Source organism: Paenibacillus senegalensis JC66, assembly GCF_000285515.1.
GTDB classification, from domain to species: domain Bacteria; phylum Bacillota; class Bacilli; order Paenibacillales; family NBRC-103111; genus Paenibacillus_L; species Paenibacillus_L senegalensis.
The window spans coordinates 173,312-230,982 of sequence record NZ_HE610959.1; the positions used below are offsets into that span (position 1 = coordinate 173,312).

Sequence of the window (57,671 nt, forward strand, 5' to 3'; positions counted from 1 at the left end):
CTGGGCACGCCGCATAATAAAAAACAGAGCGAAAAAACACAGCTATTGTGTGTTTTCCCGCTCTGTCCTTTTACCTGAGAGTTACCTCTAAACGATGTTTAAAGTTTCCCCGTGGGTGTTCCGTAAGCCATACAGCCCGGAAGCTCTCCAGAGTTGCGTCCGGTAAAGGTCCTTTTGCCTGAGAGATTCACCTTACGGCTTACTCCTTCGGCGCTACGCTCAACCCGCCGCTTCCCCTCCTACGAGTTGAAGAATGCTCAGGTTCTATCGTAATCTCTCCCTATTACCATCATTCGCCAGTATGTCATAATATCAGGCAAGTCATATATTCATCGGGCGGACTTTCTTTAAAATCCGCCGCAGATTTGCCAAACTTGATTGCCGCTAATCCACAATGCGAGTTGTCAATCTCGATTGCCACTTATCCACAAGAATGTGGTAACTTCTGTCTTAGTTATTATTATTCCAGACGATGACGGTTTGTCAACCCAATGTCACCAGTTCTATGAAAATTTTAAAAAAACTAACCTGGGGACACCTTGACTTTTTTTCTCAGGGTATAATAAGCTTATAGCGAATTATTGAAGGCTGTCGATATTAATTGCAAAAGACGGTCGAGCGGTGGGCAGGGGACTGGCAGAGACCGTTTTCGCTCCTGACTCACGGCGCTCGCAGTGGTCCTTATCAGGGGGTTAAAAATTTTAACGCTTGCCATCGTCCTTATTTTGCTTCAGATCCCTGTTTTCGGGGTCATTTGTCACAAATAAGAGCGAGGATGAGCGTTAGAAAGAAAACCCCTGCTTTTTCGGCCAAATAAGAGCGAGGGCGAGCGTTAGCGTAAGACAGCCATTGGTCCACACGCGATGAACCCGCACGCACGACAGATCGATGGACAGCATTGGTACAGAGCGAAGAAGCACCAGTGGATCGATGATTGTATGCATAATGAATCGATAGACTCTACTTGGAACGTCAGCAAATCTTCCGAAAAGAGGGATTATACCTATGAGTGAAGTTAAACAAGGATTGTATTACAGTAAGGAGCATGAATGGGTAGAAAAGGTTGATTCGAATAAAGTTCGTATTGGCATCACCGATTTTGCACAGCATCAGTTAGGGGACATCGTATTTGTAGAATTCCCGGCAGTAGGCGATGAGGTGACAAGCGGAACGAGTGTTGGGAGCGTGGAATCGGTCAAGACGGTTTCCGATATCTACTCTCCGGTATCGGGAAAAGTAACTGCAGTGAACGAGCAGCTTGAAGATTCTCCAGAGCTCGTGAACAGTTCTCCATATGGAGATGGATGGATGATTGAAGTCGAAGTCGCTGATTTGGAGGAAGCCGTTAAAGAACTGTTAACTGAGGAAGACTACAAAACGTTCATTGCCGAGGATGAATAGGTTAGATGATTCCATAGTAGCAGGTTCTCATTGTGCTGTTTCCATGGCACATAGATCTAGCGGCAGACTTCCTTAGTACTAATTCCATGATCAAAGCTATAGGCTATCCTTGTACGATTCCATGGGCTATAGGGGCAGGCTCCCTTTAGTACTGATTCCATGACCCTTAAAATGGCAGTTCCTATAATGCAGGTCCCATGGTTCATTTAAGCAGGCTTCATAATTATTCACAGCTGCTCGCTTACATACACGCCCTATAGCTCATACAGCAAACCCAAAAAACAGGACTCCCGCCGGCGAAGTCCTGTTTGATGTGTCCGGCCGCGCGCGGCGAATGCTGGCGCGCGACAATGCTCCGTGCGGCGAATTCTGGCGCGCGATGCAATCCCTCGTAATCGCCTATCGATTTCGCCGGAACGAATTCGTTAAGGTGCCTATGCCTGCGATTTCTGCTTCCGTGACATCCCCGTCCTGCAGCCATACCGGGGGTTGAAAGCCCATTCCTACTCCTGGAGGGGTACCCGTGCTGATTACATCCCCAGGCTTTAATGTCATCGTTCTGGACAAAAAGACTATCAAATAAGGAACCGAAAAAATCAGCTGCCTTGTGTTGGAGCTTTGCATCGTCTTTCCGTTAAGCCTTAGTGCAATTTCTAGTTGTCCCGGATCGCTAATCGCATCAGCCGTAACGATCCATGGCCCCATCGGTGCGAAGTCGTCAATCGCCTTGCCTCTCATCCACTGCCCCTCGGACAGCTGGATATCTCTCGCACTGACATCATTGACTATCGTATAGCCAAAAATAGCGTCCATTGCCTGTTCCTCTGTCACATCGCGGATGGTCTTTCCTATCACAACTGCCAGCTCAACTTCATAGTCGCATTGGCTGACTTCTTCTGGTATATCTACAATCGCTTCATGACCTGTCAATGCATTCGCAAACTTTCCGAACAATACAGGCTTTTCCGGCACAGCCATCCCCGATTCCTGAGCATGATCAGCGTAATTCAGTCCGATGAACAGAAGCTTTTCGGGATCGGTTAAAGGTGATGCCAGCTCGACGGTATCAAGCGGCAGGCACTCTCCCATCTGCAGCGCTTGCTGATACAAATGCCCGATCCGGTTAGGCATATGCTCTGCTTCTGCCAGCAAGTCCCTCATCGTTCCTCCGAATGGGAGCGGAATGACGTTATTCTCCCCATTGACTATGCCTACTTTCAGCCGCTGCTTCATACTTCCCCGTTCCCGAACGTTCAGCGGCAAATATTGAACCAGCCTCATTGCCTTCCCTCCCTGCTCTTTGTAGTCTAAGTTACAGCAAAATCTCCGCTTGACTGCGTGCTGAATGGACAATCGCATCCGCAATCTCGATCCCATGAATAGCATCATCAAAGGATACATAATCCATAGGCTGGTTCAATGCTATGGATTGACAGATGTAGTTCATCTGCTCCCGCAAGGCTCCAAAACGGATTCCCTGGATCTCCCGATGTACGGCAAGATCCGGTGTCTGTCTGCCATCCGTATTCCAGATCTGCACTCCAGCTTCTCTCGTATCCATGTGTGCAACTCCATGCTCGCCGATGACCTCTGCGCTGTCCGCTATTGCGATACCTGCGGCATCCGGGGTCCGCCAATGACTCTCCAGCACCGCCAAAGCTCCGTTGGCGAACTCCAGCTGGACCCATAAGATTTCCGGACAACCCGGGTCGCTCATATGAATTCCATGCGCCCTTACCTTGCGCACTCGCGAATTCGCATACCAGAGAGCCAGATCAATATCATGAATCATTAGCTCGTAAACGGTATGTGTCCGCTTATAGGTAGCAAATAAAGATTGGGCACGTGCTCTGCGCAAGAAAATACTTTTGATCGGACCAATCGTCCCATTCTGTATGCCTTCATAAATTTCCGCGTATTTCGGATCAAAGCGCAGCAGATGACCAGGCACGAGATGCCGCTTAGCGCTGTGCGCAGCTGCAGCCAGCTGTTTGGCTTCGCTCGCGAGCGTGGTAACCGGCTTTTCGACCAGCACATGCTTTCCGTTATTAAGCGCAAGGAGCGCCGGCTGCAGATGCTCTTTCTCAAAGGTCGCAATACTGACCAGATCGACCGTATCCAATCCGCACACCTCAGCATAATCCTCATAACGACCGGCAATTTGATAGCGGTCAGCCAGCTGCTGAACCCGTTCCGGACGGAGGTCACACAATGCAGTCACCTCGACATAAGGCAGCGCTTGAAAGGCTTGAAGATGGCACTCTCCCCAGCTCCCCAGTCCTATAATCGCCACTCTGACTTTATTCATTTGGCTTCTCCTTCCATACGCGCGTTTCTCCTTCTGCACGTGCATCCAATATTATTTTTCCATGATGCACTCTGCCTGCAACCAGATCTTCAAACGCGCGGCCGCCTTCGGACAGCGGCCTGATATCCGTCCATCCGTCTTCGGTTATCGCACCGCCTGCCAACAAGTTAACGGCTGCCGCAAAATCCGCCCGGTCGTAACAAAACGAGCCCAGCATGCGAATTTCACTGCGGATGAAATGGTTAACCGGAAGAATCGTATCATCAATGCCAAGACCGATATTCATTAGCGTTCCTCCCGGATTGAGAAGCATTGCGGCAGCGGAGCGGGTCGGTTGAAAACCGGCGGCATCAACAACGACATCAACACCTCTATCCGCGTATTGCTTGCGAATGACCTCTTCCACCGTCCTCTCCGCAGGATTGATCGTTTGGTCCGCCGCATGTTCCCTGGCTATTTCCAGCCTTTGCGGATTAGTATCCACGACAATAACGGATTCCGCTCCGAGCCGCTTGGCCGCTTTGGCGCACAAGAGGCCTATCCCTCCGGCCCCGAATATTACCACGTTCGGGAAGACGTAGCCGTCCATAGCCCTTCTTACCGCTCGCAGTGAGCAGGCCAGCGGCTCCGCCAGTGCTGCCCGAAAGGGAGACATTCCATTCGGAACGGCGATTACCGCAGAAGAGGGAACGGTGACCCATTGTCCGAATGCACCGGAACGGTGAATGCCAATAATTTGCCGGTTAGCGCATAATTGAGGGTTTCCCCGGTCACACGAGCGGCATTTGCCGCAATGGAGAAGCGGATTGACGACCACACGCTGCCCAATTTCAAGCGGCTCTTCAACTGCTGTTCCGAGGCTTTCCACCAGGCCGCTGAACTCATGGCCCATGATAAGCGGTGGAACCCGCAAACTGTTGTGACCCAGGTAGCCTTCGATTTCGGAGCCGCAAATCCCTACAGCCTCTACCTTAATCCGTACTTCATTGGCCGCCGGCTGAGGCTTTTCGGCTTCCATCCATACCATTTGCTCGGGGGCTGTCCAGACTAAAGCTTTCATTTGTGCATGTCCTCCTGTTCTGTCGCTATTATAATGTCGAAGGCAAGAGCTTGAGCAGCCGCTCAACGTCTTCAAGATCGTTGAACAAGTGCAGCGAAATCCGGAAGCGTCCATCCCCGCCCCAAATATATACCTGCTCTTTTAGCAGTTTTTCTGCGATGACCTCTCCCTGTTCATGTCTGACAGAAATATTGCCAGCGCGTTTTTGCGGTTCGGCAGGTGTCATCACATTAAAGCCCAGCTTGGTAAGCTCCCCGATTAAATAAGTACCTAAGCCAAGCACATGCTCTTCGATGCGGGGAATCCCCACCTGGCGCAGCAGCTGCACGGTAAAGTTCATCGAATATAGGGTAGGATAGCTTGGATACCCTAACTCGAATCGTCTGGCATCCTGCTGCAGTTCGAACGATTGAAAGCGCTCGGAGCCGAACATATCCTGCACGCTCCGCCAGCCAACATATGCGGGGCGAAGATCAATTCTTTGACGGTTGACAGCAAGTACCGCGGCACCGTGAGTCGATAGCAGCCATTTATAAGAACTGCAGACAACAAAATCCGCTTCGTACATATCAACAGGGATTACACCTAGTGATTGAGTCACATCAAGCAGCAGCAGAATATTGGTTTTCTTAAGCTCCTGGTAAAGAGCGCGGTAGTTCAAGCGGGCGCCAGTCAAGTAGCTGACATGGCTCGTCATGACCAGCCGCGTCCTTTCATCCGCTGCCTGCAGAATACTTTCGACGCTGACCTCGCCATCGTGATCCTCGATAAGCCGGATATCGACTCCCTTCTCCCTTAGCTTTAGCCAGGGAAGGACGCCAGACGGAAACTCGAGTGTATTAATAATGACATTGTCACCAGACTTCCAGTCCAGGGAGGCGGCAATCATCGATATCCCTTCTGAGGAATTGGACAGGAAAGCGATATCCTCCGCTTTCCCGTTCATCAATAAAGCCAGCTGCTCTTTACAGTTCTTTTCTACAGACATATTCCGGTCTCTGCCTATAGGACCTAAGCTTCTGGAGCGCAAATAGTCCTGTACAGCTGCCACACTGCCCTTGTGAGAGGGCGTCTCTGCCCCGCTATATAACCAGGTTGTATTGTCCAGCCCGATAAATTCCGATTTTTTAATAAGTGCATTCATCACATATCCCTGTACCTTTCCTGTTCCGTGGTTGCGAGCTTTGTGCATTCGTTCTCCTGCCTGATTACAAATTAGGCGGAAGCTCCAGCCTTGCAAACTTGCTATGAGCCATCGCTATATGCCTGGCGGCATTAGCAGTAATGAACGGCCCGTGGCCGGGAAATAAAGCATCAATATTAAGCTCATGCAAACGCTCTATTGATTTGGCATAATCCTGAATGACACAATCCCAGGTTTGCTGCAAAACTATTTTACCACCAGCAAAAATAACATCTCCCGAAAATATGAGCCGCTGCCCTTGCCGTTCCCATACATAGCTGACATGTCCTCGGGAATGTCCGGGCGTTTCTATGACCTGCAGCCGGACATTCCCGATTTCGAGACGGTCCCCGTCTTCAACAGAACGACTGACCGGGCACGGCTCATACTTGAAATTTTCCGGGTAAACCCCTGCTGCAATAGCTGCGTTTAAACTCGTTTTATCATGGTCTGCAGCTTCGAGCCATGGCGCCGCCTCTTTGGAGACGATCACCTTCCAGCCATAGCGCTGTTGAAAATAGCTGGCGCCAGCCGCATGATCACCATGAATATGAGTAAGTAACAGGCGGGTAATTTTATCCGTGGAAATCCCGCTTTGTTCTATTTGCTTTACAATAAGCTCGGGCTGGACTCCTCCTCCGGCATCTATGAGGAATGCCTCGCTTCCCGCATCAATCAAGTAGACATTGCAATCCATCAGGTCCGTTATTTGGAAGCCGAATTGACCGCTGCCTACCAAATGAATCTCTGGAGCAATGAGCATCTTATTACCCCCTTTCTCTAGTCGCTGCTTGGCAATAGTACGGGATTAGGGAATGTAAGCAATGCATTCAATTTCCACACGCATTCCCGGAGGGAACTTCACAATTTCCACCGTGCTTCTCGCCGGCGGTTCCTCGCCAAAGAACATGCTGTAAGCTTCGTTATACTCAGCGAAATCTTTCAGATCGTCTATAAAAGCGAGCACTTTAACCACATGCTGCAAGGAAGTGCCAGAGGCTTGCAAAATATGCTCAATATATTTCAAAACTGCTTCCGTTTGGCGTTTCATCTCGCCGGGATAAAGCACCTCACCGCTGTCCAAATCGAATGGGCATGTACCGGATACGTATACCATTTCCCCTATGCGAACAGCTTGGGAGTATCTTCCTGAAGGCATTGGCGCCAAATCCGTATGGATGATCTGTTTACGCATGAAATTCCTCCTTATCAGCACTGCTGAATTTTTGGACGAGCTCTATATAAAACCGGGCAGCATGCCTTACTTCTTCCATCGATACCCACTCTTCATCGCTATGCGCCTGCTGGATAGAGCCCGGTCCGAACACAATAGTTGGAATCCCCTGTCTCTGCTGCAGCTTGCTGGCATCACTGCCATAAGCGGCGCCGCATAATTTCGTACTGATTTGCAGCTGACTGGCGGCTTTTTGCGCGCTTCTTACGATGGTCGAGGCGGGAGAAGTATCCAGCGCTTCATCCAGCAAAAGCTCTCTGACTGCGTATTCGATTCCCAATCCACCCAAATATTCCTGCAGGTTATTCTGCAGCTCCTGCATGATCTCTGCAGGCTGTTCACCGGGGATCAGCCTGCGGTCAACTTTAATCGTGCAGCTATCGGGAACAATATTAATCTCTTGTCCCCCGCGAATAGTTCCTACGGTTAACGAGGGAGCGCCACAAAGCGGATGTATCTTATTTTCTAAACACGACTTGGATTGCTCCAGATAGTGAAGCACCTTGACCATATCCATAATGGCGCTGCGTCCCTCATGTGGCACTGAGCTATGCGCTGCCTTGCCAATAGTCTCGATTTCAAATCGTACACACCCTTTATGAGCAATAACAATGCCCAAATTGGTCGGCTCCCCTACAACAGCGCCATGAATGGGCAACCCCAATTCCATAAATTGAAGCAGGCCGCGGTAAGCATGTTCCTCATCCACTGAAGCACATAGGATGAGATCCGCGTTTAGTCCTTCAGCGTTTCTGGCATAGTGTTCCATCATTTGAAGCATCGCGGCAAGAGAGCCTTTCGTATCACATGCTCCCCTGCCGTACAATCGTCCGTTGATCCGGCGGGGAAGCAGGGGCTCACTCATCCCGCCGAAGGAAACGGTATCCATATGAGCTTCAAACAGCAGTGTCCGCTCCGGATGGCCAGAGTTCAAACGGATAATGAGATTGTCTCTTCCAGGAAGCACCGGCTGTCTTTCTACCGACAATCCCCGCGCCTTGCACCGCTGTTCGATATATTCGGATAACAGCTGTTCCCCTCCCGAACCCGGGTCATAGGCCGGATTGACGCTAGGAATTGCAATCATCGATTCCAAAAGCTCTATAACATCCTCTTTTATAAGCGGATTCATCGTATTATCCCTCTCGATCAGGAAGCAGCTGCCCAAGTGCTGCCAACGGCTTTGCTGCGGCAATTTTCGGACCCCACTCAAGCAGCCATTCCCACGGAAGACTTTCACCGCCAACGATATAGGCAGGCTCTTTCCGGGGAGCATATTCCTCCCCGAGATCGGAGGCAAACCGTTTGCGATACTCATTAATGACCATTGGAATGTAATATTCTCCGATGGCAACACCTGTCCACTGATGCTCTTTGGAATCAAAATAATTGATTTTAATTATCCGGTAGTCTTCTTCCGCTGCAGCCAGGGCTAGATCAGCAAAATGCGCTGCTGTCGCCCTGTCCTGCGGATTCGTTTCCCGCACCTCCAGGTATTGGTTGTAGGCAATACCGGCCTGGCTGACCGCTTGCATACGCGAAGCCATTAAGAACGTGGCCTGGGCGCATTCACGTTGAAATTTGGTTAAATCTCTGGACAGCATATATTCAAGCAAAGCTGCCGCTTCCTCCGCATAATATAGACACCGTTCCAGATAGAGGCGGCCTTCCTGCCCGATATATTTATTAGGCATAAAAGGAAAAGAAGGCAGCTCCGCACAAATTTGCGTTTCATGAATGCAGGGTAGCGTGCGGATAATGCGTTCATACACAGATCCCAGCTCTTTACCAAACATATGACGGGATGCAGCAGTCAAAAACTCTTCCTGATCCAAGGCGTGGCTGTTCCAGCCATATTGCGCCGTTGCTGCAAAATAAAGCTCATGCCCATACCACTCAAAGCCATAGCCATTAATCCCCTTGCATCCTGCATTGGCCGCCCCCTGGAATTGGGCAATGTCGTTGCGCAGGTGCTGAAAGGCATAATTGCGCAATTCCTCAGGAAAAGTATCGGGCAGCAAATACGGAATTCGCCCGAGGCTTGCCGCAAATCCGCTGCCCTCACAGTTGCGGGAATAGATGCGTTCGCGGCCGAAAATGTTCACCCACTTAATGAACTCCCGATCATCATCCTCCAGCCCCGGTGTCCAAAACAATTGAACCCGTTCGGGCAGCTGCTCCGCCCAATAAGTCAGCCGCGATACTTCCTTAACGATAGGAGGTTCACGCAGCCAACGCACTCCGATCAATGTATCGGGATTCAGCACCTTGATATATTCCTTCAATAAATCGACAGATACTTGGTGCTTGGCTTCATTCGGAGGCAGGTGACCATAAGCTCTCTGGCAGTCCTCGCATTGGCAGAACCACTGCACTTCTTCACTTTCCTCAAACACTAGACCATTAAAGCCAAGCTCTTCTATTCTTTTCACGCTGGCAATCAGATAGTTTCTGACTTCTGGCTTGGAGGTGCATAGTGAGTCGTAGTTGTTGACATGGCCCGCCTGCTTCAGCTCTTCGGAAAGCACGGCCCGCATCTCAGGATGACGAACCGCATAGCCACCGCTGTAGGAATTAAGCCCGATATAGGCATATATATCTATGCCCCGTTCGTTAGCATAACGGATAAGGTCAGACAGAAAGGGCTCCAGCAGGTTAGGATGGGTGAATGAAACTTCCATCCACTGCCCGGTTTCCTCGTTCCAGGTTTGCACCGGCAGTTGTTTGAGCACGGTTTCCGGATATTCGGGAAACTCAAACGGCCAGAAGCCGTACATAACCACATTCAAGGCGTTAACCTTATGGCGCAGGCACCAGTCGATGAACTCCTTCCAGCGTTCCCCGTTCCACAACTGCATGCCGAATCCTGCTCTTGCATAGCCGGCATACCATGTCAGTGTAGGGGAAATAACCCTTTTCTCAACGTCAGGCCCATCCACGATCACTTGACCAGCCACCAGCCCGTTTGCTGCTTTGGCCGCCAGCTGAAGAAAAGTAACTACTCCGTACAGTGCGCCAATTTCTGTGAGCGCCGCTATCCGCGCCCCTTCTTCCCTCACCGTCAGCACATAGCTTTGACCAGGCACTGCAAGTCTGCTGAGCTTTTCATTCTCCTCCAGCGACAAGCCCTCGGCAGTTACAATGCGCAAGTCGGCCGCATTTTCATTGTCGTAATCAGTCCAGGCTGCATTCCAGCCGTGGGCTTTAAATTCCTGCGTGATCACCTGCTGCATGGAAAGATTAGCTGTGGCTGTGGAAAGCATCAGCTTCCACTCTGATGAGGGGAGACGGAAGCTGCCCTCATCAGGAGACGAATATTTGAGTGCAGGAAATACTGGAGTTTGATCAGTTAAGGGGAACATCTTCCTCAACCTCCTTCTGGAGTGATGTAGTTATGGCATTATTCATGAAGAAAATCGCTTACATTATCTATTGTGATCGGCACGTAATCAACCAGCTCTTCATTTTCAAATGTTTCGCCCTCGATGAGGCCTACAGCAACCTCAACCGCACGCTTGCCTTCCTCTGTAACGTTATCCAGCACCGTAGCGTAAAGCCGTCCGTCCCTGACAGCCCTTAGCGCATCCGGTATTCCATCAATACCCACAATAATAATGTCTTTGCCAACCGCTTCTACCGCTTGCAGGGCACCCATGGCCATCTCATCATTTTGTGCAGCTATAGCGTCGATATCAGGAAAACGCTGCAGCCAGTCTTCAGTAATGCGCATAGCTTCATCCCGGTTCCAGTTCGCGGTTTGCTGGGTCAAAAGCTTAATGTCCGGATACTTGTCGAACAAAGCCTCCTGCAAGCCTTCCCCCCTGGTAATCTCTGCAGAATGCCCGATTTGTCCCTGCAGAAGGGCAACGTTTCCTTTTCCGCCCAAAGCCTCGGCCAGAATTTCGCCCATAAATATTCCGGACTGCTTCGGATCGGTGCCAACAAACACATCATAGTTGTCGTTCTGTGTAAACGTTATCACTTCTACCAGCGGGATCCCTGCCGCTTTCACGCTGTCCACTGCAGGACCGGAGCCAACGAAATCAACCGAGTTCAAAATGACGGCATCTACATTTTGCGAAACCAAATTATCTACTTGACTGAGCTGAGTTTCAATTTGGTCCTGGCTATCCATAATAATCAAATCGACATTCACCGTTTCTGCCTGTTCCTGCATAGCTTCCACTAAGGCCTTAATAAATTCATGAGACAGCCCTTGCGTGGCAACTCCGATGCGGTACTTCCCATCCTCATCCCCTCCGCTTCCTCCTTGCTGGCCTTCGCTAGTACAGGCTGTCAACGCTATGGTTAATGACATGACCAGGCTGATAAACCAGCTGCGAGAACTAAAACGCTGTTTGCTTATCATTCTTCTTGCCTCCCTTTTTAGTGATCTTGCTATTTTTTTGCTCTCTGATCCAGAATGACCGCTCCTGCTATAATCACCCCTTTAATGATTTGCTGGTAATAAGATGACACATCTAATAGGTTAAGCCCGTTATTGATGATGCCGATAATCAGAACCCCGACAATGGTTCCGGTTAATGTACCTACACCACCGAACAGGCTGGTACCTCCGATGACGACAGCGGCTATGGCGTCGAGCTCATACCCCATACCGCTGTTGGGCTGTCCCGAGCTGATCCGTGAGGCCAGCAAAATTCCAGCAAGACCGGCCAATAAGCCATTCAAAATGTAAACCGTTATTTTAGCCCGCGGCACATTTACCCCGGAAATCTTGGCTGCGTTTTCGTTGCCGCCAATCGCATACACATAACGGCCGAATTTGGTCTTCGTTAAAATGATTCCAAATATTATGCATACGCTTACAAAAATCACAACCGGGGTAGGTACAGGCCCGATATATCCCTGGCCCAAAAAGAGGAACGGCTTCGAGTCTATGCCGATCGGGCGGCCGTTTGTATAAATCAATGCCAGCCCGCGGGCGATCGTCATCATGGCCAGCGTCGCCACGAACGGCGCTACGTTCAGCTTGGCGGTCAATGTCCCGCTCACTCCAGATAATGCTCCTGAGGCCAGCATGCCAAGGACAATAGCGAGCAGTACCATATCCGGATTATTCTGCAATACGCTGGCGGCTATAACGGCGGACACCGCCATTAACGAGCCGATGGACAGATCAATACCGCCCGTCAGAATAATGAAGGTCATCCCGACTGCCAATATCCCGATGATCGAGACTTGTCGCAGCACGTTCATGATATTGTTCCAGGTCAAGAATGCATCAGATATTGAGCTTAAAATTAAAACCATAAGGAGCAAGATAATAATAATTCCATATCTTCGCATCAAGTCGGATGAGTGTTTTTTGCGCCACGCGTGAAATGAGCCTTTTGCACCCACTTCTGAACTAACTTTTGACAATGATTTCCCCTCCTAGCGCACATTCCAGTATTTCTTCTTGAGTGACCTGGTCCCTATGAAATTCACCTCTGATTTCCCCTTCGCCCATAACCAAAATCCGGTCACTCATGCCCATAATTTCCGGCAGCTCCGAGGAAACCATAACAATACACATTCCTTCCTTAGCAAATTCGGAGATTAAACGATAGATCTCTGCTTTCGCCTTTACGTCAATTCCTCTTGTCGGTTCATCCAGAATAAGCACCTTCGGCCGGCTAACCAGCCATTTTGCCAACACCACCTTCTGTTGGTTTCCTCCGCTCAGATAGGAAACCTCCTGCCCCAGCCCGCTGGCTTTTATTGAGATATCCTTCATCATTTTTTCGCATAACCTTTTCTCCTCCTCTGACCGGATAAACCCGGCTCTTGAAATGAAAGAAAGGTTCGACAGGGAAATATTTTCTTTGATCGAACGGTTAAGCATAAGTCCCTGTTCCTTGCGGTCCTCGGTTACCATGGCCAATCCATATCGGATCGCATCCATCGGATGACGAATCCGGGCTTTAACTCCATCGATCCAAATTTCTCCTTCATCCGGCCGATCCAAACCAAAAATCGCTCTCATTACTTCACTTCGTCCGGCACCCATTAGTCCTGCGATCCCAACAATTTCTCCTTGCTTGACATGAAAATGAATGTTGCGGAAGTATCCTTTGCGGCCGAGTCCTTTTACTTCCAGAACAGGTTCACCGATCACGGCTTCAGCCTTGGGAAAAATACTGGTAAGCGGTCTGCCGACCATCATCGTGATCAAACTGTCTTTGTCTAAATCTTCAATTGCTTTTGTTCCGATATACTCCCCATCTCTGAGCACCGTTACGCGATCGCACAAAGCAAAAATTTCTTCCATCCGGTGCGAAATATAGATGACCGGTACACCTTCTGCTTTAATTCTCTTAATAACTTGAAATAAGGTTTGCACCTCCTCATCCGACAGCGCGGAAGTAGGTTCATCCATAATGATCAGCCTCGCATTGTAAGAAAGCGCTTTAACAATTTCCAGCATTTGCTTTTGCGCAACATTTAACTGCTTGACCTTGTCATCTGGTTTTAAACCCAAGTTATACTCTTCAAGTAGGCGTTCCGTTTCCTTGTATAGTTTTTTGCGTTGGATGAATGGCAGATACGCGTAGCGGCTTTCTCTGCCCAAAAACAAATTTTCCGCCACGGTCATCTCCGGGAGGGGATTGAGCTCTTGGTGAATCATCGCAATCCCCATGTCCAAGGCTTCTTTCGGGCTGTTAATGGCCACCTGCTTGCCTTCAAAATAAATTTCTCCATGATCGGGTTTGACCAGCCCATTCAAAATTTTCATCAAGGTGGATTTGCCTGCGCCATTCTCACCCATTAGCGCATGTACTTCGCCGCGGTTTATCGACAGTCGAACTGAAGAAAGCGCTTTAACTCCAAAGTAAGCTTTACTGATCTCCTTCATCTCTAGTAAAGACCCGCTCATGTCTACCCCTCCTTATTACCATCCGGGAACGGAATGTCAGCGAGGACAATCCACCCGGCTGGCAGTGCTGATCTTACTGAATAGTGTGACTAAACAAGACGACCATTACAGCTGATTGGCTAAGCAAACGGCAAACTCAAAACCATGCCTGCTCATCATGCTCGATGACCCCCTCCTGAATTTGCACATATTCACTATAGGAACGATAGATATGCTTTCTCATTGTTTTCTCGGCAAATTCAGGATCGCGTGAAGCCAAAGCGTCTATTAATTCCTGATGCTGCTCCACCTCTTTGCGCTTGGTGGATTCTTTGCCAAGAATTCGGTTGACCATAGAAATTTGAAAGGAGATAGAATCATAAGTCTCGTTAAGACGGGAATGGTTAGACAATTTCATAATTGTTTGATGAATATGAAGCGATTCTTTCAATAGCGAGCCAACGGAATCGTCCTTTTCCTTCTGCTTCATGTCTTCATAAAACTGCTTTAAGCTTTCAATATCCTGCTCGGATGCATTAAAGGTGGCCAAGCGAATAGCCATGCCCTCAGTTACCGCCCGCAGAGAATAAATCTCGTACACATCCTTTAAATCAAAAGTCCTTACCATCGGACCCTTGTTAGGCACAACAATAAGAATGCCTTCACCGCACAGCTGGCGAATAGCTTCCCGAACCGGCGTCTGACTGATTCCGAGCTCCTTGGCCACCCGGGTCTCCACAATACGGTCCCCCATATTCAGCTCTCCATCCAGAATCAACTGCTTTATATGCTCCACCAAATCCTGGCTAATACTTTGCTTATCCATAAAAAATTGCTTGTTTTTCATAATGCTCATCGTTCTGCTCACCTGTCCTTTCTCCAAAATCAGTAAAGACTGACCGGTTATATCTCACCTTTCATTATGTATAATATTTAATATATTATGGATTATATATAATCTATAATATATAATCAACAAGTTTTTTATATTTTTCATCATCCCTATCTTTCAAAGCGCCTTGACAAGCAAAAAAGCCGCCAGGACAAGAGAAGTCACCTTCTCATGTCCTGACAGCTTGCTATCCATCAGGTTATCATTAAGTTCTTAACGTACGGCCAAATTAAAATGTATGGTTGGAGAATTTCGGATTCTGCTTGAAGCTTTCCTCCATGACAGCAACTTGGGTGCGCACTTCTTCCGGGGTAATCTCCAATGGTGCTCCTTCTGCAATGGCAGCATAGAGCATTTTATAATATTTTTCTCCCATCTGATCAAAGAAGCTTCCCTTATCCTGATCCAGCTCCCAGCTATCCTCATACCACTTGAGCTCTTCACTGCAATAGGTCGGTGTGCCATCTTCCTTGCTCAGAGGAGCGTCACTGACTTCATGCTGAGGAGCTTCCTCCGGCTTGAAATACTTCCACTCGAGTTGGGTCAGTGTTCCTTTAATGCCCCCATTGGTTCCTTGGATATTGTAATAGCCCTCAGGGTACACACAACAGGAGGAAATTTCCACATCTACGGTAGGTCTGCCATTTCCATGAAGAATCAGCTTTACATAATCTTCCGCATCCCCAAACGAATTGGCGTTGTCCATAATACAGGTTACATTCGGCATAATTCCGCTTCCGTAAAATTGCAGCGCCTGGTCTACAGGATGGGGTCCCGTATTCAACAAGTTGCCTCCGTTCTTGGATTGCAGGGTTTGCCAATCCCAGCGGCGGGCAAAGTTATTGTATGAAATGTTCGCCTGCACTACCCGGCCGATGATCCCGGAATCGATAATCTCGCGGATTTTTTCAAACACGGGAGAATAGCGGGATTGCTGGTAAACCGCTAACAATTTGCCTGATTTCTTGGAGGCCTCGATCAAATTGTCGACATCGCTCACTCTTCTCGCCAATGGCTTTTCGCACAGAACATGAAAGCCATTCTCCAGAATTTCCAGCGAAACTGGAACGTGCATATGGCTTGGCGTCGCGTTTACGATTAAATCCAAATCCTTTCTAGCAAACATTTCCCGGTAATCTGCGAAAGCCTCGCAGCCGAAATCAGCGATTGCTTTAGCTCTCCTTTCTTCCATTGGATCACTAACAGCGGCGATTTCATACAATTCAGGAAGTTTAGACACAAAATGAGCATGGATATTGCGACCACTTCGACCTTGACCGATAATTCCAACCTTCAGACGTTTCATGATAAACCTTCCTTCGCGTTAGAGTTAGTTTATATAAATCTCTAATGTTTACCTTATCAACCTCAAAGCTAAATGACAAGACTGATTTCGCCATCTTCATTAATAGACGATTAAAAGACTACCATCCGCCTGCATCAAACTGGCAATCATATGCCGGATCAGCTGTTAATTCCCTGTATTGGGTAGGCGAGCTGCCATACCACTTGCGAAATTGCTTGGAAAAATACAGCGCATCGGAAAAGCCTACAGATGAGGCTACCTGTTCGATGGTTAATGGCTCTTTCAGCAAAATACGGGCTCTTTCCATCCGGATTTTCAGCAAATAATGAGAAGGTGATTTGCCTGTGTATTGTTTGAATATTTTGGATAAATAGGATCGATGGTAGCCTAGCGCTTTAGCCATCATATCAATCGTGATCGGCTGGGAATACTGCAGGCTTAGCCAACGGATCGCCTGGTCGACTTGAATCTCCAGCGGATCTTTACGGCTCTGGCCAACCGGAAATACTCGGTGGTTACGGGCATACTCTGCCAGAATGAGCTTGAAAAATGCCTCCGCCTGCCAGCTGCAGCCGCTTTCTCCTTCGCGCAAGGCCTTCTCCGCCCTGCGAAACCACACTGGCATGCTAGACTGATGTCCTGCTCCTATCGGACGTACAGGTGAGAGCTGAATCTGGCTTAGCATTTGATCGACCTTGCTCCCTTTAAAGCCTATCCAGCGATAAGCCCAGGGCTCCTGTTCATCGGATACGTAACTGACTAATTCTCCGGGAAAAATGACAAATGAGCTTCCAGGAGTCAATACATATTCGGTCCCCCTGCAGCGAAAAACTCCCTTGCCTGACTGAATGTAATGAATCAAATAGTAGTCCAGCACCTGCGGCCCTACCTTGTGAAGCGGCGGGGTCTGCGCATTTCCGGCAAAAAGCACAGTCACCTCTCCTGCTTCTGGATATGGATTAACAGCGACTTCGTGAGTAGACGGTTGCATGCTGCAATTCTCTCCATTCTTTATGTGGCTGATGCTTGATACAAAAGGATATACATGTTTACCTTACCACATCGAGGCAACATTTCTCCATATAAAAGTCATATGACTCCATATGCTTTCTTTTGCCAATTCAGTATAGTAAAACTACAGGTTAGCTTAATCTATCAATGCCGGCATTTGCATAAATCCTTTGAGATGTTTATCCAACGAGAGATAGCTCAAGCTTTTTTATGTCTAGATCTTGTTGCTGCCTGTTGGAACCGGATTATGCATAATGCCCATGCACAACGCTAAAAACACGAGGAGGAACACTTTGTGGACAAAATTACGTTTTTAGGAGCAGGAAGCAGCGTATTCGCCAAAAACGTGTTGGGTGACTGTATGATGACAGAAGCCTTACAGTCCTTTGAAATCGCCTTATTTGATATTAATGAGGAAAGATTGCGGGATTCCGAGCAGATGCTGAACAACATTAAGAAGACGATCGGCAGCACCTGCGAGATTAAAAGCTACTCTGACCGCAAGGAAGCCCTTAGAGGAGCCAAATATGTCATTAATGCTATTCAGGTGGGCGGCTATGATCCTTGTACAATTACAGATTTTGAGATTCCCAAGCGGTACGGACTGCGTCAAACGATTGCGGATACTCTAGGAATTGGTGGAATCTTCCGCAACCTCCGGACGATCCCCGTTATGCTGGATTTCGCCCAGGATATGCAGGAAGTTTGTCCCGATGCCTGGTTTTTCAACTATACGAACCCGATGGCTGTGCTGACGAACGTCATGAATACTTACGGGGGAATCAAAACAGTAGGACTTTGTCACAGTGTTCAGACATGCATGCCTCATCTGTTCAAGGATCTCGGCATGGATACCGAAGGAGTACAGACCAAGATCGCGGGCATCAATCATATGGCTTGGCTGCTTGAATGTACCAAGGACGGTGTGGACCTGTATCCTGAAATAAAACGCAGAGCCAGAGAGCGGCAAAAAGAAACCCATGACGATATGGTCCGTTATGAGCTGATGTTCCGATTCGGCTATTATGTTACGGAATCTTCCGAGCATAATGCGGAATATCACCCTTACTTTATTAAGAGACAGTATCCTGAGCTCATAGAGAAGTTTAATATTCCGCTGGATGAATATCCGCGCCGCTGTATCAGACAAATTGAGCGCTGGTCCACAATGAGAGAGGAGCTTGTCAACAACCGGGAGTTAGGCCATACCCGCAGCAATGAATATGCTTCCCGAATGATGGAAGCAATGGAGACGGATGTGCCTTTCAAGATCGGCGGCAATGTCATGAACACAGGCTTGATTACCAACCTGCCTAAAGAGGCGTGCGTTGAGGTCCCCTGCTTCATTGACAGCAGCGGCGTAACCCCTACCTATGTCGGTGATTTGCCTCCGCAGCTGGCAGCCTTAAACCGCACAAACATCAACACACAGCTGCTGACCATTGAGGCGGCCATGACACGCAAGAAAGAGCATATTTATCATGCGGCTCTTCTGGACCCTCATACCGCTGCTGAACTGTCAATAGATGACATTGTCAGCCTGTGTGACGACTTGATTGAAGCCCATGGAGACTGGCTGCCCAAATTCAATTGATCACTGCAAAAATAAGTTAAACAAAACGGGGCCTTAGGGCATTGTTGTCCACTCAGGCACTTTACGAAAGCCCGAACATATCCATGCAAAGCAAAGGGGCTGTCCGGAAAGTCGGTGAAAACTGACTTTTGGACACCCCTTTTTGCTGTGCGGTAAAAACCCGATTACGGCTTATTTTTGCAAGCTATAGTCTATTCCAGAATATATACCGTTACATCCTGAATTCCAAATTTCCTTACTTCATCCGGGGTACCCGGCATGAAAATATCAATTTTATTGCCTTTAATAGCTGAACCCTGATCGGTTGCCCTGCCGATCATGCCGCCCACCGGAAGGCCGTTGCTATCGTAACCGGTCACATATAAGGTCGAATTCATCGGAATGACATTAGGATCAACAGCGATCGTTCCCAATTCTAAAGGATTTCCGAAATAGTCGATAGGTCCCCAGCCGTTTTCCTCCGGGGCATCCGAATAGGCAGTAGCCTTAGCTTCGATCACTTTGCTATAAGTAAAGGCTTGTCCTGATGCTGTCGTTACCACATTTTGTTCAGCTTGCGCAGGAGTTGGCTGCAGACTGGCAGGTGCCGGAGGCAAGGCCGCCTCTTCAGCAGCAGCTGGCAGTGCAGCCCGCGTGAAAGCGTCATTCTTCTTCTCTCTTCCTGCTTGCTCTTCTGCCGAGTTCAGGGTAAAGCCATTCGGCAATTGCAGCACAAGCCCCGGATAAAGATTCAACGGATCCTTATCCGGATTTGCGGACAGCAATTGATCGAGCGGCAAATTCCACTGATCTGCAAGCTTCCAGAATGTATCTCCTTTCTGAACAGCATATGTATTCTTTGTCGATACAGGTAAGGCAAGCATCTGTCCAGCCACCAACTGATCGGCATCCACATTCAGGTTAGCGTTAATCATCGCTTCCAAAGATATCTGATGCTTAGCGGCTATGGACCATAAACTATCGTTCTCTTGCACCTGATAGGATGCAGCGTAGGCAGGTACAGCCATTCCAACCACAGCCAAGCTAAAGGCCCCCGTTAACAACGATTTGCGCAATAGTTTTCTCATGATGCACTCCTTTACAGCCTGCAGGACTAGCATTGCCAACAAGAAGCACCCTGTATCCGACTACTACTGTATACAGGCAAACCAGAATAGTTCCGCCCCTTGTCCTCCTGCACTCCAAGATTAGTTTGTTGAAGTTTCGGCGGTTAAAGTCTAGCATATTCGAAAAACAGATGAAACGCGCAAAATATGGAAACGCGTTCATTTAGCGATTGGTTGCCCGCCGTGCTCTTGTCGTAAGAGCATTCATATACTAGCATTAGTGAGGTTTTACAGTTCAGAACAATTAAAGCCTGTGAATCTTATAAATACAAGATTACACACAGAGCCACTAAAGGAGAAATGTCCCGTGCTGCAATCTAAATTATGTAAACAGGAGGATTTTGCGACAGATTGGTTACAAAATGCTTGCCGTCAATTGAAAGAACCTTTTCAGTACCACCGGAAGTTGTGGGAATTTTGTTTCATTACTCAAGCACTGCAAGAGCGGGGGCTGCTTGCTCCTGGATCGACCGGGCTAGGTTTTGGTGTAGGCAAGGAGCCGCTCGTTTCTTACTTTGCCTCCAAAGGGTGCTATATTACGGCTACGGATCTAGATGCCAGTACCGCAGCACAGCAGGGCTGGACGCAAACCAACCAATATGCGGTCCATCTGCAGCAATTGAATGAGAGGCAGTTGTGTGATCCCGCACAGTTTTTGGAACGTGTAGGCTTTTGCCATGTGAACATGAACCATATTCCCCCGACTCTGTTTAATGCGTATAATTTCACCTGGTCCTCCTGCTCCTTTGAGCATTGCGGCTCAATTGAATTAGGCAAGCAGTTTATTTTAAACCAGATGAACTGCCTAAAACCAGGAGGAGTTGCGGTGCATACGACCGAATTCAATCTTTCATCCAATGATAAAACGATGGATGAAGGCATTACCGTTTTGTTTCGTCTGCAGGACATCGAGTGGATGGTGCAGGAATTACGCAAACAAGGTCATCACATAGAAGTGGACTATTCAGTAGGCACCCAGCCTTTCGATTCTTATGTCGACGTCCCCCCTTACAAATCTAATGTCCACTTGAGACTGCAGCTTGCTCAATATATTTCGACCTCGATCGGACTTATCATTCAGAAGAAAAATTAAGCTGCGGCCGTATTTCAAATAATTTCAAAAAATTGTATAAAAGCAGGGGCCGTCCAGAAGTCAGTGTAAACTGACTTCTGGACGGCCCCATTTCACTTCCGATTGCGCTGCGAAGGCAATTGTGTGCGGTTTTTTGCATAACATTCGCATCCGGGCCCCAGTCGGCGGCAAACGCATGCGGTTTTTCTGTGAAATAACCCCCAGCATGATAAGCCAGCGCCAACCCAATCCTCCCCACTTGCTGAACTTGCTATCATTAGGTTACAAACAGATGTTTCACATAGATGGCGTTCCCAACCTAAAATAGTTCAACCAGCAGCAATCGCGGAACCCGAACCTGACACGGGGAGGCTGAAGGCTTGAATAGACGTACCTCTACTCGTGGTTCGGTTTCTTTCACATAGAGCAGATCCCGGATCCTCTCTGACGAGTTGAGAACACGGCTCCACAGCACTTTATTGCCGGAATGAGAAGTGACTTCCAGCACCAGCGGGCCGGCCCCTCTTACTTCCAGCGTTACTTCAAAACGATAAACTTGCGGCCGCAGGGTAACATATGGACCATAAAATACAAATCCCGCTTCAGAAGCAGAAAACCAGCCCAATGCATCACTAGCTTTTTTCCAGAAAGGAGTATAGTAAAATTCCCCAATTATGACTGGAGGATAGTAACGAAGCGGAACAGATAATTGTTCGTTAGGCCGCCTCTCCCTGCCCTTCTCCAGCTGAATGACGGCAATTCCATTGGCTAGGACAAAAGGACTGCCGAAAAGGGTATCTCGCAGTTCATCCTCTTTACACTGAACCCAATACTGACGCGGAGCCGTTTCCTTAATCTCCATATCTATTTTTTTGAAAAACCAGGTTCGGATGCTTTCGCGCGGAATGCCAAATTTCGTTTGGAGAGCAGCCAGATATTTTGAACCAAACTGAATCAACCAGCCTAAATAGGTAAGCCTGCCGAATGGGACGGTAATAAACGCCAGGCCTCCCGGATTGAGCAGATCATACACTTTGGCTATAGCTTTAAGCGGTGCTTCCAGATCGCCATGCTTGGATTCGCCGTATGCCTGCTGACCGATATGCTCCATAGTTGAAATCGACAAAATAATATCGTAGGAATGGCTCACATCCATCAAATCTATGTTGATTACACCGGGCTGCTGCTCAAACTTATCAATAATATCGACCTGTCCCACCCCCGGACATTGGGCGGAGATCGGTCCATAATGGGAAAGCACATTTCCCACTTCAAGGATTCGCTTTCCTGTTGCATGCCGTTTTAAAAAATCAACTGCCAGCGGTACTTCAACAGCTCGCTCAGACCAGTTGTTGTACGGGTGGGTATTATAAAGCAAAGGCCGTTGTTCCCATAAAAACCAGCTCTGCATTCCGTAACCAAATATCCCCATTATCCCTTCAGTCCTTTGTATGAAATCGAAATTTTTCATCCATTGTATTCTTTGGAAATCTCGATGGTATGGACTAACTTCCTGGCTCAGGACAATAACCTAAATTTCCCGCAGATTAATGGAAACACCCATTGCAACGAATCGCCCGCCTCATATACTGGTTACTAATCTTAGTCCGGCTGTAAAATGGAAGGGAGTTCCTACTTATATGAAAATAACTGGTGTATATTGGATGGGCCCCGTGTTTGATATGGGGGGCTACGGTAATGTATCACGCAATTATTTGAAAGCATTGGAGTCTGCAGGAATTCCTGTCTATATCCATCCAGCGGGAACCGAGCATGCTGAAATAGGCGAGAATACGATACGCTGGATTAAGCAGCTATCGACAAAGCAGCTCGGGAATCGCGTCGCTTTCGTGAATCACGGATTGCCGCCCGGGTTTCAGAAGCCAGCCCTTGCCAACATCGTTAAACATATCGGTGTTACCCTGTTTGAGACAGACCGCCTTCCGCACGGCTGGGCTGAACGCGCTAATTACATGGATGAGATTTGGGTCCCCTCTCAATTTAATTACGAAACCTTCACTCAAAGCGGAGTTCAGGCTCACAAATTGAAAGTCATTCCCTACCCGATAGATGTAACCAAATATTATCCGGGCCGGCCATATTCACGTTATTGTTTTTCTCCTCCAGCCCGATCCTTTATGTTTCTTTATGTATTTGGCTTTGATTATCGCAAAGGCTATGATTTGCTAATCCGCGCTTTTTGTGAGGAATTTGACAAGGACGAAGAGGTGACCCTGCTGCTTAAGGTTTACTTGCACAGCGGGATCAATCGGCAGGAAGCCATTCGTGAAATCACTTCCTGCATTCCTGAAGACCGCCACCCGTCGCAAATTATTTTGATTACCGAACCTTTTACCGAACAAAACCTGATTCATTTGTATCAGACAGCTGATGCTTATGTATCTATGGATCGGGCAAGCGGCTGGGGGATGCCCGCTATGGAAATGATGGCCTTAGGGAAGCCGGTTGCCGCTATACGGTGGGGGGGCTCGTTACAGTTTATGAATGACCACAACAGCTTTCTCATTGATACAGACAATAGGCTTGAACCCGTAAATGCAAAATTGCAAGCCGCCAGACCTCAGCTATACGGCCAGCATCAATGGGCAGCCGTTCCTGTTCATGCTGTTAGAAAAGTTCTGCGGGAGATGGTACAAAATCAGGCTAAACGCAACCGGGTAGCTCGCAAGGCGGCCGCCGATATTCATTTAAACTACTCTCCCCAGGCCATAGGCATTCATATCCGCAAAATGCTAAGTTGAAGAGGGGGATAAGGTAATGAATATAGCTTTTGATATGTCCTTTACTAAAGGAGTGTCATTAACGCGGGGAATCGGTCGTTACAACAAGCAATTAATTGAATCACTCAGCCAATTAAGCGATGCCCATTCTTTTTTTATTTCTACCCTGATACAAGTTCGGATGCCATTCCTTTGAAAATTCAAATTCAGAGGTTTATTGAACAGAATGAAATCGATCTTTTCCATATTCTTAGTCCGTTTGAAAGTTTCAACCAGCTGCCTTCCCATCGGGAAATGATGAACCGTGAGTATTTCGGCAGCATTAGATTAGCGGTAACCTTATATGATGTCATCCCATTGCTGTTTGCAAAAGAGTACTTGCGGCATCCGGATGTTAATGCTCAATATATGCAGATTTTAAACTTTATCCGTTCTTGTGACATTATCTTTGCTATCTCTGAAGCAACTAAGCAGGATGCCGTTCGTGCAGCCGGGATACCAGCGGAAAAAATCCATGTCATCATGGCCGGGATCGACCCTCGTTTCAAACCGGACCGCACCACCCGAGCCAAAGCATCCCTACAGCGATTCGGAATTCATAAGCCATATGTTATGTGTACAGGAGGAATGGATTTTCGCAAAAATACAGAACGATTGCTGGAGGGCTTTGCTCTCGCCAATGCCCAGCTGCAGTCCGGGTATCATCTGGTGCTTTGCTGTAACGTAACGGATGCCGACCGGGAACACCTAACCTCATTGTCACACCAATTAGGGATTGGCAGTGATTTAATTCTAACAGGATATGTACCGGATGAAGACCTGCTCAGCTTGTATCAAGGCGCTGATTTATTTGTTTTTCCTTCCCTGTATGAAGGCTTTGGTCTCCCTGTTGCCGAAGCAATGGCATGTGGAGTCCCCGTAGTGACATCCAACAATTCTTCCCTGGCTGAGATAGCCGGTGAAGCAGCAGTTCTGGTCAACCCTTATCAGTCACATGATATTGCCAGAGGAATCACCAGCATCCTCCTCGATTCCCATCTCCAGTCTAAGTTAGTTCATAGCGGAATTAAACAGGCTGAGAGCTTCCGCTGGGAATATGTGGGGCGGAAAGCGATTGCCGGATATGAAAGAATATATCGTAAAAAAATCGCAATTTTCTCCCCGCTCCCTCCGGTAAAATCAGGAATCTCCGACTACCAGATTAGGATATTGCCGGCCTTGGCTGAAAAATATGAATGTGATTTTTTTATAGACGACGGCTATACCCCTGATGTCGATACAACGATCCAAGGCATTCAATCGTATCGTCATTATCAATTTCCCGCCAAAGCCAATGGCTACGATGCTGTTATTTATCAAATGGGAAATAGCGGCTATCATCTTTACATGGTTCCTTATCTTCATAAATATCCGGGAATTGTTATCCTCCACGACTTGAATCTGCACGGGATGACCATTTCATGGACACTGGCACTTAATGATAAAGAAACGTACTACCAAGTCATGAAAGCCAATCTCGGGCCGAAAGCGAGGGAGATTGTAACCCGTGTAATCGATGGTTCGATACAACGGCCACATGAACATATTATTCTTAATAAATATTACCTGGCTTCCGCCCATGCTGTACTTGTCCACAACCGATACGGACAGAGCCAGCTATCCGATCTTAAATCGGTATCTCTTGCCCGGCTCCCAATTAATCTTCCGGAGGCAGACGCAGACAGAACGTTCACGTCTTCCAAGAGCCATTTTATATTTGCTAGCTTTGGCTATTTGCCTCCACACAAGCACATCGATGCCGTAATCCGTGCACTGGGCATGATGATCGAGCAGGGAGTTAAAGACGCGCATTATTTTGTAGTAGGGCAAGTGGACGCGGAGTACAAGGCCGAGCTGGAAACGATCATTCGGCAGTTAAAGCTCAAGCCCTATGTGCATTTCACAGGCAGGCTAGAAGCAGACCAGTATGAGAGATATCTTCAGCTGGCGGATGTGGCTATTAACTTGCGCTATCCAACATACGGGGAATCCTCAGCTTCTCTGCTGGATACTTTAGCTCATGGAGTCCCGACCATTGTCTCCGATATCGGTTCGTTCAGTGAATTCCCCGATCAGGTTGTGCGTAAAATCCCCCCCGATCCGTCCAAAGGCACAGCATTATTTGAAGCAATGAACAGTCTTTACCGCAATGATGACCTGCTCGCTGAAATGTCTCAACAGGCAAAAGCTTATATACAAGCTAACCATTCCATTGAAGCCTATGTCAATAAGCTTTCCTCGATAATAGACGCTTTGCCTAACCGAAGATCCAATCCCGGACACTCCACAATCTTATGGGATAAAAATGATCGTTATTATCAAGAAAAGACCCCTGATCCTACGGAGACTCCAGAACCTGCTCCTGTACAGCATCAGGCAGAGCCTGCTCCTCTGCCTGTGCATCAAGCAGAATCAGCACCTGATGCCGCCGCCGACATGGCTGAAGCTGCTGTGTCATCTGAAGCCGGAAATCCGCGTTCTCTGGAGCTGCATCCAGCCAGGCTGAGGACACGCAAAGGCAGACGCCGGGGGGCTACCTACGCCGCCTTCCAACTGGGAGATCTGAGTCCGCAAGCTGTACAGCAGGCCATATTGCACATCCCTGTCAGCCGAAAAAAGGGAACCCTGCAAATTAACCGGATACGCAGGCGCTGGAGGCGGACGGGACGGCCTATCTCCTATCGCCATCCTGTTTTCTCCCGTAAAGTAAGTGGCCCTCTACTGGTCGAATATGACTGCACCGCGATCGTCCAGTATTGGCTCCAGCATCCCGAGCGGAATCATGGTCTGCGCTTTACCGGAATTACCCGGCCCGTACTAAAAATCCAGCTTCATTAAAAGCGGTAACTTTTCATGCCAATCAGAAAGCGGTTTTCGGATATCGAAAACTTACATTCTGATGTGGGAAAAGAGCCGCGCCCCATTTGTTAGACACGTCTAACAAAGGAGGTGCGGCTCACTTGCTCTTGGCGGCTTTATTAGTTATAGAGTCTTCCCGGGAAAACTGGCGATGATTAAGTGCATTTATGCAAGGAACTAGCGTGGAGTATACGTACATAATAAATCTCCCAGCACAGTAGGCTTAATAAGAGCAAGCAATTGCGAATAGCATGTTACCGCCACTAATTTACTATCGAATCCGATATAATATATATACGGATATAATGATGTCAAAAGTTTATAAAGATAAAAGGGATTTTCTCCAAAGTAAACTTTAACTGTTGCCGGGTTAAACTCTATCACAAGGTCGGGCTTGAAACTTTTAATCGTGTTTCGAGCTCCCCGAAGAGCATGAATCTCGGCACCTTCTACATCCATTTTTATCAAATCAAGGGAAGACAGCTTTCTCTGTTTCACCCAATCATCAATCTTTATACAGGTTACTTTTTGATTGGGCGTTCCTTGCTGTGTGCCATTAGAAACAAATGACCACCCCCCACCTGCTTCGATATCATAGAACTGCATCTCTTTATTGACGTCATAAGCTCCCAAGTGAAGAGCCTCCACGTTATGGCAGGCATTAAACAACAGATTTTGTTCCAAGTACATAAAGTTTACAGGCGAAGGCTCAAAGCTGTATACCTTTCCCGAAGGTGCCAAGTGGCTCATCACCATGGAAATAGTCCCGATATTGGCTCCGATATCCATACATACACTGTCGGGCTTAATGATAGAATGCAATAAATTCATGACATGAGGCTCATATAGCCCCCCAGATAATTCTATCCCCCCAATAATACTCATGTCTGATTCGCTTCCTCGAACCAAGAAAAACTTTTTGTCAAAGGGAGTTTTCAGAACTACCATTTTCATCCAATCCCCCCTTTCTCTTGAAATGAAGAGTGCTTGGAATCTAGTCTAGCAGCAATTCTCGTCCTACTGGTATAGAATATTCCAGGCCAGAGCTAAAAGTTCCCCCAATTGTTGCGGATTATACGGCTTCCGGACTCCAATTAAAATGTGATCGGACAATTCTCATATAAGTTGATAGTCAAAATAGATATAGGGCTCACTCTAATAATTAGAGGTTGACAGTATAAGATAGCAGAAGCGGGGGGGAAGAGGGAGTCCAAGCTTTCCGAAGGAAAGCAGCTTCGGGAGCGTGGAAGCGTTCGCCTTTGCCACCGGATTTCAACCGCTGAGGCGGCTATGATTAAGAAATCTGGGGTCAATGCTTTCTGGAAGAAAGCGTACTTCGGGAGCATATGCTAACAGCGATCGGAGGTCCCCTCATTCCCCGTTGTGATTTCCTCCTTTGTTGTCAACCACTAGTTTATGTTTTGAGCCAGATATAGATTACATCACTCTATTATTGGTTTCGCGAATTGGCAAGAGATATAGCAGATGAAATCAAGCTTTAAAGCGAACATTCCGTTTCCCCGGTCCCTCATTCCCTCCGTTCCTTCATGGACAGCCACTTCAGAGTTTCGCCGGCCCGTTCCACGACAGTTCCAACCCATAGCTTCGCTTGTTATACGAGGTCTACCGCCCCTACCAGCTCAAACATGGTCTTTTGGACGTCGTGAGAGAACAGCGAATGTATGCGGAAAACCGCATACATTCGCTGTAGTTTTTGTGTCGGGGCCATTGCCCCTAAAACCGCAACGTTCTCCCGGATACCCCCATCGTAAAACGCCACAAAAAAAGGCCAGCCAGTAATTACTGGCTAACCTGATGATATGAAAAGCCACATTTCTTGATAAATTAGAAGTTACCACACAACCATTTTAAAGAAGGACGGTTTTAATGCATAATCTAACAGCTGCACACGACTGCCGCGAGTCCATTTGTACGATGCTTCTGTGAAAATAAAACGCCCCACATGATGAGCAATCTCGGGTAATCGTACCTCAATCACATAACTTGTACGAAATTTCGTCTAGACACTGGCTGCAGTTCCTTAATAGCTTAATGCCCTTTCATTTGTACGATTTGTCATACAAATCTCGGGTAATCGCCCTTCCATCCCCTGCGTTTGTACGATTTGTCATACAAATCTTGGGTAATTGCCCTTCAATCCCCTGTATTTTGTACGACGTTTCATACAAATCTCCGGTATTCGCACTTCAACCCCGTGCATTTGTACGACATTTCGTACAAAATGCAGGAAACAAACCCGTGAACCCCGCCAACCTAGGCTATTTTCATGCCGGAGTTGTGCCAGAACTGGAGAAAACATGATTGTTTTCATACAACTAAAGGCATTTTCCGTTCATTTTTGGTGAGTTTGTACGATTCTTCATACAAATTTCCATACTTTCCATATTCCCAGCATCATTTTGTATGATGTTTCGATGTTTCGTATAACTTCCCGCAATTCTGCGTACTTTCCAAGTTCTTTGTATGACGTTTCGTACAAATTCCCTGCTGATTTTTGCTGGAGTTGTTCGGCCTGAGATTTCAATAGCATCTGAAGATGCATATCCCCGCGCACCATGTGGGCCCGTGTCATTGACGGAGCATATTTATCATAAAAGCCTGGGCATCGCGTGAATTCGATTTCATTATAAACGGTAATAACACCTAGACGGCATAAGCGATTCGATCGGTCTAAGAACTGGCTGCCAATGATTTTAGCTTGTGATTAAGCTCTTCCCGTTTTGTCAGCAGCCATTCATCACTTCGCGGGTATTGTTTGAAGGTAATCTCTTCGTCCAGCCCTTCCTCCAGCCAAAGCAATACCTGGTCTCTGCCAATATAACTTTCCAGCTTTTCTAAAGCCCGCAGATCCTGGAACGCGTCATAAAAAACTTTCAAACGAAGAGAGAGCACGGCTTCTCCATTGCTGCCGGGATAGACGACAAACGGGTCTCCTGACGGAAACGCATAGTTGGCATCCGTTTGCTGGTAAGGATTGATTGGCCGAATGGAATACTGCGAGTACCAGAAATTATAGCCCCAATGAAGGAATCCTCTGATCTGGAATTTATAAAGCTGGAAGCCTAATATACGGTTTCTCCAGGAAGGCATATCGATAAACCGGTTTGACACCTCTTCATACTGGGAGCAGCAGTAATACGTCCATAAGTCAGGCACTTGATTCTCGATAAACGGTTCAATATGATTGCTCGCCGGAATCGGTGTCTGCACGTAGCCCTGTTCATAAAAATCGTAGTCTGATAAGGCATCAATAATCGGAAAGCCCTCTAAATGCGCCTTTAGCCTGTCACTTGCCTGCTTGTAGTTCGGCAGATGCTCCTTGTGCGGCTCATCGGATACATGAAAGAAGCTTCTTTGTTCCAAGTCGCGGCTGCGGATAAAAGCGACCAGCTCGGGCAGAAACTGATTTAAAAAGTTCCCGTACTCTTCCCCGCCTGCATCTGTTGACCAGCCGAATATTTGCTGCTCTCCCTGCTCAGTTTGAGCTATAATTTTCGGCGCATGCTTGACCCCCCATTGGGTAAACAAGTGGGAAAACTCAAAATACTGGATGCCAAGCCCGCTGCACATTTGAACCCATCTTTCCAGCTTAGTAAAATCAAATTCGTAGGCAGTCCCATTCCTTTTCACACCTACTAATTGCACGGTTGGGCGCTCCCCTCCAACCGCTGTGTCCAAAGGTGGAGTAAATAAAGGCGTAAGCACCATATTCATGCCGTGTTGGACAGCCGTACGTAAAAACGTCTCAATGAGAGTCCAGTGCTCTTCACTGAAAACTTCTACATTATAATATGTAGCCAGGCAATCACTATGGAACCAGTTCGTATAGATCAACTGCTGCGGCGGCAGACTCTCGCCAACAACCTCCAGCTCGAACGTTTCTTCAGCCAGCTGGTCTCCGCTTGCAGTTTCGAATATAACGCGAATTGGATAGAGCCCTGGCTGCGAATTTCCTTGGAGGTTAACTGTCACCCAAATAGAGCGCCACTGATTCGGCAGAAGCGCAAGTCCCTCCTCTTCCGAAAGCGAATACAACGGGTCCGGATATAAGCCGGCGGTTCCACGGATGACGTGCTCATCGTGATTGGCATAAGCAGCCAGCTCCACCGGCACCAAACCGACCTGCGACAGCTCAATAGAAGCCTCCAGCGGTGAAATTACCTTTACACGAATGCCCTTGGTCAACCGGTCCGCCCGGTAGGCCATTTGATAGCTGTAGCTTTCGTTAGCTAACGCGGAGCCTTTCTTATAGGGTGAAGCCTTTAATTCCTCGTCTGCAAAAACTTTAGCCAGTGAACTTATGCTGCGTGTTTCCAGCGTAACCATCTCTTCTGCCATAAGGTTGTCCTCCTCAATCTTAGTCAACCCTAATGCTATCAATAATGGATCAAACTGCCAAGTAGTTTTTTGCGTTGAGCCGAACCTTCCTTACAGGTGTCAAAGCCCGCCATATCAAGACATCAATCGGCCAGCAACTATTATTAAGGCGTTTCCTTATCCTGCAGCAATTGTTGACGGAGCTTTTCCTTATCAGGCTTTCCGTTTCTTGTTTTGGGCAGTTCCTCTACAGCAATGAATGATCTCGGCCTTTTGTAAGGGGGGAGCTCAACTGTACATCGTTTGCGAACAGAGCTCAGCTGCCCCTGCTCCTTCAGCACAAGACATGCGCCAATAATCTCCCCTCGTTTTTCATCCGGCAGTGCAACCACCGCAGCATCGACAACCTCCGGCATCTGGCACAATACTGCTTCAAGCTCGGCAGTGGATACGAGACTCCCGCCAGACTTCACAATATCCCGATCCCGACCGATAAGCCGGACCATTTTCTCTCCGGTCCAATAGCCCAGATCATGCGAGGTCACCCACTCCCCTTTGAATCCGGAAGCGGTTAAGGAAGCTTCCCCCATATAGCCTTCAAACGACTGTGGACTGCGAACATATAACTTGCCGCATGGCATCGAATCGCCTGGGATGCCATGAGCTTCTTCCTGAAAAAAAGTGATCTCTACCCCCGGAAACGGTTCGCCTACAGAGTCCGGAAATCGGCTGGCAGTCTCAGGCTTCAGCACCGACACGCAGCCCATCTCTGAGGAGCCATAATACTCATAGATACGGGTGTTAGGATTCAATCGGGAGACCCGGGCTCTTAACACTTGTGAAAGCTTATTGCCCACCGAGATGATTCTTTCCGGCAGAGATGAAGCATCCCCTTTTCCTGATTCGATATAGTTGCACAGCGAGCTCAGGGCAGCAGGTGTGATATGAAGTGAAGTGCCCCGGGCATAAAGCAATACTCTTGGTGAGAAAGAAGCCAGAGTAACCGCCTCGCCTCCTGTACATAGTGCATGCACGAGCGGAAACAACTGAGCGGAGTAGGATAAGGACAAGGGCGCCACTACCCGTTCTTGCAGACTCAAGTCAAACGCATATCGCCAATCGTCCATAATCCTGGTCCAGGAGCTATGCGATTTCACATAAGCTTTTGGCGCTCCCGTTGAACCTGAGGTAAGACCAATCAGCAGCAGCTCATTCAGCTGGCCGACGGTCCTCATGGGAAACGCCTGCCGCATGGTCCGCTTCCCCAGCGCGACCAGCTCAGGCTGGTCGCTCCTGTACGAGGCCTCATCCCGCTCTGCCGGTAATCGCAGTATCCAATCGGGCTGAACCGTCTTGAACAAACGGGCCAGCTCTTGCTGTGTCGATTCCGCATGAAGCGGCAGTGCAATGGCTCCGCAGGCCGAAACAGCCAGCAGATCACGCAGCCATAACCGGCTGTTCTCTTGCAGCAAAGCGATAATGTTTCCTTCTGTAACGCCCGCATCAATAAGCTGCTCCGTACGCTTATGAACCTCGCCCGCCAGTGTTTCATACGTCCACCTTTCCCGTTCGTCCTGTACGGCCCAACGGCCCGGCGTTTTATAGGCTTGTTCCAAAAACAACTGATGTATTTTCACAAAAATACTCCTTTAGTTCAGTTCTTAAAAAGGCCATGGTCATTCAATATGTTACAAGCTCCAGATGCTTCAGACTAGCCGATGCTTCAAACTAGCAGTGGTTGTACGGTTTATTTGACTGCAGGTCGTTACCTCTAACGATGAACCGAAGCAGCCACCGGGCTCGCTTTTATAAACATAGGATTAGGTGTATGATAAGAAACATGGATCAATCATTGGCGCATTAGACATAACTGAAAGGAAGATGGGTATGAGCCAGTTGTTTTCACCGTTAACAATACGCGGCATGACCTTGAAAAACCGGATTGTCATGTCACCTATGTGTATGTATTCGTGCAGCCGCAAAGACGGGATTGCCATGGATTGGCACCGGATTCATTATGCCAGCCGGGCAGCAGGTCAAACGGCTTTAATAATGCTGGAGGCTACTGCTGTAACCCCTGAAGGAAGAATATCCGACCAGGATCTGGGCATTTGGAGCGATGAGCACGTACCGCATCTGCAGGAGCTTACCAAAGCTATCCACGAGCAGGGCAGTCACGCAGCTATTCAGCTTGCGCATGCCGGCCGCAAGATGGGCGTTGATGGCCCGATGTGGGCGCCTTCAGCCATTGCCTATAACGAGAACATGAAGGTTCCTCAAGAAATGTCCATTGAACAAATCCAGCAAACCGTCAAGGCTTTCACAGACGGGGCGCGCCGTGCGATTGCTGCCGGTTTCGATTGTCTGGAGATTCATGCAGCGCACGGTTATCTGATTAATGAGTTTTTATCCCCGTTGTCCAATCTCCGCCAGGATGAATACGGCGGCGGCCGCGACCGTCGTTACCGCTTCCTCCAGGAAATAATTGAGGGGATCCGTACAATTTGGAGCGGGCCTCTCTTTGTGCGAATTTCAGCCAGCGACTATCATCCGGAAGGAAATACGATAGAGGATTATGTGTATTATGCCAAGATGATGAAACAGGACGGAATCGATCTTATCGACTGCAGTTCCGGAGCCGTAGTTCCCGCTGCCATTACTCCTTATCCCGGATATCAGGTTCCCTTTGCTGATACGATCCGCCGCGAGTCCGAAATCGCAACAGGAGCGGTAGGGCTGATCACATCAGGCGTACAGGCTGAGGAAATCATCAGCAACGGACGCGCTGATCTCGTGTTTATAGGTCGTGCCTTACTAAGGGATCCTTATTGGGCACGTACAGCCGCCACCGACCTAAAAGCTCCGCTGCAGCCACCGAAAGCATATGAGCGGGGCTGGACTTGAGTAAAATCAATCGCATGACAAGCCTACATTCGATAGCTACACCACAAGGGGCGGAATACGCAAATAAAGGATAAGTCCTGTAATGAGAAAAACCGGGTCGTTGCCGGCTTGTGCTTGTTCAAGCCTTCTCAACGCCCGGTTATTGGTTTGGTTATTACAGGTTTGAGCCGGCGGCTATACCTCTATGCTGTCTCCTGCGGCCAATACGCGGCCAGACAGCCCTTGCTCCTCCAGCCGGGAAACATACTGGTACGGGTCCTGCTTGATGACCGGGAATGTATTATAGTGTATCGGAAGCACCTGCTTGGCGTTAATCCACTTCGCTGCAACTATGGCGTCTTCCGGGCCCATCGTATAGTTGTCGCCAATAGGTAAAGCTGCCAAATCTATCGAGTGAAGCTCGCCGATGACTTTCATATCACCGAACAGAGCGGTATCGCCCGCATGATACAGCGTCTTTCCTCCCATTGTTAGCAATATCCCGGCAGGCTGTCCCGCATATTGCCCGTCCTCCCCGACAGATGAGCTGTGGAAGGCTAAGGTGAATTTAGCGGTAAAGCCGTCAAAGTTGTAAGAGCCGCCTGTGTTCATAGGATGGGTTTTGGCGCCCTGCTTTTCCAGATAAGCTGCCAGCTCAACGATCGTGATGATCGGGCAATCTTTCTGTTTGGCAATCTCGAGAGCATCTCCTACGTGGTCTCCATGACCATGAGTTAATAGAACCGCATCGACCTTCACCTGCTCCGGCTTAATTCCCGAACCGGGGTTGCCGCTTAAGAAAGGATCGATAATTACCCGTTTCCCATCATTCTCCACCAGTAAACAGGAATGTCCATAATAAGTCACTTTCATAGTCTTATTGTTCCTCCCTATTTTAGTTTAGACAACGGATCAGCCAGAAAAGCACTAATCCGGTGGAAACTCTGCTTATTACCCGTAGTATGTAACAGTGTAACGCCAGCTTTCATTATTTCAATGCAATTTGTATTTGAACGGCTGACAGGGTTTATTTAAAAATCATATTGCGTTCACGCAAAGTTAGCTTTCTGGCAGGAATATCAAGCACAATTTTGCCGTCTGCTATTCCCCAGATTCTTTTGGCGAACCGCTCCGCAAGTTCCAATTTGTGAAGGGTGCAGATAATGGTAATGTTCTTCTTATCCGTTATATGCCGCAGATCCTGCATGACCCGGTTGGCTGACTCCGGAGGAAGGCCGGTAACAGGCTCATCCGCAAGCAGCATTTCGGTTCCTTGTACAAGAGCTTGGGCGATAGCAACACGCTGGCGCTCCCCCCCGCTCAGCTTGGATGTTTTTTCTCTGGATTTATCCAGCAAACCGACATGCTCCAACAAATCCATAGCTTCCAAATGATCGTTGCGTTTTGCTATTCTCGTTACAAAACGAAGCAGCGAGGAGTTTTTGTAGCGACCGCTGAGCACATTTTTTACCGCTGACATGTTCAGATTGAGATAAGGCTTTTCCTCCAGGAACGCCCATTTTCTTCTGAGCTTCATTTTCTCCAAGATGGAAGCGGTTGTAATATCATTGCCATTATAAATATACTGTCCCTCGGTCCAGGATTCCTGAAGAGCCAGGCATTTCAACAAGGTGGTCTTGCCGCTTCCGCTTCCTCCGACAACAGCTATAAAATCACCTTTATCAATCTGAAAGCTCATCCGGGATAAAATTTCGGTATTAGAATCTGTAAATCGTTTTGTCAGATTGCGAACAATGATCATGTCCGGTCCCCTTTTTCCAATCGTATTTCATTCATTGTAACGGTTGAGCCTCTTGGGTCCATCCTTATTATTGTAACATTTGTCCCGTACCCATGTACACTGTGCTGAGCTTTAGATGTATATGATAAAAGAGCGGCCGTTGATTGCGCAACGCCACTGCATAGTGTTCACCGTTCTTTAAACTAAGCCGCTATACCAATGCAAATATTTCGCCCCGGCGCCCGCGGCAGCGGTGATTGTATGCGGTCATTCGCATACATTTCACATCGGGTCGTCCCGCTGCTGCGGCAAACGTATGCGGTTCTTTTGTGAAAATAAAACGCCCGCATGATGAGCACTCTCGGGTAATCGTACCTCAATCACATAACTTGTACGAAAATTCGTCTAGAACATTGGCTGCAGTTCCTTAATAGCTTAAAGCCCTGCATTTGGTGCATTTGTACGATTTGTCATACAAATCTCGGGTAATCGCCCTTCAATCCCCTGCATTTGTACGATTTGTCATACAAATATTGGGTAATCGCCCTTTAATCCCTGTATTTGTACGACGTTTCATACAAATCTCCGGGAATCGCACTTCAACCCCATTCATTTGTACGACATTTCGTACAAAACGCAGGCAACAAACCCGCGCAGCCCGCGAACCCCGCCACCCTTGGTTATTTTCGTGCCGGAGTTGTGCCAGAGAATTCAATGGCATGACTGTATTCGCATACACTTTCCGCATACAATTCGCCTCGGGTCCACTGCTTGGGGTTTGCATATTCTAGTTATCGGGCTGAACGGCCACTTTTCGGACAACTCCCGTCATCACGAACAGATCAGCCGTTTGCTTCACAGATCAGCCGTTTGCTTCACAGATCAGCCGTTTGCTTCACAGATCAGCCGTTGCTTCACAGATCAGCCGTTTGCTTCACAGACCAGCCGTTGCTGCACAGTTCAGCCGTTTACAGTTCAGCCGTTTGCTTCACAGATCAGCCGTTTGCTTCACAGATCAGCCGTTTGCTGTACAGAGCAGCAGTTGCTTCACAGATCAACTGTTTGCTTCAAAGAGCAGCACGCTTGCTTCATCATAGCAGAATCAAGAGACTTCTATGGGAAGACTGACCTCAACGATCGTGCCCTGGCCAAGAACGCTGTTAATCCGAATAGTGCCACCGTGCGCTTCGATTATTGTAAAGCTGGTCATAAGGCCAAAGCCGCTGCCCTTCTCATTGGTAACAAAATAAGGCTCTCCCAGTTTTTCCAGCCTATCCGCAGGTATTCCCCGCCCATTGTCCACAAATCGAATGATAACCCGTTCCGCTTGGCGTTTGGCATATATAGTCAGCTGTCCGCTCTGATCGATAGCATCCAGACTGTTTTGTACGATATGAGTGAAAGCCTGCATTAGCTGTTCATAATCGCCTCTTAGGATAAGCGGATTCTGGCGAGTCTCTGTACATATCCGCAAACGCCGCTGCCCAGTCTGGCCCATTCTGCTGCCGATCTCGCCTAACAACCCTTCTAGATCTATATACGGATAAGGGCTCTTGGCTGGATTAGCCATAATCAGAAAATCGTTAATAATCCGCTGAATTCTCTCCAGCTCTGAATCCATAACCTCCAGATAAGCAGAGTTACCCAGACTCCGGCTCCTCATCAATTGTACGAAGCCTTTCACCGATGTAAGCGGATTGCGGATTTCATGGGCAATTCCTGCCGCAAGCTGACGCACCGCCGATAATGTATCTGATCGCCTTGTGGAGCTAGCCGCTTGCCTCGTCCCGGTCAGCTTCCAACTGACGCATGGTTTCGTTTCATCGCACTCTCCTGCATGCTTTTTGACCAGCATATACTCCGCCGGAATATTTGTTTTAAAAACCGACCGCCCCCCGCGATATAAACGCAAATTGCGGCTAACCGGAGACTTCCTTCTCCCGTTAATAACTCTGGCCTTGTTCTCATGATGTGTGAAGCTTTGTCTCCGGGGACTCCCGGTCTCTGAAATTCTGGAAGGAAACAGAGCTATATCTACGCCCCTCTCGATTTCCAGAACCTCCAGCAAATAATACAGCACTTCCCTGTTGCGGCCGCGAATCACGGAAAGCTTCAGTTTAGCCTGCCGTTGCCGTATCTTTAGCTGAGCCACCAGGCTGTCTGAATTTCCATGTCCCAGCTCCTGCAAATGGTTAGCCAGAGCCTGCCACTCCTCCTCGCTTATGAAACTGGCCAGCCGGTTATAGATGAGCTTGTATTCGGCAGCACCCAGCAAGCGGCATAATCCTGCATTAACCGCCAGCCAGGTCTCGTTTTGGGAAAAAATCCCCATCGCCCGATCTGAGTTATACAGCATATGTCTGGCGATATCATCCAACCGGAACGGTTCCTGACGATCGATCTGGCTATCGCCTTTTTTAGAGCTTGATGAATCACGCTTGAGAAAAGGTATATTTGAATGTTGCGCCAATGGTTTTTCCTCCGAATCCGGTGTTCTCCTGACCCAAATGGTCTGTTGCCCAGCTGCAAATATCTTCTTCATTAAATTATCGACAGTTCCTCTTGGGAATTCAAGGAAAATTGTTAATTTACAACGATTCTTTTTCTTATTTGCAATTATTACGGTATAATAACATTGTTTGGTTAAAATAAGCTTAATTTTATACCAAATTTTGAAAAATAACTCCGGCAAAGCATTAGTCCGCTCAACCCCCAGGCAGGCGGAGCCTTTGCGGTGAATAATTAACATTCTTAAAAGGCGGTGTCAGCAATGAACAGACAACCTTATCGAATATTGCTTTATTATAAATATGTAACGATACCTGATTATGAGGAATTTGCTGCTGAGCATTTGAATTTCTGTAAAGAGCTGGGCTTGAAAGGCCGGGTTTTAATAGCTGCCGAGGGCATTAATGGTACCGTATCCGGAACAATTGAGCAGACACAGCAATATATGGATGTGCTCCATGCCAACCCGTTATTTGCGGATATGGTATTCAAAATCGATGAGGCGGAAGAGCATGCATTCAAAAAAATGTACGTGCGCCCTAAAAAAGAACTGGTTACCTTCCGCCTTGAAGAAAATATTGATCCGAATGAAACAAGCGGAAAAAGATTATCACCTAAGCAGTTTTACGAGCAGCTGCAAAACGAAGATGTAATCGTACTGGACGGGCGCAACAACTATGAGTATGATATCGGCCATTTCCGCAATGCAATTCGCCCCGATGTGGAATCGTTTCGAGATTTCCCCGAGTGGATCCGAAACAATCTTTCCCAATATAAGGACAAGCCCATTCTGACCTATTGCACCGGCGGGATTCGTTGTGAAAAGCTGTCCGGTTTTCTGCTCAAAGAAGGGTTTCAGGATGTATCACAGCTGGAAGGCGGGATCGTCACCTACGGCAAGGATCCGGAAGTTCAGGGCAGACTGTTCGATGGCAAATGCTATGTATTTGATGAGCGTATTTCCGTGCCCATAAACCGTACAGATGAGGATGTAATCGTAGGAAAATGTCACCATTGCGGCAGCCCGGAAGATCGTTATACTAATTGTGCCAACGATTATTGCCACTTGCAGCATATTTGCTGTGAAGCCTGTGAGAGAGAGCATAAAGGCTACTGCTCGGAATCTTGTGAAGAGGCTGATTTAAGCCGGTATGAGGTATAAGCTGCTTTGACTTGGACTATTGTAAGCTGACAAAACCTTCCTATTACGATCAGCAATAGCAGCCAGTTTCTCCTATCCTTTATGAGGATAGGAAAAGCTGTCTGCTTTGCTGCTTTTTCGGGTAGCTTTTTATTCTTTCAGTGAACCTAACAGAGCCCCTTTCACAAAATACTTTTGTAAAAACGGGTAAACCATAATGATCGGAATAGTGGAAAACAGTATGACCCCGGCTTTCATCATTTCCGGAGTTGCCTCCATGGAAATATCTACACCCATCGCCTCCGCAGATTCATTGTCGATGATAAGGCTTCTTAATACAAGCTGCAGCGGGTAAAGCTCTTTGGAGCGGATATAGATCAGCGCAGCAAAATAGGAATTCCACAGCCCAACCACATGGAAGAGCGACAAAGTTGCAATAACCGGCTTGGACATAGGCAGCGATATTCTCGCATATAGACCAAATTCGGTACACCCGTCGATTTTTCCTGCGTCTAATATTTCAGATGAAATGCCCTGCAGAAAGGTTTTCATGATGAAAACGGAGTAGGCTCCCAACGCCCCCGGCACAATCAAGGCCCACAGTGTGTTCTCCATCCCTAGGGAACGAATTAACAGGTAATTGGGGATTAAAGGCGAAGTAAAAATAAAAGTAACCAGAATTCCTTTTAGAATTAAGCTTCTTGCAGGCATTATGGACCGGGACAACGAATAGGAAAGGCTCGTAGTGAAGAACAGAAAGACCAATGTCCCCATGATACACATATATACACTTACTCCTAGCGCCCTCCACAGTGTCTCCATTCCAAAAATTTGCTCATATACGGACAGATTGAACCCCTTAGGCCACAAATAAACCAGCTTGGCATTGGCATATACCGGTGAGCTCACCGAAACGGCAGCCAAATGAATCAAGGGTGCAATCATAGTTAGACAAGCAAGGATCAATAACAAGCCGTTGAAAAAATTGAAGGCCCTGTCTGATTTGTACGTTGGCATCGCTTCACCTCCAGGCTTCGCAAGAGAAAGCCATAATTTAGCTAGTTCATTAAAGGAGAACACTACCGTGTTTCCGAGGCCGCTTTCCTGCAGAATGACAACCTCTCCCCTCCGCTCCTTTTCCATTTGCCAGCCGCCTAAGCAGTAAAGTTAACCCAGGCATTTTGCAGCCAAAATGCTGATTTAATAAATGCTCTCCCCGGTCGTTTTTTTGCTAAGCTGATTAAGAAAGACCACCAGCGTTAAACCGATTAGGGATTGAAAAAGGCCGATTGCTGTAGAAAAGCTAAACTGGGCTCCCAATAGCCCCACCCTGTATACATACGTATCAATAACTTCCCCGACGGAACGGTTCAGCGGATTAATAAAAATCAAGACTTGCTCTACGTTCGCTTCCAGCACGTTGCCGATTCTAAGCAAAAACAAAATTACGATAGCCGGCATTAATGAGGGCAGCGTTATAAACCACATTTGCCGCCACCTTCCAGCACCGTCTACCATCGCCGCTTCATATAAATGCGGGTTTATGCCAGCTAGCGCAGCCAAATAAATAATTGTTCCCCATCCTACTTCTTTCCAGATGGAAATCCCTACGACCATAGGCCGGAAAAAACTAGGGTTACTTAAGAAGTCAATCGGTCTTGCGCCGAACCATCCGAGAATCTGATTGACAATTCCATTAACATCGAGCAGGTTAATGAAAATCCCGCCGACAATAACCCAGGAAAGAAAATGCGGCAAATACAGCAAAGTTTGAATCGGGCGCTTAAACCACATTTTCCTTACTTCATTAAGCAATAGCGCCAGAACAAGCGGAGCGGGGAATCCGAATACGATAGAGTAAAAGCTGAGAAGCATCGTGTTGCGCAATATATTGAAAAACTCTTCATAAGTAAACATCGTCACAAAATGCTTGAATCCAACGAAATCACTGCTCCAAATCCCTTTGAACAGATTGAAATCCTGGAACGCGATAATGTTGCCCGCCAACGGTATATACTTGAATATCAAAAAATGAAGAATGCCCGGCAATGCAATAAGCACGAGAGCGGTCTTGTCGGTTGTTAGTTTTTTTAGCATGCTATCCCTCCCCTGCTGGCTGGACGATCACCGGAGGAAGCCGGGCTGTACCCGGCTCCTCCTGCCCTCGTTTGCAGCCACTGATTATTTGTGGAATTCGTTATACCATTCAGTAGCTTCCTGAATTGCTGCATCACCGCCGCGTCTTTTCCATTCACTGACGAAGCTGTCAAACGCCTCATCCAGATCCGCATTACCGGTAACGACTTTAGCGAACATATCCAGGAACAAGGTTCCCGAGTTCGTTCCGATCGCAAGCTCCGGGTGAGTTTTCAAGGATTCCAGCGGTGGCATATGAATTCCGTCATTAGCCACGGTCGCATCATTGGCAACTGCAATTCCTTGATTTAGGATTTCTGAATCAGGGTGCACATCGACGACCGATTGGTTCATACGTCCGTCTCCCCTCGGATTAATCGAAAGCTGATAAAATACGCTAGCATCATTATCCAAGTTAGCGGGAGCTGTCGGATCCCATTGTACGGATCCATTTTCCTCTGTGTAGTTAACACCCTCGATACCGAAAGAGAAGAATGAATCGGCCTCATCAGACCAAGCCCAATCGAGGAACTTAATGATCTCCTCCGGATTGTCAACCTGTGACGGAATTACCCATACAAAATAAATTTGATCGCCTTCCGCAGACAACCCTCCTCCTTCAGGAGGCCCCGCCACTGCAAGCTTTACATCCGGCTGGTTAACAAAATTGCCGGGCTGCCAGTTAGACATGTAGTTCGGAATGGAGTGCATCCACATTCCCGCTTTACCCTGTTTAATATCGGCTTCCCAGTCAGCGCTCTTAATGGTGAACAGATTCGGATTAATATAGCCTTTATCGTACAATTCCTTATGAAAGGCAATCGCATCTTTCATTTCTGGAAGAATCATACCGGGAATCAGCTGTCCGTCTCTTAAATACCATTGGTCCGGGCTGGCTCCGAAGTTCCGGAAGAAAACGTTTCCATAACTCAAGTTTTCACGGATATAGAAGCCGTACTCGTCGTTTTGCCCATTTCCATTAAGATCTTCGTTTTTAACAGCCTCAAAATAGGCGAGAAACTCGTCCATCGTTTGCGGAATGTCCATATTAAGCTTCTCCAGCCAATCCTCCCTGAAGTAGAGAACATGAGTTGCAGGCAGAGAAAGCAGAGTTGGGATTCCATAAATTTTTCCGTCCTGGCTCACTTTAGGACTGTTCCAGGCTTCCGCAGGAATTCTCTCTTTAAGATGAGGGCCATGCTCCTCTATTAAATCCGTAAGATCATGGAATACTCCTTGCTGCAGCGCACCGGGATGCATCGTCGAGTCGATCGAGTTTGTCCTGATCAGATCAGGCAAATCGCCGGAAGCAAAGCGAACGGTTAACTGCTGTGTAAAATCGTTTCCATGTCCTAAAAACTCAAAGCTCAAATCGTAGCCTGAAATCTCGGAAAGCGCTTTAATATAAGGATCGTCAGACTTGACCTGCTGAGCGTACTTCCCATTAGAATGAGATAGCAGAATGTCAATTTTTTTATTTACAGCGCTTTCATTTCCGCCATCGCCACCAGAGCCTGATCCCGATCCGGGAGAAGCGCCTCCGTTACCTGAACCTGTGGAACCGCCGCCGCAGGCAGCAAGTGCACCTGAAGCTGCAAGAACAACACTTAAAGGCAGCAACCATTTTCGAGCAAAATGTTTATTCATTCTCTAACCCCTTTGCCTTCAAATTTTATTTTCACTTAAGCCGTGTCTATACTCTAGCTATCCAGCGATTAAATGGCAATTATCAGTTCATTTATGCCAGGAAAATAATGATAAAAAAGCTTCAAATAAAGATAAAACCCCCTAACCGCATAGGTTGGAGGGTTATCACGGACGCTCGCCATCTATCATCCGCTTCTTGTTTGTTTGCGGTATTCACCAGGCGGAACTCCCTTAATCTGTTTGAAGGTTCGAGTGAAATTCTGCACATTAGTATATCGCAGCCGGTCAGCGACTTCCTTAATCGACATGTCCGTGTTCAACAGCCATTCGCAAGCTTTCTTCATCCGGAATTGTATGACATATTCACTAAAGGTCAGCTTCGTTTCTTCTTTAAATAATCGGCTAATTTGCGAGGGGGACATGTCCAGCTTATCCGCAATTTGCTGCAGCGTAATATCACTGTCATATCCCTGGTGAATATAAAACAATACTTGACCGACCAATTGCTTTTGTTTCGATTCTAGTCCTTCGTTGAGCCTATGAATGATCGTCGGAAATACTTGCTCACTGAGCCAGCCTTTAATTTCCGGCAAGGTCTCTAGCCGGTGAAGAGAATCATAAAGGCTTTCTTCAAAAAAGCTTTGGACGGAAAGATCCATTTCTCCCAGATGATACTCCAGCTCCCCGAGCAGATGAGAAAATAGCCCCAGCACCGTTTCAGAGTTTTGAGCATAGAGCGGAATGATCTGAACCAGCTCCTGCAGACTATGTTCCGCTGCTTCCTGCTCGCCCTGGATGACTTCCTGGACGATTTTTTTCTTCCACCTGAACACATCACGGCTGGACTGCCGGACAGAAGGTTCGATATGGCGGTCGGAGATCGTGATGTTATTGCCTAACAGGAGCCGGTAATTCAGCAGGGACAAGGCTTCCTGATAGCTTTTGGCTATACTTGCATAGCCGAATCGCAAGCGGCTCAAAGCCGCGCTTACCGTAAAAGGAAGAGTCTCGGATACTTTAAGCCGCAGAAGGTCAGCCTTGGATTTCACCTCATGGTCCAACTCCTTCTCCGCGCTGATCAATATGACCAACTGCCCGTGCTGAGGAGAAAACACAACAGCTTTATACTTGTTGAACACTTCTTCGGTCATGTTCTTAAGAGCATAATATATTAAAGGCAAATCCTTTGTCGGGTACAGCTGATTCAGCTGTTTGAAATCATCTACCGCTGCCAAGCATACATAGAAGCTGGCGCCATGCAGCGGAAGATTAAGCTGGGTGATTTTATCATACATCTGCTGCTGATCCCACTCCCCCCTAATCAGCTTCTGGAACATGCTCTGCTGAAGGTCGGGAATGTGCATAGTCAGCTGGTCTTTCAGCTCTTTGTTAGTATCAATCATGTGCAGCATAAAAGAGTCTAATGCTTGCAGCTCGTTGTTGTAATGCTTGTCCCATTTGTCCTCCTTGACAAGCTTATTTAACAGATGCTCGATCGGACCGTACAGCTTTCTGGAGCCGAGAACAACAACAATGGCCCAGATCAAGGAAAGGGCTAGAACCATCATCCATGTAAAACGCTGAATGGCGTGTGATTTGGCATTGAGCTCTTTCATAGGGAAGAGAGTAATGTAGGTCCAGTCATTGGGTGTTGACCTAACTGTCGTCACCTGGTAGACCTCTTCATTCAGCCGGTATTCATGAGAGGTAGCCGGGCTTTTCCACATTTCATATAGCTCCGTTCCCGATGTCAGTGTACTGCCGATATCATTCTCATTGTGACTGATCATGATTTTGCCAGCTCCATCGACAACATACAGCCGATAAGAAGGATCCAATTCTAACCGCTCTACAAATTTCATCAATTCCCGGATACTGATATGGAGAATGACTACCCCGTCCGAATAATAGGTATGCAAGGGCACGGGGCGAAAGATCAGAAGCTGATCCTGATTAATATAAGTGTTTGGCGTGATCATAATGGAAGAGTTGAATTTTGGCTGTTCATTCTCGATCATCTGCTTGAAATAAGAAGCAGATGCATGGGAGCGGTCCGAATACAGAATGCCATTAGTCAAGCTCAGCAAGGACACCTCATAGCGAATTGCCGAGAAGCTTTTTTGCCTGCGGATGGTTTCCGATAATTCCATCGCAGTATTAACATGCTCGCTGGTAGGGGGCAATTCCACAGCCCGCTCCAGAGTCGTGTTGGATGCCAGGCTGATCGAGCTTATATTTAGGTCTCTGATAAAAATGTTTAATTGATTTTGAATTTGTCTTAAAATCAGTTGTTGGGTTTGATCTACCTCTTCTTGGATGGACTTCGACATCAGATAGGATGAGCCCCACCCTATCAGAATGACAGGAACGATGCTAATGAGTAGAGAATAGGCCAGCAATTTGCGTTTGTATGTCATTCTGCCCAGCTTGGTGAGAATTGGCTTCAATGATGACCCCTCCGTTATAATAAACATCTGTTCATGGTTATATGAATTACAAAAAAGCGCTTTCATATAGTATACCACAGCCTATTCTCTCTTTTGTCGAGAGTCTGTACACATATATCGGCATTTCATAACTTAAATGTTTAAGGAAGATAGAAAGGAAGCCATCGAAATTATTCCGAAAAAAAATCGTTCCCATCAAAAAAGAGCTGTCCGAAAGTCAGTTTTCACTGAATTTCTGGACAGCCCCTGCATTCGTATATTCAATTAGGGCAGCCGGCTGCTTTCCCGGCAGGTGTGGTCAGTTAATTGAGGAAGAACCGCTATACAGCCAAACTTGCGAAGCCGCGCCTACGACCCCTGCACCCGTACCTATTTCGGCAGGCAGCAGGCGGGTGGCACTCCACATGGCCGGCGCTGTTTTAGGCTCGGTCGCTTGCTCCAAGCGGTCAAAAAACGGCTTGCCGAGAGCCGACACGCCTCCACCAACAATGATAGCTTCGGGGTTAAAGGTGTGAATAATACTCCCCAGTGCGGTACTAAACGCCTGAATCACCTTTTCCATCACCTCATCGGCTTGTGAATCGCCAGCGAGCCACGCAGCTCCAAGCGAACGCGCATCTGGCTGCCAGGCCGGCTCCCAGCCCCGCTCAGCGATCAGCTCCCGCGCAACTCGGGCAATGCCGGTGCCGGAAGCGTAGAGCTCAATGCAGCCGCGATTGCCGCAGCTGCAGAGCGGGCCCTCAAAATTGACGGACAGATGGCCGAGCTCACCCGCACCGCCGAAGGCGCCACGAACGAGATGGCCTTTTTCAACTATCGCGCCGCCGATTCCGGTACCTACAGCCAAACATATAAAGCTTTCATAAGGACGAGCGGCGCCATAGCGTTTCTCCGCCCATGCTATTACGTTTACATCATTGTCGACAAACACCGGCTTATGAAATTGCTTCGCAATTGTTTCGCGAATTTTAGTTCCTTTCCAGCCAGGCAGAGAATCAGTAGCAAACACTACTTCTCCGCTTTCAAAGTCTATCTGGCCAGCGCTGCCTATGCCAATACCTTCGACAGCGGACAACAGGTCCTTCGCCTGAAGCTGATTCTCGATAGAGGTAATTCCTCTAATAACCTTATCCATGACCGCATCAGCACCCTGTTGCGCATCTGTAGGAGTAATTTCATCCACTACAATACGACCTTCTGGATCCACAGCAGCAAAATGGATCTTCGTTCCGCCGATATCGACACCGATAGCTAATCTGCTCATGGAGCTGTTCACTCCTTTATTTCTATCCTCATTGAATGGACGTTCCACTCTTCATCAACATAAATGCGTAATAACTCCGGACAGTTACCCTTTTGGCAGCGGCTTAAGCTCCTGAATACAGCTCACAAAACGCTTCGTAATTTCCTGAGGCCGTGTGATCGCGGAACCGATAATCACTGCGTAAGCCCCTTGCTGCAGGCTTTCCTGGCACTGTTCTACCGTCCAGATTCTCCCTTCAGCCAGAATGGGAGTTCTGTTTAAAGCGGCCAAACGAGCAACTAAATCGATATCCGGATCTTTTTGCTGCGGGCTGTAAGGGGTATAGCCGGACAGTGTGGTAGACACGAGATCAGCTCCAAGATCCATTGCATAGACCCCTTCTTCATATACAGACACATCGGCCAAAATTAAAATATGCGGATATTCTTCTCGAATCTGCTGAAACAGCTGCTTCAAGGTTACGCCGCCCGGACGGGCCTGTTTGGTCGCATCCAGGGCAACGATATCGGCTCCTGCTGCAATTACCTCTCTGATTTCGTTCATCGTCGGGGTAATGTACACATCGGAACCCGGGTAATTTTTCTTATATAAGCCGATGACCGGCAGCTTGGTCACCTGTTTGATCGCACGGATATCAGCAGGAGTGTTGGCTCGAATACCGACAGCGCCTCCCTGCTCCGCTGCTTTGGCCATTGCAGCCATGATGTCGGAACCGTATAACGGTTCATCTTCTAACGCTTGGCAAGATACAATACAACCATTTTGAAAAGAAGCAATTATCGAATGGGTCATGGGCTCACAATCCTTTATTGATTCGTCTTAACTAAGTATACCTCCCTTCGCAGCATAAATAAAGGATTTTTTCTCCACAATAAAAATAAAAAAGGAACAATCACTCCAAAATGGAGGATGTTCCCACTTTTTATCGTAGACATTGCCCTTGCGGCCAAGTTTTCTCCTGCTTAGTAGAGCTTCTGAATAACCGATTTCGCCGTCTTTTCCAATGCTGAATAGGTCTGCTCTTTTCTTTGCAGCGATATTGCCGTCGTTAGTATATCCAATAGATGAATTTGTGACAGCTTGGATGAAAAAGCTCCCCCCTGCAACGGCATTTCCCGGGAAGTGCCCAGCAGCACCGCGTCAGCCTGCTGGGTAATCGGTGAACGGGCATGATTGGTCAGGCAGAAGATGAATGCTCCGCTAGCTTTGGCGATTTCCAGCGCATCCACGACATCCTTGGTGCTTCCTGATGTGGAGATAAAAGCAACGACGTCCTCTTTTTTAGCAAGCGCCGCATTCATCGCTATAACGTGCGAATCCATAGAAGCGTCTACGTTGAAGCCCAGCCGCATAAAGCGATACTTGGCATCCATTGCAGTGATTCCCGAAGAGCCAACTCCGAAAAAGTAAATTTTGTCTGCCTTGATCATCGCTTCCACAATATTTTGCAAATTTTGCTCATTTATTAAGGAAAGCGCATTTTGCAGTGCTTGTGTATTCTGTACCGTTATTTTTTTGGCGATAGTTGTAAGATCGTCACGCTCTTCAATCTTTCCGCTCATCTGCTCAACAGGTGAAGCCAGATCCTGGACGATGGACAGCTTAAATTCCTGGTACCCCTTGAAGCCCAGCTTGCGGCACAGTCTGATGACCGAAGTCTCTCCTACCCCGGCTTTTTCAGCCAGATCGGTAATCGTATAAAAGACGGCAGCCTCGGGATCACCCAATACAGCATCCGCTACTTTTTTTTCCGATTTCGTGAGTGATGAATACACACTATTGATCATAAGCAAAGACTTATTCAAATCGGAAATTTTGTTCGTTTTCAACTTAAACCAATCCTTTACCCGGCTCCTTCTCTTCCAGCCGTTCTTTGACGGGCAGAGTTATAGTTACGGTAGTACCTTCCTGGAGCCTGCTTTTAATTTTCATTGTACCATGATGCATCTCTATTATTTTATAGCATACCATTAATCCAAGTCCGGTGCCTTTTTCTTTTGTCGTATAAAAAGGTTCCCCTAAACGTGCCAACCGCTCAGGCGATATTCCCGATCCCTGGTCAATTACCGTTATTTGAACTTCCCTGGAGCCGGTTTCCCTAATTTTTATTCTAATGATCCCTCCTTCAGGCATCGACTCAATCGCGTTCTTCAGAACATTGATAAACACTTGCTTTAATTGGTTTTCATCACAATGGATTAATGGTACTTCTCCCTGAATGTACAGCTTGATCTGTATATTGCTCAGAATGGCCTGGGTATCCAGAAGCGGGATGACATCCTGAAATATTTTACGCAGATCTTTCATTTGGAATTGAATAGCTTGCGGCTTTGCAATGACCATAAATTCGCTTACTATATAATTAATTCTGTCCAATTCGGACAACATAATGTCAAGATATTGAGTATCCTGATTTTTTGCCCGCATTAGTTGAACAAAACCCTTTAGCGAAGTTAGCGGGTTTCTAATTTCATGAGCAACGCCTGCGGCTAATTGGCCAACAACCGAAAGCTTGTCCGACCTATGGATCAGCTCTTCTGTTTTTTTACGTTCTGTAATGTCTATTACGGTTCCAATAATGGCCGGTTTTTCTTTATAAGTTGTGAGCGCCCCGTGCAGTTCGAGATCTATGGTCCGCCCTTCCTTATGAATAGCCCTGAACAAAAAGTGGATACTTCTTCCCTTGCGTTTTTTGATCATGCGGATCAGCTTCTTATAATCTTCCGGATGAACCAGATCAAGCACATGCTTGTTCATTAATTCCGCTTTAGCATAACCCAGCATTTCCTCACAGCGCGGATTCACATAGGTAAGCCTCCACTCCTGTATCAAGTAAACGCCAACCAAAGCTTCCTCGACCAGACTGCGGTATTTTGCCTCCGCTTCTTGCAATGCAGCCTCTGTTTTTTTTCGGGAGGTAATGTCCCTGGAGACAATGATAACACTTTCCACTTCATCCTGATCATTGACTACCGGGATTCCGCTTGCTTCAAAAAATAAAGGCTGACTTCCCGGACTATGATAGCGATATTCAAACCTCGCTGAGCGTTTGGATTCGAGTATAAATTGAAACGTCTCCCAAAGCTTTTCTTTATCCTTACTGTCCACTAAAGAGTCCAGTCTGGCTTGATTATCCCCTTTGGAAGTATAATTTAACAAGTAATTGTATGAAGGAGTGGAAAAAACGAGATCTCCTTTGCGATCATAGACAGCTATCAGATCCGACATATTCTCAGCAATTAAGCGATATCTGGCTTCGCTTAGACGCAAAGCCTTCTCCATAGCATTACGCTCACTTGTATCCTTGGAAAAAGCAGCGTAAGCCACATACTCGCCGTTGCAGTTACTAATTGGGGATAGGGAAACGCTGACCTCAACCAACATCCCTTCCTTTGTCCGCATCACGGTTTCAGGCCAGGAAATCGCCCCGGCAGCGGCCATCTCCCGGCAGGCTTCCTTAAGTTCTTCCATTCGGTCCTCAGGTACAATAGGAATGACGGAGCCCATAATTTCCTCAGCCTTCCACCCGTACAGCTTCTCAAAAGCCCGATTCACGCGGGTTACACGGTATCCCTGATCGAATATAACTATGGCATCTGAAGTGTTATTAAACAACGACTCCATTTGCTCTTTTGTTTGAATCAGCTCCGTTTCACTTTGCTTGCGATCGGTAATATCACGAGCTATAAAAAAAATACCTGTTGCAGCGGAATGTTCAACGATAGGGACAAGCTTCGCCCCCAAGTCTATTATTGCACCGTCTTTTTTTCTAAACTGAAGCTCAAAGCTGGTCGGGGAGCCTGTCAGGCACGCATTAAAGCGTTCTCTAAGCTTTTGCGCCTCAACCTCGGGAATTAATTCAAACAGATTTAAGCTGACCAGCTCCAGTTGGTCATATCCACTCATTTGTTCTGCGGCAGGGTTGGCACTCTCTATATTGCCTTCCAGATCTACGGACCAAATAGCAGCCGGATTGTGTTCAACTAATGATAAGTAACGTTGATCTTCACGGGTAACAGGGGCTCCTGACACAGGCAGCTTAGCACTGTGGGCATGAACATTCGAGTGCAGAGAAGTCCGGATAGAACCGGCCCCACGATTACGCCATTTTAATCTCCTAGTATAAGCAGCAATATTCTGCGACCTATGTTTTCGATGGCGGCTAGTGACAGTCGATCTATTGTGGCGAAGCCTCATTCTTTTGTACCTCACCTTACCTTAGAATTTCTTCAAGTGCTTAATTTCGACCTCCACTGAACATTTCCTTCCTAAACCTTGAAAGACTGTAACAAATATTGGTTTTATAAGCAGATAATTCAATCCCGCTCAGGCTGTTGGAGGTTGCAATATTGTTTCAATAGCGTCAAGCGTATCCTCGGTTAATGTGATAGCCGAAGCCTTGATATTATCATCAATTTGTTCGGGGCGGCTGGCCCCAATAATAGCACTCGAAACCTCTTCTTTCCGCAGAATCCAAGCCAAAGCCAATTGCGACAGGGTGCATCCCAAATCATTGGCGATTTCTTTTAATTGGGCGGTTTGTGCCAATGTTGTTTCATTCAAGTAACTGCTAACTGAGCCTTTTGCATGCTGAGCCCGGCTTCCTTCCGGCATGTTCTGCAGGTCCGTATACTTCCCGGTCAATACTCCTTGCGCCAAAGGCGAATACACGACCTGGCCGATGCCATGCTGAGCGCTGACAGGCATTATCTCCTGCTCGATCTGTCTGCGAAGCATATTATAAGGCGGTTGACTGGCCACAATTCGATTCAGCAAATAACGGTCTGCTACGCGCACTGCTTCATTGATTTGGGCGGCTGTCCAGTTGCTGACGCCGATATATAGCACTTTGCCTTGAGTGATTAGATCGTTCATTGCCCTCATCGTTTCATCAATTGGCGTATCCGGATCAAAATGATGACAGTAGTATAAATCGATATAGTCCATATTCAATCTTTTTAGACTGGCGTCGCATTGTTCCATGATATGCTTGCGGGAAAGCCCGCTTTCATTGGGCTTGTCCCCCATTTTACCCCATACCTTTGTAGCCAACACATAAGAATGCCTCGGATACTTGCTTAACGCTTCTCCCACTGCTTTCTCGGATTCTCCACGCATATAAATGTTAGCGGTATCAAAAAAGTTAATGCCGCTTTCGTAGGCTCTGTCTATAATTTGGAATGCCTTATCCTTGTCCACATAGCCGCCCTCACCATAAGTGAGCCAGCTTCCAAGACTGATCTCGCTTACCTTTACACCAGAACGGCCCAATTTGCGGTATTTCATTTTCCTCTCCTCCTCCCTCAATAAATTGAGGTTTTCTTTTATTTTCTCACTTATTCTCAAGATTTCACCATTGACAATTTAAGAAAATTGGTACAAATTTGACGAAGAACAAATATTTGGAAATGACCCTTAAGTGTAAACAGAGGTGCTGTGCACCATTTCTAAAAAATGGTTATGATCGCACATTGGACGCTCCACAATTTCCCTTGCGGTTTACCCTCCCATATCTCCCTGGGTCTACGCCCTTACATTCCTTCGTCCGACCTATCAAGGGGTGGAGGCCAGGCTTGCTCGTATGCGGGGTCAGTGCCCTAATGGAGGATATGTTTCCCGGCTCTCCGTGCTTCAATTGTCAAATAGATATCAACATGTGAATAACAATGATTTCAAATAATTTATTGATTCCTGTGTATATCTGAATTATGCAGCTTGTATTTGTGCCTCACGAAAGGCACCTAGTACCTTGCTCGCATCGTAATTCTGCTGTTTTGTCCCCAGTGTGAATAGTATGCGAACCAGCTTTCCACAAAGCGCAATGATCGATTGTTTTTTCTTTAACGGATTTTCCCGGCGTGTTATAAAATACCGGTGTAACGCTTTAAATGTGGGATCCTTGGCGACCATAATTAGGGTGGTCTGGTACAAGATCCTACGTAAACGAGAACGTCCTCGCTTGGTGATCAGCGTCTCACCTTTATGCATTCCGGAGCTGTCTTCTTTCAAGTTAAATCCAGCATGACGGATGATTTGTTGGGGGTGGTTGTAGCCAGACAGATCGCCGATTTCAGCATAAATCCCTGCCACTGTAACCGTCCCAACACACGGCATACTGAGAATCGCTTTCGCTTCCGGGATCTTTTCCAATTCTTCGCTCACCTGCTCCATCAAATCTTCCATCTGTCGAATTAGTAGATCGTACTGTTCTAGCAGCATGGACAGCTCATATCGTGCTGCTTTCAAGCCTTCTTCAAGCCCAATGGAGGCTTGAGCCGTATGCATCAGCAATAAAGCCCGTTTACGTCCGACGGCCCTCTGAACCTCCTTTTTCCACGTCTCCACGATGTGATCTTCGCCGGCATCAACCACATCCTGGGGCAGTGGAAATTGTCGGAGCGTTAAGAGTGCGGCCTTGCCTTCCCATTTTTTGAACACCCGGGTGAACTCAGGGAAGTAGCGATCCAACCAGTTGTGGATTCGGCCCTTTATTCGGTTGAGATCCGTATTGATTCGATCTCGCTGATTCATCAGAACACGAAGCTCCGCATACACTCCTTTCGGCAGTTGGGGTTCGGTGTACCGACCTTCCAGCACCAATTTCCCTACGACGCGCGCGTCTTTGGTGTCGTTTTTCGTGGGGGAATTGTCATCGAGTTCTTTACTTTTCTTGACATGGTGTGGATTGACCAGTACAACCGGAATATCCTGCTGCCGCAAGTAATGATGCATAGGGAACCAATAATGCCCTGTCGGCTCCACGCCAAGCAATACTTCCGTCATGCCATGTTCCTGTTTTAATTCATCAGTCCAGTCCAGCAGCGCCTTCACCCCAGTCTGATCGTTAGTGAACACACAACGTTTTCCTAGCTCAATGCCTCTGAAGTTGAAAGCACGGGCAATGTGAGTATTTTTCGCGATATCTGCTCCGATCACCAAAGTTGTTTCCGAAATGCGCTCAATCCGTTGATTTTGTTTGTAAGATTGTGTAAGCTTCATAAGTGAGTACCTCCGTTTAATGAATTAGGGATCCTTAACGATACCCAGTATACCGGAGGTGCTCATTTTTGTTCAAACCGCAAATTTCTTTAATTACAGGAATGCTCGTATGTATTCAAAAATTGTTCTAGCTTATGAGCCAGCTTAGCAAATTGCTTAATTTTCCATGTACTTATTCTAATTGTACTAATTATCGGACAGGCCCGCCAGAGAAACCTCTTCCCCTTACAGATTGACTCATTTTGAAGATCTATGGAGAAAGGGCCTGTCCATTCGTTTACCTAGGACGGTATTTTGGTTACAATAAGAGATGCGGTGTGATCCTATCGACTAGAGAAGGGGGAGAAGCTTATGGACTCACTGATTGCCAAAGAATTGGATTCCATGTTAAAGCACTGGGAACTAATGTCCGGCAGTGATTATGACGATGCTGAGGAAGATGCCGCCCGCTTTCAGGAATCGTTCTACCGTTTTATGGATATAATCAGAGACTGGATTGAAAGTCTAAGCAAACGTCCAAAAACTGTGGAGGAAGCACTTCAGCTGCCGGAGCTTGCCCACATAACAGCTAACCTGCCCGCACCTCTCTATTTAAACTTTGAAACAGAGCTAGAGCTGATTTTAGAGGGCCAATCACGAATATTGGACCCTTTTGAAGATTAATTCATTTTAGCAGTCAGGTTATTTGTTTCAAGGAACGATCATTCTTGGCTTATATCTGGGCTGCTAGTGCATGGTTTTTGACAGGAGCGCATGATTATGAAATATGAGGAACGAGTCCGTATGGAGCTGGTTCTATGGGAAAAAACACTTTCAAAACGAGGCGGAGTGCTGGAGCAGACCTCCAAGGCCTTTAGCACTTCGCTAAATCGCGCCATTCCGGAAAAAGTCCACCACACGATTACCCAAACGATTAAAAGCATTGTTAAGGCAGTAATTGTGGGAGCGAGGTTTACCCCCAACCGTCCGGTGGAAACCGCTCTCACCTTGGAGCAAAGAGATCAGCTCGCTGAGAAGATTAACTCCCAATATAAAAAAATCGCGGCCGCCGAAGGTGCGGGAACAGGAGCAGGCGGTCTGCTGTTAGGGGTCGTCGATTTCCCAGCCCTGCTTGCGATCAAAATGAAGTTTCTATTCGAGATCGCCCACACTTACGGATTTGATACGAAAGAGATTAGTGAAAGGCTATATATTCTTTATATTTTCCAGCTCGCTTTTTCCAGTCGCGAACACCGGATGCGCACATTCAAGGCTATGAAAAGCTGGAACCAGACCCGCCTGCAATGGGCCGACGAAACTGATGATTTCCGCTCTATCGATTGGCAGACGCTGCAGCAGGAATATCGCGATTCGATTGATTTTCGCAAGATGCTCCAGCTGCTGCCGGGGATAGGGGCTATTGTCGGGGCTTGGGCTAATTACGGGCTATTAGAAGAGCTGCATACCGCCGCGAGCAACGCTTATCGCATGCGGCTGCTGGATGATCCGGTGGAAGCTTAGCCAGATCATTACTAAAATCTTTACTAACAGCATTATCTTGCCAAGCAGCGAATACGGAAAGCCGCATCGAAGGATGCGGCTCATTGGTGGAAGCTATTAAGAATGAATACCATTAAACGAATGTTCCCATTACATAGGAATAATCCGATTTCATTAATCTCCTGATGGTATCGTCTGCATTAACGGTATCGCTTAATGAATTCTACGGCTTTGCGGATATCAGCTTCCGGCTGATCTCCCACTTCACGTTCAATTGTAAGATACCCTTGATAGCCGATTTCCTGGATCGCCGCAAAGTATGCATCAAAGTCTACTTTCCCTTCGCCCAGCGGCACTTCTTTGAAAAACTCTCCAGAAGAAACCATTTCTGCAATCTTGGCATGATCCATAGGCTCATAACCGAGCGCCCCATATACTGCGCGAGGGTCAACCTCACGGTTGCGGATTCCATCCTTCACATGAGTATGAACTATGTAATCCTTCAACAGCTTAATCCCTTCAACAGGATCATCACCCGTTACCATAACCATGTTAGCCGGGTCAAAATTGACAGAAACCCCTTTGCTGCTCAACGTGTCCAAAAAAGCCTTCAAATGTGCAGCCGTCTCCGGCCCCGTCTCAATAGCAAAAAAAGCATTCATGCTGCTGGCATATTGACTAAGCTCTTCACAGGCTTTATGCATAGCTTCATACACTTCACTGTTAGGATCGTCAGGAACTATTCCAATATGAGTTGTTACCACGTTCGTACCGAGCTCTACTGCCAGATCCATAATACGTTTCGATTTTTCCACTTTCTCCGCATTCACAGTTTTATCCTGGAAGCCATGTCCTCCGAGGTCCCCGCATAAGGCGGAAATTTCCAAACCCAGAGAGGCAATATAATCTTTCAATTCCTTACGTGCAGCCGCGTCTAAATTTGCGGGATCCATCTCACCTGAAACCGCATAAATTTGCACGCCCTCCGCACCCACTTCTTTAGCTTTGATCAGTCCCTGCCGAACACCGACTCCAAAACTATCAACAATCACGCCAATTTTGTTGGTAAGTTTCATAACGCTCTCCTTTATTGGGTAGGATAGTTTATTAACTCCCCTATAGTTTAGTCAGGAGCAGTGAAGCTAGTCAATGGTTTAGAGCAAAATGACAAAGGTTTTTTTCAGGATGAAGATAAGAAATGCTGTTTACGATCAAAATTATGATTGTTATGATACAATCATTTATTGACATGCTCCTAAATTAACTTTACATTTAAAGTAACTACACCTTTTGGTAAATTCGGGGAGGCTACCTGGAAATGAATGTTTACACCTATAGTTCTAACACTCAACTTAATGAAGCGGCAGCAGGACTTATAGCCGCTACTCTCCAACAGAAGCCTAATGCAGTTCTTGGACTGGCCACCGGTTCGACACCGATTGGCGTCTATGAAAAATTAGTTGAAATGTACAAGGAAGGAAAAATCAGTTTCAAGGGTGCCTCTTCCTTTAATTTGGATGAATATGTTGGACTGCCTCGCGATCATAGTGAAAGCTATTACAGCTTCATGCATCACCACCTGTTCCAGCATATCGATCTTCCGGAAGATAAAGCCCTGATTCCACAAGGGAATACGAATCACCCTAAAGAAGAATGCACCCGTTATGATCAACTGATTCAGGAAGCAGGCGGCATTGATCTGCAAATTCTAGGAATTGGACACAACGGTCATATTGGCTTTAATGAGCCTGCCGATTCCTTATCTGGAGCCACACATGTTGTTACACTGCATGAAGAAACACGCAAAGCGAACGCACGCTTTTTCAATTCGATAGATGAAGTGCCTACGCATGCGATTACGGTTGGTATGGCGGCAATCATGAAAGCCAAGTGCATTCTTCTGTTAGTGCGCGGCGCGGATAAAGCCGATATTATCCATAAGGCGCTGAACGGCCCCATTACAACCCAGTGTCCTGCATCTTTCTTGCAGCTGCATCCTAATTTGATCGTCATGACGGATTCTGAAGCCGGGAGGAATTTATAACCATGAGCCATGTAAGCCGTACAATCCTTTATAACGCCAGATTAGTTATGGAAGACGGAGTGCTTCAGCAGGGTGAGCTTTATCTCGAGGGTGGCACGATCCTTTGGGCAGGTTCCAGCGAGTCGAGACCTGCCTCATTAAATTCCTTTGAGGCGGATTCGCGTATTGATGCCGAAGGGGGCTGGCTCGTTCCCGGCTTTATTGACATCCATATTCACGGAGGATATGGACATGACTTTATGGACGCAACAGCTGAAGCATTGGAAGGGATTACCCGCTTCCACGGGAAAAACGGGACTACCGCCATGCTGGCCACATCCGTTACGGCTCCGCGTGAAGCTTTGGATCAGCTGCTGGAGGCCGTTCATACTTATCAGCA

Annotated in this window: 46 protein-coding genes and 2 riboswitches (1 of these 48 cut by a window edge); of the genes, 12 read left to right on the forward strand and 34 right to left on the reverse strand. The window is 47.4% G+C overall.

Annotated features, from left to right (window positions below; translation table 11 throughout):
* Positions 1–52 precede the first annotated feature (52 nt).
* Positions 53–156, reverse strand: a riboswitch (glycine riboswitch).
* A riboswitch (glycine riboswitch) is annotated at positions 157–292 on the reverse strand.
* Positions 293–1,005: 713 nt separating this feature from the next.
* Positions 1,006–1,401, forward strand: a complete 396-nt coding sequence (gene gcvH, locus PSHG_RS12835) for a glycine cleavage system protein GcvH (protein ID WP_010273386.1) — start codon at positions 1,006–1,008, stop codon at positions 1,399–1,401.
* A 399-nt stretch (positions 1,402–1,800) separates the two neighbouring features.
* Here gcvH and PSHG_RS12840 read toward each other — a convergent pair whose 3' ends face one another.
* From PSHG_RS12840 to PSHG_RS12905, 14 genes are all read right to left on the reverse strand, one after another.
* Positions 1,801–2,682: a fumarylacetoacetate hydrolase family protein gene (locus tag PSHG_RS12840; RefSeq protein WP_010273387.1), complete on the reverse strand. Its 882-nt coding sequence runs from the start codon at positions 2,680–2,682 to the stop codon at positions 1,801–1,803.
* A gap of 31 nt (positions 2,683–2,713) precedes the next feature.
* Positions 2,714–3,709: a Gfo/Idh/MocA family protein gene (locus PSHG_RS12845; protein WP_010273388.1), complete on the reverse strand. Its 996-nt coding sequence runs from the start codon at positions 3,707–3,709 to the stop codon at positions 2,714–2,716.
* Positions 3,702–4,769: a galactitol-1-phosphate 5-dehydrogenase gene (locus PSHG_RS12850; RefSeq protein ID WP_010273389.1), complete on the reverse strand. Its 1,068-nt coding sequence runs from the start codon at positions 4,767–4,769 to the stop codon at positions 3,702–3,704. The genes PSHG_RS12845 and PSHG_RS12850 overlap by 8 nt, the downstream gene beginning before the upstream one ends.
* Before the next feature lie 28 nt (positions 4,770–4,797).
* Positions 4,798–5,961: an aminotransferase class V-fold PLP-dependent enzyme gene (locus tag PSHG_RS12855; protein WP_010273390.1), complete on the reverse strand. Its 1,164-nt coding sequence runs from the start codon at positions 5,959–5,961 to the stop codon at positions 4,798–4,800.
* A gap of 16 nt (positions 5,962–5,977) precedes the next feature.
* Positions 5,978–6,715, reverse strand: coding sequence for an MBL fold metallo-hydrolase (locus PSHG_RS12860; RefSeq protein ID WP_010273391.1), 738 nt, complete (start codon positions 6,713–6,715; stop codon positions 5,978–5,980).
* Positions 6,716–6,760: 45 nt separating this feature from the next.
* Positions 6,761–7,147, reverse strand: a complete 387-nt coding sequence (locus PSHG_RS12865) for a RidA family protein (RefSeq protein ID WP_010273392.1) — start codon at positions 7,145–7,147, stop codon at positions 6,761–6,763.
* Positions 7,140–8,318 (reverse strand): M20 family metallopeptidase, encoded by a 1,179-nt coding sequence (locus PSHG_RS12870; protein WP_010273393.1) that lies wholly within the window; start codon positions 8,316–8,318, stop codon positions 7,140–7,142. Before PSHG_RS12870 ends, PSHG_RS12865 begins: the two co-directional genes overlap by 8 nt.
* Positions 8,319–8,322: 4 nt before the next feature.
* Positions 8,323–10,548 carry a glycoside hydrolase family 20 zincin-like fold domain-containing protein gene (locus tag PSHG_RS12875; RefSeq protein ID WP_010273395.1) on the reverse strand — a complete coding sequence of 742 codons (2,226 nt, stop codon included), beginning with the start codon at positions 10,546–10,548 and terminating at the stop codon, positions 8,323–8,325.
* Positions 10,549–10,586: 38 nt separating this feature from the next.
* Positions 10,587–11,555, reverse strand: a complete 969-nt coding sequence (locus PSHG_RS27540; protein WP_010273397.1) for a substrate-binding domain-containing protein — start codon at positions 11,553–11,555, stop codon at positions 10,587–10,589.
* 29 nt (positions 11,556–11,584) lie between these two features.
* Entirely contained in the window at positions 11,585–12,571 is a 987-nt protein-coding gene (locus PSHG_RS12885; protein WP_010273400.1) for an ABC transporter permease, read from the reverse strand.
* Positions 12,558–14,066 (reverse strand): sugar ABC transporter ATP-binding protein, encoded by a 1,509-nt coding sequence (locus PSHG_RS12890; protein ID WP_010273402.1) that lies wholly within the window; start codon positions 14,064–14,066, stop codon positions 12,558–12,560. Before PSHG_RS12890 ends, PSHG_RS12885 begins: the two co-directional genes overlap by 14 nt.
* Before the next feature lie 136 nt (positions 14,067–14,202).
* Positions 14,203–14,913, reverse strand: coding sequence for a GntR family transcriptional regulator (locus tag PSHG_RS12895; RefSeq protein ID WP_042121925.1), 711 nt, complete (start codon positions 14,911–14,913; stop codon positions 14,203–14,205).
* A gap of 253 nt (positions 14,914–15,166) precedes the next feature.
* Entirely contained in the window at positions 15,167–16,243 is a 1,077-nt protein-coding gene (locus PSHG_RS12900; protein ID WP_010273411.1) for a Gfo/Idh/MocA family protein, read from the reverse strand.
* Between the two features lie 118 nt (positions 16,244–16,361).
* Positions 16,362–17,234, reverse strand: a complete 873-nt coding sequence (locus PSHG_RS12905; protein ID WP_010273412.1) for an AraC family transcriptional regulator — start codon at positions 17,232–17,234, stop codon at positions 16,362–16,364.
* A 315-nt stretch (positions 17,235–17,549) separates the two neighbouring features.
* Here PSHG_RS12905 and melA point away from each other — a divergent pair, with 315 nt between their 5' ends.
* Complete coding sequence (melA, locus tag PSHG_RS12910) at positions 17,550–18,848, forward strand: alpha-glucosidase/alpha-galactosidase (RefSeq protein WP_010273414.1); 1,299 nt, start codon at positions 17,550–17,552, stop codon at positions 18,846–18,848.
* A 191-nt stretch (positions 18,849–19,039) separates the two neighbouring features.
* Here melA and PSHG_RS12915 read toward each other — a convergent pair whose 3' ends face one another.
* Positions 19,040–19,915 (reverse strand): LysM peptidoglycan-binding domain-containing protein, encoded by an 876-nt coding sequence (locus tag PSHG_RS12915; RefSeq protein WP_010273416.1) that lies wholly within the window; start codon positions 19,913–19,915, stop codon positions 19,040–19,042.
* A gap of 346 nt (positions 19,916–20,261) precedes the next feature.
* Between PSHG_RS12915 and PSHG_RS12920 the strand changes: the two genes are divergently transcribed.
* Positions 20,262–21,047 (forward strand): hypothetical protein, encoded by a 786-nt coding sequence (locus tag PSHG_RS12920; protein WP_010273419.1) that lies wholly within the window; start codon positions 20,262–20,264, stop codon positions 21,045–21,047.
* On the opposite strand, the gene PSHG_RS12925 is transcribed toward PSHG_RS12920, so the two are convergent.
* A complete protein-coding gene (locus PSHG_RS12925; protein ID WP_010273421.1) occupies positions 21,028–21,270 on the reverse strand; it encodes a hypothetical protein in 243 nt (80 codons plus the stop codon). The genes PSHG_RS12920 and PSHG_RS12925 overlap by 20 nt on opposite strands.
* Positions 21,271–21,345: 75 nt before the next feature.
* Positions 21,346–22,458, reverse strand: coding sequence for a class I SAM-dependent methyltransferase (locus PSHG_RS12930; RefSeq protein WP_010273424.1), 1,113 nt, complete (start codon positions 22,456–22,458; stop codon positions 21,346–21,348).
* A 208-nt stretch (positions 22,459–22,666) separates the two neighbouring features.
* Between PSHG_RS12930 and PSHG_RS12935 the strand changes: the two genes are divergently transcribed.
* Genes PSHG_RS12935 through PSHG_RS27545 form a run of 3 tightly spaced genes read left to right on the forward strand, consistent with a single transcriptional unit; the run spans position 22,667 to position 26,644 of the window.
* A complete protein-coding gene (locus PSHG_RS12935; RefSeq protein ID WP_010273426.1) occupies positions 22,667–23,788 on the forward strand; it encodes a glycosyltransferase family 4 protein in 1,122 nt (373 codons plus the stop codon).
* 16 nt (positions 23,789–23,804) lie between these two features.
* On the forward strand, positions 23,805–23,963 hold the full coding sequence (locus PSHG_RS30555) for a hypothetical protein (protein WP_010273427.1): 159 nt from the start codon (positions 23,805–23,807) through the stop codon (positions 23,961–23,963).
* On the forward strand, positions 23,960–26,644 hold the full coding sequence (locus tag PSHG_RS27545; RefSeq protein WP_010273428.1) for a glycosyltransferase: 2,685 nt from the start codon (positions 23,960–23,962) through the stop codon (positions 26,642–26,644). Before PSHG_RS30555 ends, PSHG_RS27545 begins: the two co-directional genes overlap by 4 nt.
* Before the next feature lie 198 nt (positions 26,645–26,842).
* Here the strand turns inward: PSHG_RS27545 and PSHG_RS27550 are convergent, their stop codons facing one another.
* The 3 genes from PSHG_RS27550 to PSHG_RS12965 all read right to left on the reverse strand — a co-directional run bounded on the left by PSHG_RS27550 (position 26,843) and on the right by PSHG_RS12965 (position 32,640).
* On the reverse strand, positions 26,843–27,619 hold the full coding sequence (locus PSHG_RS27550; RefSeq protein WP_010273429.1) for an FkbM family methyltransferase: 777 nt from the start codon (positions 27,617–27,619) through the stop codon (positions 26,843–26,845).
* Between the two features lie 1,737 nt (positions 27,620–29,356).
* A complete protein-coding gene (locus PSHG_RS12960; RefSeq protein WP_010273431.1) occupies positions 29,357–31,024 on the reverse strand; it encodes a DUF4091 domain-containing protein in 1,668 nt (555 codons plus the stop codon).
* Between the two features lie 143 nt (positions 31,025–31,167).
* Positions 31,168–32,640 carry a class I adenylate-forming enzyme family protein gene (locus PSHG_RS12965; RefSeq protein WP_010273432.1) on the reverse strand — a complete coding sequence of 491 codons (1,473 nt, stop codon included), beginning with the start codon at positions 32,638–32,640 and terminating at the stop codon, positions 31,168–31,170.
* 250 nt (positions 32,641–32,890) lie between these two features.
* Between PSHG_RS12965 and namA the strand changes: the two genes are divergently transcribed.
* Entirely contained in the window at positions 32,891–33,907 is a 1,017-nt protein-coding gene (namA, locus tag PSHG_RS12970; RefSeq protein ID WP_010273433.1) for an NADPH dehydrogenase NamA, read from the forward strand.
* Between the two features lie 174 nt (positions 33,908–34,081).
* Here the strand turns inward: namA and PSHG_RS12975 are convergent, their stop codons facing one another.
* The 3 genes from PSHG_RS12975 to PSHG_RS29390 form a co-directional block, all read right to left on the reverse strand.
* Entirely contained in the window at positions 34,082–34,759 is a 678-nt protein-coding gene (locus PSHG_RS12975; protein ID WP_010273434.1) for a metal-dependent hydrolase, read from the reverse strand.
* A gap of 154 nt (positions 34,760–34,913) precedes the next feature.
* Entirely contained in the window at positions 34,914–35,648 is a 735-nt protein-coding gene (locus PSHG_RS12980; RefSeq protein ID WP_010273437.1) for a phosphonate ABC transporter ATP-binding protein, read from the reverse strand.
* A gap of 1,081 nt (positions 35,649–36,729) precedes the next feature.
* A complete protein-coding gene (locus PSHG_RS29390; RefSeq protein ID WP_162137285.1) occupies positions 36,730–38,097 on the reverse strand; it encodes an ATP-binding protein in 1,368 nt (455 codons plus the stop codon).
* Positions 38,098–38,397: 300 nt separating this feature from the next.
* On the opposite strand from PSHG_RS29390, the gene trhO reads away from it, so the two are divergent.
* Positions 38,398–39,297 (forward strand): oxygen-dependent tRNA uridine(34) hydroxylase TrhO, encoded by a 900-nt coding sequence (gene trhO / locus PSHG_RS12990; RefSeq protein ID WP_010273441.1) that lies wholly within the window; start codon positions 38,398–38,400, stop codon positions 39,295–39,297.
* Between the two features lie 129 nt (positions 39,298–39,426).
* Here trhO and PSHG_RS12995 read toward each other — a convergent pair whose 3' ends face one another.
* The 10 genes from PSHG_RS12995 to PSHG_RS13040 all read right to left on the reverse strand — a co-directional run bounded on the left by PSHG_RS12995 (position 39,427) and on the right by PSHG_RS13040 (position 53,769).
* Positions 39,427–40,419, reverse strand: a complete 993-nt coding sequence (locus tag PSHG_RS12995) for a carbohydrate ABC transporter permease (RefSeq protein ID WP_010273442.1) — start codon at positions 40,417–40,419, stop codon at positions 39,427–39,429.
* A gap of 57 nt (positions 40,420–40,476) precedes the next feature.
* Positions 40,477–41,373 (reverse strand): ABC transporter permease, encoded by an 897-nt coding sequence (locus PSHG_RS13000; protein ID WP_010273444.1) that lies wholly within the window; start codon positions 41,371–41,373, stop codon positions 40,477–40,479.
* Positions 41,374–41,457: 84 nt separating this feature from the next.
* The gene (locus tag PSHG_RS13005) at positions 41,458–43,059 is read right to left on the reverse strand and encodes an extracellular solute-binding protein (protein ID WP_010273447.1); all 1,602 of its coding nucleotides are present in this window, start codon (positions 43,057–43,059) and stop codon (positions 41,458–41,460) included.
* A 185-nt stretch (positions 43,060–43,244) separates the two neighbouring features.
* Positions 43,245–45,506 (reverse strand): helix-turn-helix domain-containing protein, encoded by a 2,262-nt coding sequence (locus tag PSHG_RS13010; RefSeq protein ID WP_010273451.1) that lies wholly within the window; start codon positions 45,504–45,506, stop codon positions 43,245–43,247.
* A gap of 298 nt (positions 45,507–45,804) precedes the next feature.
* Complete coding sequence (locus PSHG_RS13015) at positions 45,805–46,770, reverse strand: ROK family protein (RefSeq protein WP_010273454.1); 966 nt, start codon at positions 46,768–46,770, stop codon at positions 45,805–45,807.
* 84 nt (positions 46,771–46,854) lie between these two features.
* Complete coding sequence (locus tag PSHG_RS13020; protein ID WP_010273457.1) at positions 46,855–47,562, reverse strand: N-acetylmannosamine-6-phosphate 2-epimerase; 708 nt, start codon at positions 47,560–47,562, stop codon at positions 46,855–46,857.
* A gap of 170 nt (positions 47,563–47,732) precedes the next feature.
* Positions 47,733–48,557, reverse strand: a complete 825-nt coding sequence (locus PSHG_RS13025) for a MurR/RpiR family transcriptional regulator (protein ID WP_042122023.1) — start codon at positions 48,555–48,557, stop codon at positions 47,733–47,735.
* A 43-nt stretch (positions 48,558–48,600) separates the two neighbouring features.
* A complete protein-coding gene (locus PSHG_RS27560; RefSeq protein ID WP_010273463.1) occupies positions 48,601–50,802 on the reverse strand; it encodes a PAS domain S-box protein in 2,202 nt (733 codons plus the stop codon).
* Between the two features lie 294 nt (positions 50,803–51,096).
* Positions 51,097–52,056, reverse strand: coding sequence for an aldo/keto reductase family protein (locus PSHG_RS13035; RefSeq protein ID WP_010273467.1), 960 nt, complete (start codon positions 52,054–52,056; stop codon positions 51,097–51,099).
* 420 nt (positions 52,057–52,476) lie between these two features.
* The gene (locus tag PSHG_RS13040) at positions 52,477–53,769 is read right to left on the reverse strand and encodes an IS110 family RNA-guided transposase (RefSeq protein WP_010273471.1); all 1,293 of its coding nucleotides are present in this window, start codon (positions 53,767–53,769) and stop codon (positions 52,477–52,479) included.
* 351 nt (positions 53,770–54,120) lie between these two features.
* Between PSHG_RS13040 and PSHG_RS13045 the strand changes: the two genes are divergently transcribed.
* Entirely contained in the window at positions 54,121–54,432 is a 312-nt protein-coding gene (locus tag PSHG_RS13045) for a hypothetical protein (RefSeq protein ID WP_010273474.1), read from the forward strand.
* Positions 54,433–54,528: 96 nt separating this feature from the next.
* Positions 54,529–55,269 carry an EcsC family protein gene (locus PSHG_RS13050; protein ID WP_010273476.1) on the forward strand — a complete coding sequence of 247 codons (741 nt, stop codon included), beginning with the start codon at positions 54,529–54,531 and terminating at the stop codon, positions 55,267–55,269.
* A gap of 179 nt (positions 55,270–55,448) precedes the next feature.
* On the opposite strand, the gene PSHG_RS13055 is transcribed toward PSHG_RS13050, so the two are convergent.
* The gene (locus tag PSHG_RS13055) at positions 55,449–56,324 is read right to left on the reverse strand and encodes a sugar phosphate isomerase/epimerase family protein (RefSeq protein ID WP_010273477.1); all 876 of its coding nucleotides are present in this window, start codon (positions 56,322–56,324) and stop codon (positions 55,449–55,451) included.
* A gap of 242 nt (positions 56,325–56,566) precedes the next feature.
* Between PSHG_RS13055 and nagB the strand changes: the two genes are divergently transcribed.
* Positions 56,567–57,292 carry a glucosamine-6-phosphate deaminase gene (gene nagB / locus PSHG_RS13060; protein ID WP_010273478.1) on the forward strand — a complete coding sequence of 242 codons (726 nt, stop codon included), beginning with the start codon at positions 56,567–56,569 and terminating at the stop codon, positions 57,290–57,292.
* 2 nt (positions 57,293–57,294) lie between these two features.
* Positions 57,295–57,671 carry the 5' portion of an N-acetylglucosamine-6-phosphate deacetylase gene (gene nagA, locus PSHG_RS13065; RefSeq protein ID WP_010273479.1) on the forward strand. The gene runs 811 nt beyond the window's last position, so 377 of the gene's 1,188 nt are visible here — the first part of the coding sequence; the start codon lies at positions 57,295–57,297; the stop codon falls past the right edge of the window.

Coding starts and splice junctions, on each gene's coding strand:
- gcvH (WP_010273386.1), top strand. CDS start 1,006: ATGAGTGAAGTTAAACAAGGATTGTATTACAGTAAGGAGCATGAATGG.
- PSHG_RS12840 (WP_010273387.1), bottom strand. CDS start 2,682: ATGAGGCTGGTTCAATATTTGCCGCTGAACGTTCGGGAACGGGGAAGT.
- PSHG_RS12845 (WP_010273388.1), bottom strand. CDS start 3,709: ATGAATAAAGTCAGAGTGGCGATTATAGGACTGGGGAGCTGGGGAGAG.
- PSHG_RS12850 (WP_010273389.1), bottom strand. CDS start 4,769: ATGAAAGCTTTAGTCTGGACAGCCCCCGAGCAAATGGTATGGATGGAA.
- PSHG_RS12855 (WP_010273390.1), bottom strand. CDS start 5,961: ATGCACAAAGCTCGCAACCACGGAACAGGAAAGGTACAGGGATATGTG.
- PSHG_RS12860 (WP_010273391.1), bottom strand. CDS start 6,715: ATGCTCATTGCTCCAGAGATTCATTTGGTAGGCAGCGGTCAATTCGGC.
- PSHG_RS12865 (WP_010273392.1), bottom strand. CDS start 7,147: ATGCGTAAACAGATCATCCATACGGATTTGGCGCCAATGCCTTCAGGA.
- PSHG_RS12870 (WP_010273393.1), bottom strand. CDS start 8,318: ATGAATCCGCTTATAAAAGAGGATGTTATAGAGCTTTTGGAATCGATG.
- PSHG_RS12875 (WP_010273395.1), bottom strand. CDS start 10,548: ATGTTCCCCTTAACTGATCAAACTCCAGTATTTCCTGCACTCAAATAT.
- PSHG_RS27540 (WP_010273397.1), bottom strand. CDS start 11,555: ATGATAAGCAAACAGCGTTTTAGTTCTCGCAGCTGGTTTATCAGCCTG.
- PSHG_RS12890 (WP_010273402.1), bottom strand. CDS start 14,066: ATGAGCGGGTCTTTACTAGAGATGAAGGAGATCAGTAAAGCTTACTTT.
- PSHG_RS12900 (WP_010273411.1), bottom strand. CDS start 16,243: ATGAAACGTCTGAAGGTTGGAATTATCGGTCAAGGTCGAAGTGGTCGC.
- PSHG_RS12905 (WP_010273412.1), bottom strand. CDS start 17,234: ATGCAACCGTCTACTCACGAAGTCGCTGTTAATCCATATCCAGAAGCA.
- PSHG_RS12915 (WP_010273416.1), bottom strand. CDS start 19,915: ATGAGAAAACTATTGCGCAAATCGTTGTTAACGGGGGCCTTTAGCTTG.
- PSHG_RS12930 (WP_010273424.1), bottom strand. CDS start 22,458: ATGGGGATATTTGGTTACGGAATGCAGAGCTGGTTTTTATGGGAACAA.
- PSHG_RS12935 (WP_010273426.1), top strand. CDS start 22,667: ATGAAAATAACTGGTGTATATTGGATGGGCCCCGTGTTTGATATGGGG.
- PSHG_RS30555 (WP_010273427.1), top strand. CDS start 23,805: ATGAATATAGCTTTTGATATGTCCTTTACTAAAGGAGTGTCATTAACG.
- PSHG_RS27550 (WP_010273429.1), bottom strand. CDS start 27,619: ATGAAAATGGTAGTTCTGAAAACTCCCTTTGACAAAAAGTTTTTCTTG.
- PSHG_RS12960 (WP_010273431.1), bottom strand. CDS start 31,024: ATGGCAGAAGAGATGGTTACGCTGGAAACACGCAGCATAAGTTCACTG.
- namA (WP_010273433.1), top strand. CDS start 32,891: ATGAGCCAGTTGTTTTCACCGTTAACAATACGCGGCATGACCTTGAAA.
- PSHG_RS12975 (WP_010273434.1), bottom strand. CDS start 34,759: ATGAAAGTGACTTATTATGGACATTCCTGTTTACTGGTGGAGAATGAT.
- PSHG_RS12980 (WP_010273437.1), bottom strand. CDS start 35,648: ATGATCATTGTTCGCAATCTGACAAAACGATTTACAGATTCTAATACC.
- trhO (WP_010273441.1), top strand. CDS start 38,398: ATGAACAGACAACCTTATCGAATATTGCTTTATTATAAATATGTAACG.
- PSHG_RS12995 (WP_010273442.1), bottom strand. CDS start 40,419: ATGGAAAAGGAGCGGAGGGGAGAGGTTGTCATTCTGCAGGAAAGCGGC.
- PSHG_RS13000 (WP_010273444.1), bottom strand. CDS start 41,373: ATGCTAAAAAAACTAACAACCGACAAGACCGCTCTCGTGCTTATTGCA.
- PSHG_RS13005 (WP_010273447.1), bottom strand. CDS start 43,059: ATGAATAAACATTTTGCTCGAAAATGGTTGCTGCCTTTAAGTGTTGTT.
- PSHG_RS13015 (WP_010273454.1), bottom strand. CDS start 46,770: ATGAGCAGATTAGCTATCGGTGTCGATATCGGCGGAACGAAGATCCAT.
- PSHG_RS13020 (WP_010273457.1), bottom strand. CDS start 47,562: ATGACCCATTCGATAATTGCTTCTTTTCAAAATGGTTGTATTGTATCT.
- PSHG_RS13025 (WP_042122023.1), bottom strand. CDS start 48,557: ATGATCAATAGTGTGTATTCATCACTCACGAAATCGGAAAAAAAAGTA.
- PSHG_RS13035 (WP_010273467.1), bottom strand. CDS start 52,056: ATGAAATACCGCAAATTGGGCCGTTCTGGTGTAAAGGTAAGCGAGATC.
- PSHG_RS13040 (WP_010273471.1), bottom strand. CDS start 53,769: ATGAAGCTTACACAATCTTACAAACAAAATCAACGGATTGAGCGCATT.
- PSHG_RS13045 (WP_010273474.1), top strand. CDS start 54,121: ATGGACTCACTGATTGCCAAAGAATTGGATTCCATGTTAAAGCACTGG.
- PSHG_RS13050 (WP_010273476.1), top strand. CDS start 54,529: ATGAAATATGAGGAACGAGTCCGTATGGAGCTGGTTCTATGGGAAAAA.
- PSHG_RS13055 (WP_010273477.1), bottom strand. CDS start 56,324: ATGAAACTTACCAACAAAATTGGCGTGATTGTTGATAGTTTTGGAGTC.
- nagB (WP_010273478.1), top strand. CDS start 56,567: ATGAATGTTTACACCTATAGTTCTAACACTCAACTTAATGAAGCGGCA.